Source organism: Bradyrhizobium sp. AZCC 1719, assembly GCF_036924525.1.
Classification (GTDB): Bacteria; Pseudomonadota; Alphaproteobacteria; order Rhizobiales; family Xanthobacteraceae; genus Bradyrhizobium.
Genome location: NZ_JAZHRU010000001.1, coordinates 949,616 through 1,004,660 on the forward strand (window position 1 = coordinate 949,616; position 55,045 = coordinate 1,004,660).

Sequence of the window (55,045 nt, forward strand, 5' to 3'; positions counted from 1 at the left end):
CGAGATCACATGCGTCGGCGGGCTGACGATGTTGGCAGCCAGGTATCCGCCGCCGAGACCGGCGGCGACCGCGACGACCACGGTTCCTGCCCCCGCAAAAAAGGCGGTTGATGCGCGCATCGGCAAACTCCCTCATCCACGCGGGCAACGCGTGGGGTAGAGTGATGTTCCGGTGCGGATGTGTGTGTAAGACGGGCGGAACCAGCGGCCGATGCAGATCGCCGCTCAGATCATTGCCGCGACTTTTTCCAGCCCGATGATGCGGGCAAGCGAGCGCACTTCGCTCTTCTGGTCCTCACGCAACTGGAACAGCAGCGGCATCGCCGCCGATTTCAATTGCTGGACTTCCGCGGATTCGGGATCGATCGGCACGCCCGTCGCGTTCGGGTTGGCCTGCCGGCCTGCATGAATCTTGCGGGCGACGGCGCGCAGCGCAGTCTCCACCGGCGGCCAGTAGTACTCCTGCGACGCCGTCAGTTTCAGGCGGTCCTTGATGCCGGCGATCTGGCCATCGCTCAATAGCGTGTAGCTCTTCTGCGGCTGGGGCTTGGCTGCGGCCTTGGGCTTGACGGGCGCAGGCACCGGCAGCGGTGCCGTACTCGGCGCGGCGGTGGACGTCGTGGGCGCGACGGTGGGAGCCGCGATTTCCTTCGGCATGGCCATATCGACTGATGACGTCGAGGCATAGGCCCGGCGCAGCGATTCGTTCAGCGCGGGATCCCTGGGCTGGGGATCAATCGCGGCGGTGGCGTAGCTTAGGACCGCCAGGCGATCCTTTTTGCCTTCCTTGTTCGAGACCGGAGCCTGGACGGAGGACGCCGACGCCAGTTCGAACCGGGCGGCAGGCACGCTGTCGCGGCCGACAATGGCGATGACGGCAGCGCCGGCCACGAGAAAACAGATCAGCGCGACAATCGTCATAGTCTTGGTCAAAAAGGTCTCCATTCCCGCCGACGTTTGGCCCTTTTGCCGAAAACTGGATGATAATTGAGGCTATACGATGCCAATCGCCGCGCTGACGCGATCGAAAAGATGGGGAAAAAGTCCCAAAATAGCCCCAGAATCAGGCCGCTGCGGCCAGTTCATAGGCCTCCTGGATATCGGCAACGATATCGGAGGCTTCCCACAGGGCGTTGGGGGCGACCTGCTGCAGGGTGACGGTCCAGTTGCACTTGCGGTTGCGCGGCATGCTGACGACGTCGAATTCGATACCGCGGCACAGCGGATGCCGGTCGAGCGCAAACATTACCCGCCGCCGGATCTCCTCGAGGGTTGCCGGGGTTTTGGCAAAATACCGATCGAAATCCATTCCTTACCCCTTTCGATTTGCCGCCGGTCCCACCGTGGCGGCGGACCATCGTCGAGGCTATTGTTGGGGCCGATATGGTTAACGGCGCGTTAAGCCTTCGGTGGCAAGCGCCGGGACCCGAGCAAACGGCGGAGCGGAACAGGCCGGCATGGCTGAAGCGACATCCCAGACGGCGTCGGTCGCCACCGGGCCATCGGTTCGCGCCGCGCTGGTGGCGGCGATCACGATTTCCGCCTTCACGCTGTCGATTGCGACGTTCGAACTGTCGATGGCGGACTGGCCGTCCGGCTTCGTCCTGCTTGTCGTCGTGCCGCTGGTCGCACTGGTGTTCTTCGGCTGCATCGTGTGGTCGGCTTCGCTTCTCCCCAAGATCCGAACCAGTGGCTCGAAGTTCGCCCTCCCGTTCCTGATCTGCGCGTTGACGCTTGCCATTCTCGCCTACGCCCCGCTGCACCAGGTCGCTCTCCAGCAGAATTTCCGCTGGCACCGGGCCGACCGCGAACGGATCGTGGCGCAGGTCGAAGCCGGCGAACTGAAACCCAACGTCTCCTACAACAAGAACCTGGTCGCGCTCGGCGACCGCGAGCCCAATGTTTCCGTCGGCAACGACATCGTCGTCGACGAGACGGATCAAGGCAGCTATGTGCTGTTTCTGACCTCACGCGGCCTGAAGCACTATTTCACGGGCTTCCTGCACGTGCCGCCGGGCGGCGATCCCAAAAGCTTCTTCGAGTTCGCCGACAAGCCGCCGAGCCGGCTGGAGCGCTACGACGAGAATTGGTATTTCGTGGCGAATTAAGCTGCCCTCAGACCAGCTCCATGCGCAGATGCCGCCCGACTGCCTGCGCCGCTCGCGCCAGCGTACCAAGCGTTACGGATTCGTTTTCGGGGTCTAGCAGGCGATCGAGTTGAGCACGGCTTGTTTTCATGCGCGTGGCTAGTTGAGTCTTGGAAATTTCCTCACGCTGCATCAATTCACTGAGCTGTCGCGCTAGCACACGCTTGATCGCCCGCGCGGTCACGCCTTCGTAGATTCCATCCTCCTTTAGGAAATCATCGAAAGACGATCCAATTCTGCCCTTCTTGCTGTGCACTTTCTTCATGCGATTTCCTTCTTTCGCTTGATCGCCAATTCCATATCGCTGGCGGGCGTCTTCTGCGTCTTCTTGACGAAGGCATGCAGCAATATCATTCTGCCTTCGTGTTCGCAGAACAGCACGCGGGCAATACGCCCTTGCGTCAATGTGCTGCGAACCTCCCACAGCCCCCGCCCCAAGGATCGGCAGAGTGGCATACCAATCGGCCACGCGAACTCGACATCCTTGATGTCCTCGCCGACGATCTTACGATCGTCGGCGGACAAGCTCTTCAGCCAATCGCGAACCGGCTCACGGCCGGAAGGCAGGGCGTAGAAAAAAGCAGGCAATTGCTTCATTGGCCACATCTTACGTACCATTTCTGGTACGTCAAGGCAACACAAATCCACCCCGCGTCTTTCAGGCCGGCCCCAAGAAGGAGCAGCAGCGCTAGGGCTTCACGTGGGTCAGGCGTCGCGGCCTTCGCTCGGCAACGGTGCCAAGCGCGATGCCGCCGATGATCAGCGCCATCGCCAGAAACAGCGACGGCTCGAGCGGCTCGTTCAGCATCACGGTGGCGCTGACGATGCCGAGCAACGGCGTCGCCAGCAGGCACAGCGAGGTGGTGACGGCCGGCAGGCTCCGGTTCACCATGGTCATTGCCCAGTTGGCGAATGCCGTGCAGACGATGCCGCTATAGAGCATCAGGCCGGCAAGGCGCTCTGTCCACGCGATCTGCGGCCGGCCTTCCGCGAGCCACGCGATGAGCGACAGCAGCGCCGCCGCCAGCAGCACTTGCCAGAACACGAGTTGAAAGGGTGTCGAGATCCATTTGTGGGCGCGGACATAGACGATGTTGGCGGCCCAGCAGAACGCGGCAATCAGAATCAGGCCGCTGCCGAACAGCGCGTTGCGGTCACCCCAGTTCAGCGTCTGCGGATTGAAGATGACCGCGAGGCCCGCCAGGCCGCAGCCGATACCGATCACGCGCCGGCGCGTGATATGCTCCAACAGAAACATGGCTGCTCCGATCGCGACCCATAGCGGCGTCGTATAGCCGAGCACGATCGCCCTGCCCGCCGGCACGAATTGCAGCCCGGCCGCCACCAGCGCGGAAAACGCCACCAGGTGCAGAATCGAGGTGCAGAACACGACCGGCAGATCGCCGCGCTTCGGCACGATGAACGTCCCCTGCGCCCACAACATCGGCGCCAGCGTCGCGGCGGCGATCATGCAGCGCAGCGCCGTCGCCCATAACGGAGACACGTCCTGCACGATCATCTTCGTCACCGGCCAGTTGGTCCCCCAGGCGAACACGACACCGGCAAGCAGCGCCGCCGCGCTACGGGTTGAAAGTCCACTGGCCATCTCGAACACGTCCCGTCATGAGCCGATCGGCGTTGCCTAGCCTTTCAACTGGCTCTAATGAAAGAACCAGTTTTTACGATTTATTGGGATCAGTTGTGGACGACCTGCTGCCCGGCATGCTGCATCTGGCGCGCGACAGCGGCGCGACCCTGACGCGCCAGCTCACCGACCAGTTGCGGCACCTCATCACGGAAGGACGCCTCGCGCCCGGCCAGCGCCTGCCCTCGAGCCGGCAACTGGCGCAATCGCTCGCCCTTTCACGCAACACCGTCTCGTTTGCAGTCGAGCAATTGGCCGCGGAAGGCTATCTCTCGCTCTCCGCCGGACGCCGTCCGGTGGTCGCCGAGGGCCTATCGCTTGATCGCCGCAAGATGTCGCCGCGAAGCAGCCGGGCCGGAAGCGAGCGGATAGGCCTGTCGTCCTGGGCGCGCGGCCTGCAGCGGGCGGGCTGGCCGCCTGTTCATGAGGGACGGCCGCGACCGTTTCAGCCCGGGCTGGCGGACGAGCGCGAGTTTCCGCACGATGTGTGGAGCCGCTGCCTGCGGCGCGCGGCGCGAAACGCCCCGCTACGCCGTGACCGGCCCATCAACCATCGACCGCTGCAGGAAGCGCTGCTCAGCCATCTCGTGGTTCATCGCGGAATCAAAGCCAAGGCCGATCAGATATTGATCGTGCCGACGGCGCAATCCGGCCTGACGCTGGTCGCAGATGCGCTGCTCGAGCGCGGCGATCACGCCTGGATCGAAAGCCCGGGCTATGGCGGCGCCAGCGTCGCATTGCATGCCGCCGGCGCTATCGTTTCCGCCATACCGCTCGACGCGAACGGCATGGCCATTTCATCCCGCAAGGAGGCACCGCGGCTGATCTTCGTCACGCCGTCGCATCAATATCCGACCGGGCGGCTGATGCCGATCGGCCGCCGCCTCGAACTGCTGCGTTTCGCGGAAGCCTCCGGCGCCTGCATCATCGAGGACGACTACGACGGCGAATTTCACTACGAGGCCCGCCCGGTGGCCGCATTGCAGGGGCTCGCAACGTCGCCGCGCGTGTTCTATCTCGGCACCTTTTCGAAAGCGACGTATGCGGACATTCGTTTCGGGTACCTCGTCGTCCCGGAAGCGCTGATTGATCACTTCGAACTCGCGCAGCGCCACATGGGAATGCTGACGTCGATCACCATGCAGGACGCGCTGGCCGAGTTCATCGCATCCGGCGCCTATCTCGGCCACATCAGAAGGATGACGCGCCTCTACAAGGGCCGGCGCGACCGCATGCTGCAGGCGCTTGCCGCTGAAGCCGGCGACCGTCTCGCGATCGAAGCCCCGGCCGGCGGCATGCAATTGCTGGCAAGGTGCAGCGGACCGGCTAACGACCGGCAACTGTCCTCGCGGCTGCTCGACGCCGGCGTCGCCAGCCGGCCGTTATCGAGCATGCTGTATCACAAGACCAATGAGCAGGGTCTATTTCTCGGCTTTGCGGCATGGAATGAAAAGGACATCGATCAGGCGGCGCGCATCCTTGGTCGAATCCTGCGTTGACACGCGCTGAGGACATTGCGTGAAGAACTAGCCTGCCGCCCGCCGGGGCTTCGCGGCAGCATCGGCGGGCGCCGGAACCTGCATCAGAATAGTTTGGCTAGCGGGTGCGATTTCCACGCCGCACTCCTGGAATCGCCGCTTCATGCGGCGGTTGAATTCGCGCTGCACCGGCCAGCGGCCGGCATCGCTGCAGCGGATCTGGCCGACGATCGAAGCCATCGAGCCGTCCACCTTGTCGACGCCCCACAGTTCGAGATCGCCGCGGATCAGGTGCTGGAATTCGGGCTCGCGCCGCATCTCGGCGACGATGTCCTTCAGGATCTGGCCGGCGCGGTCGGTGTCTTCCTTGTAGGCCACGTTGACGCTGACTGCGGCGTTGCCGGCGCCGCGGCTTGAATTGGTGATCGTCGTCACCGCACTGAACGGCACGATGTGCACGGAGCCGTCGCCGGCGCGCAGGCGAAGAGTGCGGATCGAAACATTTTCCACGACCCCTGACAGGCCCGACAGCGTGACGTTGTCCCCGACCTGGACGGTGTTCTCGATCAGGAGAAACAGCCCGGTAATGAGGTCCTGCACCAGTTTCTGCGAACCGAAGCCGATGGCGATACCGACGATACCGGCGCCGGCAAGCAGCGGCGCGACATTGACGCCGATCTCGCTGAGCGCCGTGAGGCCAACGACGACGACGATGAGGCACAACAGTGCCGTTCGCAGCATCGGCTGAAACGTGCGCAGCCGCGCCGCGCGCGCGTAGTGACCCTCGCGCGACAGTGCGGTAACCTTGCGGTCGAGCAACGCGTTGCTGATTTCCCAGATCGCCGCAGCAGCCAGTGCTGCAATGCCGACGGTGACCACCGCCGACACGAGCCGACTGCCAATCTGGCCGCCGTAGAACCAGACGATGGCGTCGATGCCCCAGACTTCCAGCAGCGCAACAAAGCCGATGAAGGCGATCGCGACCGAGATGACGTTGCGCAACAGCGGCAGATAGCGGTTGGCGCGGTTCTCCAGGCCCGGGAAGCGGTGCAGGAGCTCCGGGCTGATGCGGAAGCCACGATCGATCAAGCTCAGCACCAGCATGGTGGAAAGACGCACGATCAGCGCAACCGCGACGGTGCCGACGAAATACTGCAGCAGCAGCGCGTAGCCGTTGCGGATGTTGAGCGCCCACACCGCCCACAAGGCGAGGTCGAGCGCGATCGCAAGATAGTGCCACAGGCCGGCGACGCGGCTGCGCACCCTGGCGGCTGTGCCGTCGCTGCCGGCCGGCGCGCGAATAGCATCCGCAACCTGGCGGCGGCACTGCAGGATAATGACGACGATGAAGAGATGGACAACCAGCATCACCAGGCGCAGCAACGCCATGTAGCCGCCGCGATGCAAGCCCAGCAGCAACGCCACATTGGCGAAGGCAATGCCCGAGACGCCGACGGTGACGATGCGCCGCGCCCATATCTCGATATAGGCTGCGGTCTCGGCACGAACGCGAAACAGGCCGAAAGGTCCGGCCAGCGCCCGTACCACGCAGATCAGCCCGCGCGTCAGCGCATAGGCGTTGACGACCGCGAGGATCACGAGCCGGGTGGTTGCGAGATCGCCGATCCCGGTTCCCAGCAACATCGTGGCGGTACCGATAAAGACGAGCACCGGGAGCAATTCGAGCGCGAGCCGTCCCAGCACGAAGGGCAACCTGACCAGGGACTGCCAGGTGCGCGCCAGACTGAGGCGCCGCCGATGCAGCTCGGGCGCGGCCGTGACGTCAGCCACGGAGGATGGCGGATCGGCCACCGCCAACGTCGGCACCGGGGCGCGCGCCGTTTGCGGCAGGCGCGCTTCCAACAGCGCCACCGGGCGCTTGATCAGGCGGAAAACCAGCCACTCGGCAGCGAGGGCGCAAAGAAACACCAGCGCCAGTTTCCACGCGATGTCGAACAACTGGTGATAGGCGGACGGATCGTTGGCGGTCCGCACGAACCAGTAATAGAACGCCCGAAAGTCCGTCAGTGTCCGCGCCACATCGGCGACCTCGCGCGAGATCTCGCCGACCCGCTCCGATACCGTCAGCAGGAGCTGTGCGCCGAGGCTGTCCGCCGTGAGCGGCATCGCGGATTTCGGCTCGCCGGCCGTGGCTTGCGGCGGCGGCGAGGCACTGGCGATCGCGCGTAGCGTCTCGATGACTTGCGCGCGCTTCTTGTCATCGGAAAGCGTATCGAGCGCCCGCTTCGCCTGATCGGGCGTCAGGACGTCAGCTTTATCGGTAGGGGCGGCAGGCGCAGCGCCGGGCTGTGCGACAACCGGGAAAGTAAACAGCACGCAGATGAGCAAGATCGCGGGGAAGAGCTTGTGCGACACGAAGGCCTCGCTGAATAAAATGCGCCCGGCGACGAAACCTGGAATCGGTCTCGCCTTCGCGCGTGCGTCATGTCGGATTGCCTGTTTTCGCCGTCATCCTGTGTCGGAAGTTTGCCAGCGCGGCGGCTTTCTCTTGGCATTTGCCGTTGGGCGCGCCTGGCATTGCTGCATCACAGAAATGCAGTGGCTGGATCGCCGGGAACCTTTTGCGCTCCAGATGTGGTCTAGCTAAATCGCAGGCGCGCGGCAGCGTCCCGATATTCCGCCGCTGTGCGCGCAACCATCTCGTCGACCGAAAGCATCTCCGTCACGCCCGAAACGGAATGTCCCGCGCTCCAGATATCCTTCCAGCGTTTCGGGCGGCTCTCGCGCGCGCCGATGTCGATATCCTTGGCGATATCGATCGCGCCCCGCTCGGGAAGATCGTCCGGATCTAGGCCGGCGGCCTCGATCGAGAGGCGCAGCATGTTGGTCTGCAGGCCCGTGAATGCCTTGGTCAGCAGGATGTCGTCGGCGCTGCTGGTAACCAGCATCTCCTTGTAGCGCGCATCCGCCATGCTCTCCCGCGTGGCGATGAATTTGGTACCCATATAGGCGAGATCGCAGCCGAGCGCCTCGGCCGCGCGCAGGGCGTGACCATCCGCGATGCCGCCCGCCAGCACCAGGGGTCCATCGAAGAAGGCGCGCACCGCGCGCACGAACACGAAGGGATTGAGCCAGCCGGTCTGGCCGCCCGCGCCTGCCGTTAGCAGCACCAGCCCATCGGCACCGGCGGCGACCGCGCGTTCGGCATGGCGGATGGATGCGACGTCGGCAAACACCAGCGCGCCGGCCTCGCGCAACGGCTTCAATACCGGCGCCGGCGAGCCGACGGAGGTGATGACTATTTCCGGCCGGTGACGCAGCAGCACCTGCAGGTCCCGCTCCAGCCGCGCATTGGAGCGATGCACGATCAGATTGGCGCATACAGGCGCTGCGGGCTTGCCGCTTGCATCCGAGTGCTCCTTCAGCCGGTCATCGATGTCCGTCAGCCATTGATCGAGTTGTTCGGGGCTGCGGCAATTCACCGTGGGAAATGAGCCAATCACGCCGTTGCGGCAGGCGGCCACCACCAGCTCGACGCCGGAGACGAGAAACATCGGCGCCGCAATCAGCGGCAGGCTGAGGCGGTCGCGAAAGCGCGCAAGAGCATCGGTTGGTTGCATCATCCTGGCTTGAGCAGTGTGCCTGTTGTGTTAGCGTTACCCAACATTGGCACGAGCGAAGGCCAATTACAAAACAGGCAGGAGGAAGAAGGATGGGCAATCCGCTCTACGCGTTTCCGGCGGCATGCGAGCAGACGTTACTGGCGCTGGCGCGCTACCCGGAGCGCACGGCGTTCGCCTGGCCGGGCGGATCGCTCACCTATCGCGGCGCGACCGACATGATCGGGCGCATGCAGGCCGTGTTCACGAAGCTGGGTTTTCAGCCCGGCACCCGCGTCGCGTTTCTCACCGCCAACCGGGCCGACACCTGGTGCGCCGGCGTCGCCGCGCAGCTCTCGCGATTGGCGATCACCTGGCTGCATCCACTGGGTTCGCTGGACGACCAACTGTTTCAGCTCGAGGATTCCGAAGCGCAGATGCTGGTAGTCGACGCGGTTACCTTCCGCGACCGTGGCGACGAACTCGCCGCCAAAGCGACCGGCGTAAAGACGGTGTTCACGCTCGGCCCTGCCGGCTACGGCGCCGACCTCTTGCAGGCGATTGAAGCCGCCGGCAGCGCCACGGCGCGCAGCTTTGCCGGACCCGACGACATCGCCACGCTCAATTACACCGGCGGCACCACCGGTAAATCCAAGGGCGCGCTGCGGCACCACCGGGAATACGGCGGCTGGGCCAGTGCGATCCTCGCCGATTTCGAAATTCCGGATACGCCGCGCTATCTTACCGTCGCGCCGATCAGCCATGTCGCGGGGACAAAAGTGCTGCCGACGCTGATGCGCGGCGGCACCGTGCACATGCTGAAAGGCTTTGATCCCGAAGCCGTGTTCAAGACCATCGAGCGCGAGAAGATCAATTTCACGCTGTTCGTGCCGACGATGATCTACGTCATGCTGGATCATCCCTCCCTCGACAAGACCGACCTGTCCTCGCTCGAACTCTTGCTGTACGGCGCGTCTGCGATGTCGCCGAGCCGGTTGGTCGAGGGCATCGAGCGGATCGGACCGGTGTTCTCGCAGCTCTACGGCCAGACCGAATGTTATCCGGTATCCGTGCTGCGCAAGGCCGACCACGATCCCAGGACGCCGGAGCTGTTCCTGTCTTGCGGATTCCCGATCGCCGCTTGCCAGGTGAAGATCCTCGACAACGACGACCAGGAAGTCGCAACCGGCGAGGCCGGCGAGATCTGCGTGCGCGGCACGCATGTGATGGCCGAGTATTGGAAACGGCCCGACGCGACCGCGGAGACGCTGAAGAACGGTTGGCTGCACACCGGCGACATCGCGCGATCGGACGAACGCGGCTACATGTTCATCCTCGACCGCAAGAAGGACATGATCGTCTCCGGCGGCTTCAACATCTTTCCGCGCGAGGTCGAGGATGTCTTGTCGCAGCACGCCGACGTCGCGATGGTCGCCGTGGTCGGCGTGCCCGACGACAAATGGGGCGAGGCCGTCACCGCCGTGATCGTCGCCCGCGAAGGGGCGCGACCGAATCCGGACGAGCTGATCAACCTCGTGAAGGCCAAGAAGGGCTCGGCGCACGCGCCCAAGCACATCAAGTTCGTTAGCGAGTTGCCGATGACCGGCGTCGGCAAGGTCGACAAGAAGGTGCTGAAGGCAGGCTTCTGGACCGGCCGCGAGCGGATGGTGGGGTAGCGATCAACTAGCTCGGTCGGCACCGCGCCTTTCAGCCGGCCAAGCGCCTTTCGGTAGGAGCCTTCTTGTCGAAATTATTGGGCACTTCGATATCGACTTCGAGTGTCGACACCGTCTTGCCGCGCTCCAGCTTGACCATCACCTTGTCGGGATCGAGCACCACGTGCCTCGACACCACCGCGAGGATTTCCTCCCGCAGCGTGGCCAGCAAGTCGGACTGACCGAGCAGCCCGCGCTCGTGCGACAGCAGAATCTGCAGCCGCTCCCGCGCAACGGGGGCGGTCGCGTTGCGGCCGCCGAACAGCCGCAGCAGCCTCATGCTCATGCAGCCCTCCGTCCCAGCAAGCGGTTCATGAAGCTCTTGCGCTCGGCCGGCACGACCATGGCGACCTCTTCGCCCATCAGGCGGCGCGCGGCATCGATATAGGCGCGGGCCGGCGCGCTGTCGGCGTTGTTCAGCGTCACCGGCGTACCGACGTTGGATGCCTTCAAGACATCCTGGCTCTCGGGAATGATGCCGAGCAGAGGCGTCGCGAGGATTTCGAGGATGTCGTCGATCGAGAGCATCTCGCCGCGCGCCGCGCGCGCCGGATCGTATCGGGTGATCAGCACGTGTTTCTCCACATGCTCGCCCCGCTCCGCCTTCACGGTTTTCGAATCGAGCATGCCGATGATGCGGTCGGAATCGCGCACCGAGGAGACCTCGGGATTGGTGACGATGATGGCTTCGTCCGCATAGCGCATGGCGAGCGTGGCGCCGCGCTCGATGCCTGCGGGACTGTCGCACAGGATCCAGTCGAACCGGCTCTTGAGCTCGCCAATGACGCGGCCGACGCCCTCGTCGGTCAGCGCATCCTTGTCGCGGGTCTGTGAGGCCGGCAGCAGCCAGAGATTTTCCAGCCGCTTGTCGCGGATCAGGGCCTGCGGCAGCTTGGCGACACCCTGCACCACGTTGATGAGGTCGAACACCACGCGGCGTTCGGCGCCCATCACCAGATCGAGGTTGCGCAGGCCGACATCGAAATCGACCACCACGACGCTTTGCCCACCTTGCGCAAGCGCCGCACCGAGCGCGGCCGTCGAGGTGGTTTTTCCAACGCCTCCCTTGCCCGAGGTAACGACCAGGACCTTGGCCATACTTGATCTCCTTAGCCGGTTAATTCAGCGGGGTAATTTTCATGGTGTCGCCCTCCAGCCAGGCTTGCGCCGGGCGGTTGCGGAGCGCGACGTCGATTTCTTCTGCGGTCTGGTAGTAGCCATCGATCGCCAGCAGCTCGGCCTCGATTCTCTGGCAATAGATCCGTGCGGCCGAATTGCCGTTGACGCCGGCCATCGCACGGCCGCGCAGCGTGCCGTAGATGTGGATCGATCCGCCGGCGACGATCTCCGCGCCCGACCCGACCGAGCCCAAAACCGTGACATCGCCTTCCATGAAGACGATGGACTGGCCCGAACGTACCGGGTTCTCCAGCAGCAGCGAGGTCGGCTTCTTCGGCTCGGGCTCCGACTTCTGCGTCGGCTCGCTTCGCGTGATCACGCAGGAACGGCCGCCGGTCAGCAAGGGCGGCATGTTCGCCGCGAGACGATCTTCCTCCACACCCTCGATGCCGAGGACGCGGATGTTGCGCTCGTTGAGACTGCCGACGAGATGGGCGATGGCGGAGCTTGAGAGGTCGACGGCCGAGAGATCGAGCACGATCGGCTTGCCGACGAAGTATCCAGGCGAGCGCGCCAGCGTGGCGTCGATCTCGGCGAGCCATTCCACGATCGGCACGACAGGGCTGAATACGAACGCGACATAGGACCGGCCGCGCAGCCGGACCAGTTGACGCGTGGGATCCGCTCGGACGTCCATGATGTTCGACTCGCCTTCTTAGTGAATGGTTAACAGTCGACGAACTTGGTTAACGAGTAATTAATGTGACAACCCGCGCTACGCGCAGAAAACAGCGCAACAGGTGGCGAATCCGGCGCATTTGTGGCCGATTCATGCTGCTTATCGTGCGGAACGTGCGCCAAACCCTTTGAAAACAGGGGTCACGTGAGTTGTAGTTAACGCGAGCTCAACTTACTTTTGTCACGTTTCCGACCTAAATTAGTCCTCGCGCGGCTCCAACAAACTTATCTGTGCTGGCAGATCCTCGCGGTCTGGCGGCTCAATCCGTCAGGCAGACGGAACATTTTCCGGCAGGGGACGAGGCTGTGGAAGCCGTAGGCGTTGTGTGGTCGCGAGATTCGATCTCGCAGGCAGGTGTCGTCGGACTCAGGGACGGCGCCGAACACCTTGATTCAAATCTTCCAAGCAAGCTCGACAGCGGACAGAAAGCGGACGTCGATGATCCCGCGCGCCTCTTCCGCGACCTGGAACTCCTGATCGGTACGTCACCTGCCGTTCCGCCGCCGAGCAATCCGCCGGTCAATCCGCCAAGCGACATGAGGAGTAAGCGTATGAGTAGTGTGAGTGAGCAGGACCACATCAATCCCCGCGATCCCCTGTACTACGCGCCGCGCTCGCTACGTGAGCGGTCGGCTTCCATGCGCGACGCCAGCCCCGCAACGACACCGTTCTCTCCGGCGTCGTTCGACTCCCAGCTCGAGAGCGCCGTATCCGATGCGCTGCGCCATTCCCTCGACCCCGAGATCATGCGCGAACCTCAACTGGAATCGAAGAAGGCGTTGTGGAGCGTCGCAGCGCGCTTTGGTGCCGCCATCGGCGTCTCGGCTCTCGTGGCGCTGTTCTTCGTCATCGTCGTGCCGGGGTCGCGGCAGAGCGACGGTGAGCCGTCGGCGTCCTCCGGAATCGTGCAGTCGATCAAGGCTGCCCTGTTCCAATCCGGAGAAGCCTCGCCAAAGCCTGCAATCAGCGAATTCCAGGCCGTTCTCGCCTCCACGCCACCGAGCGCCTCGCCTGCGTCCGAGCAGTCCCAGTTGCTCAAGCAATTCATGCAGTGGCGCGAGAAGCCGGATCCGGCGACGCCACAACGCGCCAACCCATGATCCAGATGGAGGAATGACAATGCCTGAGAACCGACTTTCCGCCATCTTGTTCTCAAGGAGTTTGCCATGACCTCGCACCGGATCGCCTTGCTGGTCGGGGCCGTGCTCTTCGGAATCGCAGGCAGCGCCCAGGCTGCCGGCGACATTGCGATCGTGCGCGACCTTGCAGGCCGCGTCGGCCCCGTGATCGGCTCGGCCCAGGCCTGCCGCGACATTGCGCGTCCCCGCATCCAGACCATCGTCGACAAGTTTTCACAGGTGATCCGGGAAGCCTCGTCGAACGAGGCGGAGCGTTCTGATCTCACCCAGACGTTCGATCGCAGCGTGGCCGACGGCCGCGCCGCCGTCAGCTCGGGCAAAATCGATTGCATCCGGGCCGATCGCCAGCTTGCCGATCTCGAACGCTCGATCTCGGGCCCCAGTCTTTCCAGCGTCATCGGCCCATCCCCTGCCGCCGCGGCAACGGCCGCGAACGCGGCAACCGCGCCGACGGCCCCGGTCCCGACCGGGCCGCTGCCACGCGGCATCGGCGAAAAGGAAATCCGCTTCGGCATCGCCGCGCCCTTCTCCGGCTCGGCCCGTGAGCTGGGACGCCAGATGAAGCTCGGAATCGAAACCGCCTTCAACCGGATCAACGACGCCGGCGGCGTCGACGGGCGGATGCTCAAACTGCACGCCGCCGACGACGGCTACGAGCCTTCGCGCACCGCGGACGCGATGAAGCAGCTCTATGAAAAGGACCAGGTGTTCGGCATCGTCGGCAATGTCGGCACGCCGACTGCGGCGGTGGCGATCCCCTATGCGCTCGAACGCCGGATGCTGTTTTTCGGGGCCTTCACCGGCGCCAACATCCTGCGCAACGATCCGCCGGATCGCTACGTGTTCAACTACCGCGCCAGCTACGCCGAGGAAACCGACGCGGTCGTCCGCTACCTCGTCAAGATACGCCGGCTGCAGCCTCGGCAGATCGCGGTGTTTGCGCAGCAGGATTCGTACGGCGACGCCGGATTTGCAGGGGTCGCCAAGGCGTTTCGCTCCATGGGCGTGAACGACGGCGCCATCGTCCGGCTCAACTATGCGCGCAACACCGTCGACGTGGACGATGCGATCAACCAGTTGAAGCTCGCGAAGCCGCCGATCAAGGCCGTCGTCATGGTCGCCACCTACCGGGCCGCGGCGCGGTTCATCGAGAAGACGCGCGACCTCTATCCCGGCATGGTCTACTCCAACGTCTCATTCGTCGGCTCGACCGCGCTCGCCGAAGAACTGAAACTCCTGGGGCCGCGGTACACGAGCGGCGTGATCGTGACGCAGGTGGTACCGGCGGTGTCGGGCTATTCGTCGGCGGTGCTCGAATACAAGAACGCGCTCGCCAAATATTTCCCGGGCGAGGCGCCCGACTATGTGTCGCTCGAAGGCTATGTCGCCGCCAACGTGCTGATCCAGGGCATCAAGCGGGCCGGTCCGCAGCTCGACACCGAGAAGCTGATCGACACGCTGGAGACCATGCGCAATCTCGACCTCGGTCTCGGGACCTCGCTCGGCTTCGGCCGTTCCGAGCACCAGGCCTCGCACAAGATCTGGGGCACCGCGCTCGATGAAGGCGGGCGCTACCAGCCGATCGATCTCGAATGATCGGGAAGCCGCGATCCCTGTGATCGCGGCTTCACCATGCCCCTCTGACGGCGCGCTCAGCGCTTCTCGATCACAAGGCTCTGGATGGCGCGGCCGAAATAGCCGCGCTCGTCGGCAAGCCGCGCCATTGCGAGCCCTGCGCCGTCGGGACCGATCCAGGACTCGGCATCGAGCAGGATCCAGTCGCCGACCGGCTCACGCGCAAAATTCACGGTCAGGTCGGCATTGAGAAAGGTCCACGCGCGGAAATCCAGCACGGCCGAGGTACCGTTGCAGAAATCCGCCGCCGCCATCGCCCGCATCGCCTGCGAAACGGCTGAGCCTTCCACGATCGGCCGGTCGACGCGATACCAGATCGCGCCGGGACCGGGCTCGCCGAAGCGGCCGCGCGCGGCGCGCAGCGACATACCTGATACGAACGGGCTGGAGGAAAAATCCGCGGGCTCGACGCGCGATCGATCCGGCCCCGGTAGCTCGACCGGCAGAATCGCGGCCTCTAGCGGCAATTCCTGGGACTGCACCTTAATCTTAAGCACGGTCGCGGCGACCACGACGACGCCTTTAGCCAGTAGCCTGATCGCGCAGAGCTGGATCTTGCGCCCCTCGCGCAAGACTTCGCTCTCGATGGTCAGCGGCGCCACCGGCACGGGACGCATCAGGTCCACGGTGACGCGCGCAACCCGCATCGCGACCGGCGTCGGAATCCGCTCCGCCGCCCACACCACCAGCGCCGCCGGCGGCGAGCCGTGCTGCATGCTCGGGTCCCATGGACCTGCCGCAAAGGGGCTGGTGACGACGTCGTTGCCATCAACGCGAAAAATGCCGTCCATTGAATGAGAGGTCCTGTCGATCAAGGGACGAGCTTCTTGCCTGCTTCGGCGGAACGAGTCGAGCCCGCGGCGGACAGAGCGCCGTGCGCCATTCGCGGGAGACGGCGAGCAAGCCGGCGCGTCAAATGAACGCCATGCCGCCATTGAGGACGATGGTCTGCCCGGTCATGTAGCTGTTGCCGAGCACCATCGCGACGGCTTGCGCGACTTCCTCGGCCTGGCCCATCCGGCCGAGCGGGATGTTGCGCGCCAGATCAGTCCGGCCGCCCATCATGTCGGTCTCGATCAGCGACGGCGCCACCGCGTTGACGGTGATGCCTTCCTTGACCAGCCGTGCTGCATAGCCTCGCGTGAGGCCTTCCATGCCGGCCTTGGAGGCGTTGTAGTGCACGCCGATCGCGCCGGCGCCGCGCGCAGCGCCCGACGAAATATTGACGATGCGGCCCCATTTGCGTGCCCGCATCGCCGGCAGCACTGCCCGCGTGCACAGGAACGCCGATTTCAGGTTTACCGCGATGGTGCGGTCGAAATCGTCCTCGGTGAGATCGTCGACGCCGCGCACGATAGCTAAGCCGGCATTGTTGACGAGAATGTCGATCGGACCGAGCGCGGAGGCGACCTGCTCGACCATGTTGGCGACGGCCGCCGCCTGCGAGACATCGGCTCCGACAGTGATGGCGCGGCCTCCATTGGCCTTGATCCGGGCGACGACGGCATCGGCATCACCAGCGCGCTCGCGATAATTGACCGCGACCGCGGCGCCGGCTTCGGCAAGCGTCAAGGCAACCGCCGCGCCGATGCCGCGGGACGCGCCCGTCACCAGTGCAACACGCGCACTCAAGTTCTGTCCGGCCATCACCGATCCTCCGTCGCCTTCACGGCGGCGCGCGACCCGCAAGGCACCTCACAATGCGGGGTCGACCGCCTCGTCGTATTCCTTCTTGAACCGCGCGATCAGCTCGGCGGCCGGCACCACCTTGCCGATGCCGCCAATACCTTGGCCGCTGCCCCAGATCTCCTTCCATGCCTTCGGCTTGGCGCGCTCGCCGGAGGCGTCGGTGCCAAAACTCATCTTCGAGGGATCGGAGGTCGGCAGGTCGTCGGGATTGAGACCGGCCTTGACGATCGATGGCTTGAGGTAATTGCCGTGCACGCCGGTGAACAGGTTCGAATAGACGATGTCTTCCGCCGACGACGATGTGATCATCTCCTTGTAGCCCTCGACCGCGTTGGCTTCCTCGGTCGCGATGAAGGCGGAGCCGATATAGGCGAAGTCGGCGCCGAGAATGCGCGCCGCACGGATGGCGCGGCCGTTGGCGATCGCGCCCGACAGCGCGATCGGTCCGTCGAACCAGGCGCGCGTTTCCTCGACGAAGGCGAGCGGCGAGATCGTGCCGGCATGGCCGCCGGCGCCGGCCGCCACCAGGATCAGGCCGTCGGCGCCCTTCTCGATCGCCTTGTGCGCGAATTTCTGGTTGATCACGTCGTGGAAGACGATGCCGCCCCAATTGTGCGCCGCCTGGTTGAGATCCTCGCGCGCGCCGAGCGAGGTGATCAGCATCGGCACCTTGTACTTCTCGCAGGCCGCGAGATCGTGATCGAGCCGGTTGTTGGACTTGTGAACGATCTGGTTCACCGCAAACGGCGCCGACGGCCGCTCCGGATGCGCCTTGTCGTAGGCTGCGAGTTCTTCCGTGATCCGCGCCAGCCACTCGTCGAGCAGCGAAGCCGGCCGCGCGTTCAGCGCCGGAAACGAGCCGACCACGCCGGCCTTGCACTGGGCGATCACGAGATCGGGCACGGAGATGATGAACAGCGGCGACCCGATCACGGGTATCGACAGGCGGCCCTTGAACAGCGCGGGCATGGACATTCGAAGCGATCCTCTGGTTATTCAGGCAAACGATTTGGCTCTAGAGATGCCAGACGTCATACCAACCAACAAGGCAATCTTTCCAGTGTCAAGTATTGCGTTTTGGCGCTGCCAGATGACGGAACGACCACTACTGACAGAGCGCCCTCGTCACGTAATTTTCCGTCTTGCAATCGCCAGACTGCCGCTTGTAGCCGGGCAGGAACACTTTCGGCGAGCATTTCTCGGCCGCGTCGGTGTCGAGGCTCTTGCCTTCCTTGTAACCCCTGCTCTGGCACAACCGGTCGGCACCGGCCTTGCAGTCCGGCGCGCCGTTGGCCGCGACGAGACACGCCGCCCGCCCGCTCACCATGGTCGAGGGCTTGGCCAAGTTCGACAGGCTATCACCGGCGCCTTTGGCGCCCGCATTGAGATCGTCGAGGGTCTCACTTGGGCTCTTCAGCGGCGGCAGCAGCGATTTGGATTTCTCGAACAGCTTTCCGATTTCGGTGATCAGGCCGGGATTTTCCAGGCGCGGCGCTTGCTGTGGTTCACTCTGCTGCCGCTCGGGCTGAGCCGGCACCGGCTGCTGGGCCGGCGACTGCAGGCCGAGCGAGGGCTGGGGCGCGCCCTGGGGCCAGCCGGCATCGGGAGCGATCGCAAGCACGGATGCAACGAGGCCAACGGTCGTGCGTTGCGTCCTGAATAGCTTGATCAAACGGCCGATTCGATCGGGCATGGAGCGAAACGTAGCCCGAAGCCGGGATGCCGGCAAAGCCTAGACCAGCTTGAACGCGGCGTAAAAGCCGAACACCAGGACGACGGCACCGATGGCCACCCAGGTGCCAAGGCGCTTTTCGAGCTCGGCCCGGATCACGTCGCCATAGCGGTTGAGCAGGACGGCGACCACGAAGAACCGTCCGCCGCGCGCCACGATCGAGCACAGGATGAACAGCCAGATGTTGTAGCCGGCAAACCCCGAGGTGATGGTGACGAGCTTGTAGGGGATCGGCGTCAGCCCCTTCAGCAGGATGATCACCGCGCCCCATTCGGCATAGGAGGCGCGGAAGGTTTCGACCTTGTCACTGAGACCGTAGACCGTGATCAGCCAGTGCCCGACCGAGTCGTAGAGCAACGCACCGATGGCGTATCCGACCACGCCGCCGGCAACGGATGCGATGGTGCAGACGGTCGCGAACCACCACGCCTTCTTCGGCTGCGCCAGCGACATCGGCAGCAGCATGATGTCGGGCGGGATCGGGAAGAACGAGCTTTCCGCGAAAGAGACCGCCGCCATGATCCAGAGCGCATAGGGCTTGTCGGCGGCGTTGATACACCAATCGTAGGTCCGTTTGAGCATGGGCGCATGAACCATCTGGGAGCGGATTTGTCCATGCCGGAAAACGACGGAATTTGAGAGGATTTACTACCGCTTGCGTAAGGAACGGCCTTCCAGCGCGACAATTCGCCGCCGGACTGCGGGGCCCGCCGCCGCCTTGGGCAGCGGCTTGGTTGGCGCCGTTTTCGGCGACTTGACGGGCTTCGGCAGCTTCTCGGCGATGCCGAGCAGGTCCTCGCGCCGCTCCATCTCGCGCCAGACGTCCTCCGGCTTCACGCCAGCCGCTGCCCACAGCACGGTCAGGTTATAGAGCAAGTCGGCGCTCTCGCGGACCACCGCGTCGGTCTTGCCGTTGACGGCATCGATCACGACTTCGATGGCCTCCTCGGCGAGCTTCTTGGCCATCTTGGAGGGGCCGCGCTGAAACAGCCGGGCCGTGCGCGACGTTGCCGGGTCGAGATCCCGGGCCGCGATAACAGCCTGATAAAGCCGTTCGAGCGAATCACTCATTCTCCGAACCTAATGCAAAGCCATGGCCGGCGTGTTAACAGCCGCCTCTGCAACCATAAAAAATCCACCGGCCGGGGCGGTCGGTGGATTCATATTGAACGCTTGATGACTTGAACGTTTGGTGACCGCCGCGGTTACCAGCGCGGCCGATAGTATGGACCGCAGCCGATGCAGTTGCGCGGGTAATAATACGGGGTCGGGTCCCCGTAATAAACCGGGCCGCCGCCATAATAGCCGTGGTGGCGATCGTAGTAGTAGTCACGGCGGTTCTGGGTGGCCGCAATCGCAAGCCCCGTACCGACGATGCCGGCAAAAGCCGCCGCTGCCGCCGCGCCGCCACCACCGCGATAGTGCCGGCGGCGGGCGCTGATATCGGTCGCGTCGCTGGTCCCGGTCGAGGCCGTCACGCCCTTGCTCGACGGCGCGGAGCCCGCGAATGCCGTGGTCGGCGCGACTGCCGTCAGTGCAACGGCCACAACCGTCGCCACCGCGCTGGCGCGGCCGATCGATGAAAACACACCCTTTTGCGCAAACATCTCGACATCCTCCGTGGGAGCTGGCCTGACAGGCCTTCGATAGCTAACCACCGAACGGATACTAGGTTCCCGAATCCGAACGGCGGCTGAACAATCCCTGGCAAAATCGTGGCGGTCATCGACCATTCAGGTTAGATGCGGCACAATAGCTCGCCCAAGGGCCAAGTCTGCCGTTGGCGATGTCACGAAACCGACATCACCGGCGCGGCAACTTGCCCCACCTCTTGCTGATGTAACCTCGATGCGTGCGATCAGGACCAACGCCATCCGCTCTCGCCTGAGCGTTCTCTTGGCTTTCCTTGCCGGGCTCTGCGCCATTGCGGGCTTCACGGCGAATAGCGCCCTCGCCGCCGACGAACCTCGGCCTCCGCTCGCAATCCAGTTTTCGCTGGATCGTCCGATCGATGCCGCGGCGGCGCCGTTCGTGATGGCGGCCGCCGGCGGCCTGTTCAGCGCTGAGGCGCTTGCGGTCACGATCAACATCGCCAGCGGATCGCCGGACGCGATTGCGCGCGTCGCGGCAGGCTCCAGCGATTTTGCCGTCGTCGACATCAACGCATTGATGCGGTTTCGCGACAAGGACAAGCAGGGCGGTCCCAGGATCAAGGCCGTGTTCGTGGTGTTCAACAAGGCGCCCTATGCCATCATCGCCCGCAAGAGCCGCGGCATCCGCGCGCTGACCGACATTGAGGGCAAGACTCTCGGCGTCGCCGAAGGCGACCTGTCGGCCCGACTGTGGCCGGCGGTAGCGCACCAGAACAGCATCAAGATCAAGAGCGTGAAGCAGAGCAGCATCAGCGCCGCGGTGCGCGAGCCGATGCTGTCGGCGGGCCAGATCGATGCCGTGACCGGATTCTCCTATCTGTCGGCGATCAATCTGAAGGACCGCGGCGTGCCTGCCGACGATCTGGCGGTGCTGAAATTCGCCGACTATGGCTGTGAAGCCTACGGGTTCGCTATTATCGCCAATCCGGCGCTGGCAGCCGCCAAGCCCGAGGCGGTGAAAGGATTCGTGAGAGCCGTCATCGGCGGGTTGCATCTCACGGTCAAGGACCCCGAACGCGCCGCAACCGAGGTCGCAAATCGCATGGACGGCGGCTCGAAGGACCTCGAACTCGAGCGGCTGCAAAGTATCCTGCGCGACTACGTCCTGACCAGCGAAGTAAAACGCAACGGCATCGGCGCCATCGATCCGGCACGCTTCGAACGCTCGATCGATCAGGTCGCGGACGACTTCAAGTTTCAGAAGCGGCCGCAGGCATCAGACATTTTCGACGACCAGTTCCTGCCCCCGCTCAACAACCGGCTGATTAATTGAGTGGACTTCCTCTTCCGCCAGCGCCCGCGGCTTACCCCTCTCCCCAACCCTCCCCCGCAAGGGGGGAGGGAGCCTGATCAGCGTGCTCACCTCACTTCGCGTTGCTGTGCTGAAGTTGCAAACACGTAAGGGAAGCACCGGCGGATGGGTTCCCTCCCCCCTTGCGGGGGAGGGTTAGGGAGAGGGGGCCGCTTGCTCAACTGCCTGCCGAAGTCGCCTACCTCACTCCTGACGAATGCGCCTGCCTCACTAGTCGTCCCAAGCGATCCCAGTTTACAATGGGCGATTGAATCGCCTTGCGAGTCCTCATCTGATGTCCATGCTGCGCCTTTACACCCGTGTCCTTGAGCTGCTTGGCAAGGAGGCGCGGCTGGGCTGGATTCTCGCCGTCGCCAATCTCCTGCTGGCCGGGGCGCAATTCGCCGAGCCGGTGCTGTTCGGCAAGATCGTCGACGTGCTCTCGGGCAAGCCGCAGAGCGGGATGCTGGCCTCGAACTCGGCCTGGCCGCTGCTGGCGGCCTGGGTTGTATTCGGCCTGTTTACCATCGTGTGCAGCGCGCTCGTCGCGCTCCACGCCGACAAGCTGGCGCACCGCCAGCGCCAGGTGGTGCTGACGGATTATTTCGAGCACATCATGCAACTGCCGCTCACCTTCCACACCGGCACTCATTCCGGCCGGTTGATGAAGGTGATGCTGAACGGCACCGACGCGCTGTGGCGGCTTTGGCTTGCATTCTTCCGCGAGCATTTTGCGGCGATCCTGTCGCTGGTCGTGCTGCTGCCGCTGGCGCTCTACATCAATTGGCGGCTGGCGATACTGTTGTTCGCGCTGTGCGTGGTGTTCACGGTGCTGACGACGCTGGTGGTACGCAAGACCTACGGCATGCAGACCGAGGTCGAGGCGCAGTACAGCGATCTCTCGGCGCGCGCGTCTGATGCGCTCGGCAACGTCGCACTGGTGCAGAGCTTCGTGCGGATCGATGCGGAAGTTCAGGGCCTGCGTTTCGTCGCCGACAAGCTGCTCGCCGCGCAGATGCCGGTGCTAGGCTGGTGGGCGCTGGTCACCGTCATCACCCGTGCTTCCACCACCATCACCGTGCTCGCGATCTTTGCCGTCGGCATCTACCTGCACACGCAGGGACAGACGACGGTCGGCGAGATCGTGATGTTTGTCAGCTTCGCGACCATGCTGATCCAGAAGCTCGAACAGGTGGTGAGCTTCATCAACAGCGTGTTCATGGAGGCCCCAAGGCTGCAGGAATTCTTCGACGTGCTGGACGCTGTCCCCGCGGTGCGCGACCGGCCCGGAGCGGTCGATACCGGCCGGCTTTCCGGCCTCGTCGAATTCCACGACGTCTCGTTTTCCTATGACGGCAAACGGCCTGCGGTCGAAGACGTTTCGTTTACCGCTCTGCCCGGGCAGACCATCGCCCTGGTCGGCCCGACCGGCGCCGGCAAGTCGACGGCGATCGCGCTGTTGCACCGCGCCTTCGATCCGCAGTCCGGCATCATCAAGATCGACGGCATGGACATTCGCGCGTTGAAGCTGACGGCGCTGCGGCGGAACATCGGCGTGGTGTTCCAGGAGGCGCTGCTGTTCAACCGCTCGATCGCGGACAATCTGCGCGTCGGCAAGCCGGATGCGACCGATGAGGAAATGCGCATCGCCGCAAGCCGCGCCCAGGCGCTGGAATTCATTGAGCGCAGCGAGAAAAAATTCGAAACCCATGCCGGCGAGCGCGGCCGGATGCTGTCCGGCGGCGAGCGGCAGCGCCTGTCGATCGCCCGTGCGCTGCTGAAAGACCCGCCGATCCTGATTCTCGACGAGGCGACCAGCGCACTCGACGCCGTCACCGAGGCCAAGGTCAATGCCGCGCTCGACGAGGTGATGAAGGGCCGCACCACCTTCGTGATCGCGCACCGGCTTTCGACCATTCGCAACGCGACCCGCATCCTGATGTTCGACAACGGCCGGGTGATCGAAAGTGGAACTTTCGATGAACTGGTGGCCATGGGCGGTCGCTTCGCGGAACTCGCCAAGGCCCAGTTCATGGTGCAGGAGAATGCTCGGGCCGACATCAAGGTCAAATAGGCCGGCAAGCATCTGTTACGGTTCAATTATCGCCGAAATTGCGCCCACTTCGTCCACGATTAAATCGCCGGGCCTCTGTTCTGAATCGCCAAGCCGGTATAGGTTTGCGACCTGCCGCAATGCGACGGCGCCGGACACGCTTGAAACCCGAACGTTTGATTTTAAGGACCTCTCCTTTTCGAAGGCGGGTCTCAAAGGACCGGAACGGAAAAGTGCATCTTCTTCGCCCGTTGCTTCGCGCTTCCTCACTGAACCTGATTTTCCTGGCGACGGCGCTTGCCGTCATAACGCCGCGTGCCGCGCACGCCGAAGCGCTGTTGGTGGTCGAAGCCGATACCGGCAAGGTGCTGCAGGCCGACAACGCCACCATGCCCTGGTATCCCGCCTCGGTGACCAAGATCATGACGGCTTACGTCACGCTCAAGGCGGTCAAGGAAGGACGACTGTCGCTCGACACGCTCCTGACGGTGTCGCCGGTCGCCGCCTCGCAGTCGCCGTCCAAGATGGGTTTTCCTCCCGGCACCCAGGTCACCATCGATAACGCGCTCAAGATGATGATGGTGAAGTCGGCCAACGACATGGCCGTGGTGCTCGCCGAAGGCGTCGGCGGATCGGTCGACGGTTTCTCGGCGATGATGAACCAGACCGCCCTGCGGCTCGGCATGACGCAGACGAGCTACGTCAATCCGAACGGGCTGCCGGCAGACGGACAGGTCACCTCGGCGCGCGATCTCGCGATGCTGGCACGCGCCGTCATTCGTGACCTGCCGGAATACGAATACTTCATGCAGATCGCCTCGATCCGCTACGGCCGCAGGGTGACGCAGAATTTCAACAAGCTGATCGGGCGCTATCCCGGCGCCGACGGCTTCAAGACCGGCTTCATCTGCGCTTCCGGCTACAATCTGGTCGCGTCCGCGACGCGCAACGGCAAGCGGCTGATCGCCGTCGTGCTCGGCGCATCTTCAGGCCAAGCGCGCGCGGTGCGCGCGGCGCAATTGCTGGAGCGCGGCTTCGGCAACGGACTGGGCTGGCTGACGCCTTCGCTCGGCACCGTCGACAATCTGGTTCCGGTCGATGCGACGCCGCCGAACCTGCGCGACGAGATGTGCAACGGCAAGCGCAAGCGGCCGGCCACCGACGAGGATCCGGACATCGTGGCCTCCAATGGCAATGCATCGACCGGCGAGAGTGCGGTCGCCTTCTTCACCGCCGGACTGCAACCGCCGGCGGGCAAGCCAGCGGAGCTGCTCGCAGCCGCGGCGGCGCCCTCTGAACCAGTACCGGTCTATACCGGCCCGACCAAAACCGGACCGGCGCTGATCGCAGCGGTCGCAGCGGACGCCGAGAAGCAGACGCCAAAGCGTGGCAAGAAATCGGCGATTGCAGCGAAGAAGCCTGACGCCGCAGCACCAAAGGCCGAAGCCAGCGCGAAGCCGGCAGCCAAGCCTGCTGCAGTCCGGCATGCGACCGCCAAACCGGAGGCTGCCGCCAAGCCGGCCGCCTTGGCCGAGAAAAAGCCGGCCGCCTCGACCGAAAGAAAGCCGACCGCCTCGGCCGAGAGAAATCCGGCAGCTTCCGCCGACAAAAAGCCGGCTGCCAAGCCCGTCGCCGTCGGAGACAAGCCCGCGCCGAAGCCGGCCAAGCCGAAAGCCGCCGCTAAACCCAAAGGCGAAAACAAGCCGGCTGGTTAACGGGCCGCGGAGCCGCGTAATTAGGCAGCTTTCCTGCCGTTCGGCCGAACGATTCCAGATCGCCGAAATGCGTCGAGAGCGCGCAGCCGCTTGCCATCGGCGGCGGCATTCACAATACTGCCCAAAACAAGGCACGCCCGGCCGAGAAACAGGGAGCCATAGCGTTTTCGAGCGAAGTGGGTACCGGTTCGCATGAAGAAAACGCGTCAAACAAAAATTAGAGCACGGATCTGATGCAATCAGAGCCGGGCTCGGAACCAGAGGGGAAATACCATGGAGCGGATCTGGCTCAAGCAATATCCGGCCGGCGTGCCAGCCGATATCGACGTCACCCAGTACTCGTCGCTGGTCGAGCTGTTGGAAGAAAGCTTCAAGAAGTTCGCCGATCGCAAGGCGTTCATCTGCATGGACAAGTCGATCAGCTACCGCGACCTCGACGAGATGTCCCAGGCACTCGGCGCCTATCTGCAGAGCAAGGGCCTGCAAAAGGGCGCCCGCGTCGCGCTGATGATGCCGAACGTGCTGCAATACCCGGTCTCGACCGCCGCCGTGCTGCGCGCGGGATATGCCGTGGTGAATGTCAATCCGCTCTACACCCCGCGCGAGCTCGAGCATCAGCTCAAGGATTCCGGCGCGGAAGCGATCATCGTGCTGGAGAATTTCGCCACCACGGTGCAGCAGGTGATCGCGAAGACCTCCGTGAAGCACGTGATCGTCGGCAGCATGGGCGACCTGCTCGGCTTCAAGGGCGTGATCGTCAATCTTGTCGTGCGCAAGGTGAAGAAGATGGTGCCGGCGTGGTCGCTTCCAGGCTCCGTCTCGTTCAACGATGCGCTCGCTGCCGGCCGCAGCATGAAGCTCAGGAAGCCGCAACTGACGCGTGATGACGTCGCTTTCCTGCAATATACCGGCGGCACAACCGGCGTCTCCAAGGGCGCGACGCTGCAGCACAAGAACATCCTCGCCAACGTGCTGCAGAACGACGCCTGGTTGCAGCCGGCGCTGAAGAAGTCGCCGCATGTCGACCAGCTCTTCGTCGTCTGCGCGCTGCCGCTCTATCATATCTTCGCGCTGACGGCGTGCTTCCTGCTGGCGGTGCGCGCCGGCGGCGTCAATCTCCTGATTCCCAACCCGCGCGATATCCCAGGCTTCATCAAGGAATTGATGAAGTACCAGGTCAACAGCTTCCCGGCGGTCAACACGCTCTACAACGCGCTGCTGAATGCACCCGGTTTCGAGAAGGTCGACTTCTCCAAGCTGAAGACCTCGTTCGGCGGCGGCATGGCGACGCAAAAGGCGGTCGCCGAGAAATGGCTGAAGGTCACCGGCTGCGCGCTGTCGGAGGGCTACGGCCTGTCCGAGACCTCGCCGACGCTGACCTGCAACCCTGCCGACACCGACCAGTTCTCCGGCTCGATCGGCATTCCCGTGCCGTCGACCTATATCTCGATCCGCGACGACGAGGGCAAGGAAGTGCCGCTCGGCCAGCCCGGCGAGATCTGCGCCAAGGGACCGCAGGTGATGGCCGGCTACTGGAATCGGCCGGAAGAGACCGCGAACGTGATGACCGCGGACGGCTTCTTCCGCACCGGCGACATCGGCGTCATGGACGAACGCGGCTACACCAAGATCGTCGACCGCAAGAAGGACATGATCCTGGTCTCGGGCTTCAACGTCTATCCGAACGAGATCGAGGAAGTGATCGCGGGGCATCCAGGCGTGCTCGAATGCGCCGTGATCGGCGTCTCCGATTCGAAGTCGGGCGAGGCGGTGAAGGCCTTCATCGTCAAGAAGGACCCAAACCTCACGGCCGATGACGTCATCAAGTACTGCACCACGCAGCTCACCGCCTACAAGGTCCCCAAGCAGATCGAGTTCAGGACCGACCTGCCCAAGACCAATGTCGGCAAGATCCTGCGCCGCGAACTGCGCGACGAGAAGAAGGCCGCGGCGTAAGGCGCACGCGGGACCTCTCGACATGACGGAGACGAACGTCGCGCCAGCCGACATTCTGGCCTTCTGGCGCGACGCCGGCCCTGATCGCTGGTACACGCGCGACGACGCTTTCGATGCGGAGGTGTGCCGGCGCTTTCTCGGGCTTTGGCAGAGAGCGGCGGCCGGCGAGCTACCGTCGTGGGAGACGAGCGATGACGGCGCGCTGGCGCTCGTCATCGTGCTCGACCAGTTTCCCCGCAACATGTTCCGCGGCGACGCGAGAACCTACGCCAGCGACCGCCTCGCCCGTGAGGTGGCACACCGCGCCGTCGACCGCGGCGTCGACGCGCGGATCGATCCCGCTTTGCGCGAATTTCTCTATCTGCCTTTCATGCATTCGGAGCACCTGGGCGACCAGTTGCGCTGCATCGAGCTGTCGCGCACGGCTGGCCATACCGAAAGCCTGAAATGGGCCGAGCACCACGCCGACATCATCCGGCGTTTCGGTCGCTTTCCCCACCGCAACCACCTTCTGGGTCGCGCTACCACGCCGGAGGAGCAGGCATTCCTCGATGAAGGCGGCTTTTCGCCGTGATGACGCAAGCGTGAACGGTCTCGACCGTTGCCGTTTCGAGCCTGACGAATATTGTGCCGGCTACCTGCCCGGTCTAAGAAATACCCGCTCATTGAGGGAGAATTGACGATGACGATCCAAGTTGGCGACAAGCTGCCGGAAGCCAAGTTTCGCGTGATGACCGCAGAAGGCCCGCAGGTCAAAACCACCGACGACATTTTCAAGGGCAAGAAGGTGGCGCTGTTCGCGGTGCCCGGCGCCTACACCGGCACATGCCACAAGATGCACCTGCCGAGCATCTTCCTCAACGCCTATGCCATAAAGGACAAGGGCGTGAACACCATCGCCATCGTGTCCGTCAACGACGCCTTTGTCATGAATGCGTGGAAGCGCGACACCGACCAGCGTGACGAAGCCGTATTCCTCGCCGACGGCAATGCCGACTTCACCAAGGCGATCGGCATGGAGCTTGATGCCTCCGGCAATGGCCTCGGCATCCGCTCCAAGCGCTATTCGATGCTGGTGGAAGACGGCGTGGTGAAGAAGCTCAACCTCGAGCCCGCACCGGGCAAGGTCGAAGTTTCCGGCGGCGATACGCTGCTGGGGCAGTTGTGAGCTGAAGCGCGTCGTCCGCTTCTTCCCTTCTCCCCTTGTGGGAGAAGGTGGCGGACGCAGTCCGCCGGATGAGGGGTTCCATCCGCGGACGCAGACGTTTCAGACGAGCGACACATGTCCGCGGAGAGAACCCCTCACCCGTCTCGAATGAGCTTCGCTCATTCGATCCACCCTCTCCCAAGGGGAGAGGGGAAGAGCTACTTCCCCACCCTCTGCTGCAACCTCGCCATCGCCACGCCCTCGCGCGCCAATTGATCGGCGCGCTCGTTTTCGGCGTGGCCGGCGTGGCCCCTGATCCAGTGCCAGCGCACCTCGTGCGGCTTTAGCGCCATGTCGAGGCGCTGCCAGAGATCGACGTTCTTGACCGGCTTCTTGTCCGCGGTGCGCCAGCCGTTCCGCTTCCAGCCATGGATCCAGCCGCTGATGCCCTGGCGGACATACTGGCTGTCGGTGGTGAGGTCGACCACGCACGGCTTCTTCAGTGCTTCCAGCGCCGAGATCGCCGCCATCAGCTCCATGCGGTTGTTGGTGGTGTGCGGCTCGCCGCCCTTCAGTTCTTTCTCTTTATCGCCGAACCTCAGAATCGCGCCCCAGCCGCCGGGGCCGGGATTGCCCGAGCAGGCGCCGTCGGTGAAAACCGTCACGTGAGGCAATTCGCTCAAGCGGCAAATCCGGGCTGGGTCAGGCCGTAATCGCGCACGCTGGAAACGCTCTGGTGGAAGCGCAGCTTGCGGACGTATTCGAGCGGGTCCTTCGGCTTCACCAGCGCGCCCGGCGGCACGTTGAGAAAATCGACCAGCCGCGTCAGCAGGAAGCGCAGCGCCGAGCCGCGCGCGAGCAGCGGCAGCGCTTCCTGCTCGGTATCAGACAATTGCCGCTCGCGGCCATAGGCGTTGAGCAGCGCGCGCGCCTTGGTGACGTTGAACGAATGATCCGGCTCAAAACACCACGCATTCAGGCAGATCGCGACGTCGTAGGCCAGGATGTCGTTGCAGGAAAACGGGAAGTCGATCAGGCCGGACAGCTTGTCGCCGAGGAAGAAGACATTGTCGGGAAACAGGTCGGCGTGGATGACGCCGAGCGGCAGATCTTTCGGCCAGCTTGCCTCGAGGTGATCGAGCTCGCGCGCGATGAAGTCCTGCAAGCCAGGCGCGACGCTGTCGGCGCGCGGCGCGGCGAGATCGAACAGCGGCCGCCAGCCTTCCACCGACAGCGGGTTCTTGCGGAACATCGGGAAGTCGCGGCCCGCCAGATGCATCTTTGCAAGCGCCGCGCCGACGCCGGTGCAATGCGCGGCGTTGGGCCGCCGCGGCCACATGCCTTCGAGGAAGTTGATGATCGCCGCGGGACGCCCGGCCAGTTCGCTGTAGACTTCGCCCTTGCGGTTGCGGGCGGGCTGCGGGCAGCGCACGCCGCGCTCGGCCAGATGCGCCATCAGCGACAGGAAGTACGGCAGATCGTCCACTGCCACGCGCTTTTCATAGAGCGTGAGGATGAACGCGCCCTTGCTGGTATGCAGCAGAAAATTGGAATTCTCGACGCCTTCGGCGATGCCCTTGTAGGAGAGCAACTCGCCGATTTCGTAACCCTTGAGGAAATCCGCGAGGTCTTCGGCGGCGACGTCGGTATAAACCGCCATCGCGACTACTCGGCGGCAGCTTCAGGCCGCAGCGAACGCGGCAGCGGGAAGAATTCATTCTCCTCCGCGGCCGACACCGTCTCCACATGCAATTCGAAGCGCTCGGCGAAGGCGCCCATGATTTCCTCGACGATTACTTCCGGCGCGGACGCGCCTGCCGTGATGCCGAGGCTCTTGATGCCCTCGAAGCGCGACCAGTCCAGATCCGAGGCGCGCTGCGCCAGCACCGAAACCGGGCAGCCCTCGCGCTCAGCGACTTCGCGCAGGCGCTGCGAGTTCGACGAGTTCGGCGCGCCGACCACGATCAGGGCATCGACAACCGGCGCCACCTTCTTCACCGCGAGCTGGCGGTTGGTGGTGGCGTAGCAGATGTCTTCCTTGTGCGGGCCGTTGATGTTCGGGAAGCGCTGCTTGAGCAGCGCGACGATCTCGGCGGTGTCGTCGATCGACAACGTCGTCTGGGTCACGAAAGCGAGGTTGTTGGGATCCTTCGGCGCGAACGTCTTGGCATCCTCAGCGGTCTCGATCAGCGTCACCGCGCCCGCCGGCAACTGCCCGAGCGTGCCGACCACCTCGGGGTGGTGCGAATGCCCGATCAGCAGGATTTCACGGCCGCGCTTGAAGTGGATCGCGGCCTCGCGGTGCACCTTGGTAACCAGCGGGCACGTCGCGTCCAGCGAGAAGAAATTGCGGGCGCGGGCGTCCGCCGGAACCGATTTGGGAACCCCGTGGGCAGAAAACACCACCGGGGCGTTGGTATTGTCGGGGATTTCGGCGAGTTCCTCGACGAAAATCGCGCCCTTGGTCTTCAGGCTGTCGACCACGTAGCGGTTATGCACGATCTCGTGGCGGACATAGACGGGGGCGCCATAGATGGCGAGCGCCCGCTCCACGGTATCGATGGCCCGCACCACCCCGGCGCAGAAGCCACGGGGAGAACAAAGCACGATTCTGAGGTCTGGTTTGGCTGGCATGGGGCGCTATCTCGGGACCGAATCACCCCTTGCCGGCGGGCAGGGAACGGCCAATTCGGATAAGGACTTGGGACTGCTTTCGGCCTGTGTCAAGGCACTTTAGCAGACCATTGCGCCAGTGGGGCCGGAAGGCCTATATAGGCGTTGAATTCCCGTCATCACCGATGACCACAGGCTTCGCCTCCGAAAGAGGTGGGCGAAGCACAAAGGAGATTTGCCATGAGCAATGCACCGCTGATGCCCAAGGCGACGGCCGTGTGGCTGGTTGATAATACCGCTTTGACCTTCGACCAGGTGGCCGATTTCACCAAAATGCACCCCCTTGAGGTCCGCGCCATCGCCGACGGCGATGCGGCCCAGGGCATCAAGGGCATGGACCCGATTTCGACCGGCCAATTGACCCGCGACGAGATTGAGAGGGGTGAAAAGGATCCGAATTACCGCCTCAAGCTCGGCGAGAGCAAGGTGGTGCTGCCGCCGGCCGCCAAGAAGAAGGGCCCTCGCTATACCCCGGTGTCGCGCCGCCACGAGCGGCCGAGCGCGATCCTGTGGCTGGTCCGCAACCATCCCGAACTGAAGGACGCGCAGATCATGCGCCTGGTCGGCACCACCAAGACCACCATCGCCTCTGTCCGCGACCGCACCCACTGGAACGCTTCGACGCTGACCCCGATGGACCCTGTGACGCTCGGCCTGTGCTCGCAGATCGAGCTCGATTTCGAGGTGCAGCGCGCCGCGAAGGAAAAGCCGGTGCCCGCAGCCTACGGCGGCGCCACCCTGCTGCCGGCCTCAGAGACCACGAAGAAAGAGCCGGAGTTCGAGCCGAGCGAGAAGTCGGAGGACGACCTCAACGTCGATGCCGTGTTCGCCAAGCTCAAAAATATCGGCGGCAAGAAGCAGGACGAGGAAGAGTAGAAGTTATCGGCTACGGCTGATGTTGAACGCGGCGGGGCAACCTGCCGCGTTTTGTTTTGGCGGCCAACCATCCCTCAGTTGTCATGCCCCGCGAAGGCGGGGCATCCAGTACGCCGCGCTCTATCGTTTCAATCACCACTTTCCCAGAGTACTGGATCCCCCGGATGACGAGTTGAGTCAGGTGATGACGGAGGTGCTTGAGCAGCGCACCCCCTCACGCCTTCTTCAAGAACTCCGTGCGCAGCACCAGGCCCTTGACCTTGTCGGTGCGGCCTTCGATTTCCTCCTCATTGTCGGTGAGGTGGATGTTCTTGATCACGGTGCCGCGCTTCAGCACGGTGGAGGATCCCTTCAGTTTCAGATCCTTGATGAGCGTGACGCTATCGCCCTCAGCGAGCAGCGCGCCGTTGGAATCCCTGACCTTGATGTCCATGTGATGCCTTCTTTGTATGAAGTCCGGCGTCCTTCTCTTGTGGGAGAAGGTGCCATAGGCGGCCTGCGGCCGCCGTCCTTTAGTGGACGCCGATGCTTTGCATCGGCTATGCACAGTCCGCCGGATGAGCATGCGCTCATTCGACTCACCCTTTCCCACAAGGGGAGACCGGAAACAAGATCGCGCCGCTGCTCTTCTCAGCCCAGCTCGATCTCGTCGTCGATCTCATGCGACAGGCCGATGCCGCTGATCGTGAGAACCATCTTTGCCGGCAGCTTTTCATGGCCCTTCAGCTTTCCCGACTCGATGGCATCGCGCACGGCCTTTTCGACCTCACGCTGCGAGGTGACGCCGACTTGCTTGAGAAATTTGCGCAGGCTGACGTTGAAGACATCTTCGTTCATACGGACCTCCTGATCACGGCCTCGTCGGATTGTTCAGCATCTGCTCGGCGAGATTGCGCTGGGCGCGGTCGGTACGCGCGTTGGCATTGGCGCGCTGGACGTCGCGGTTCTTGCGGCAGATGACGTAGTCGTTCGAGCCCGGCGCGACGTTGTTGGAGCGACAAAACGCGTCATCATCGGCGCTGGTATCGACCATGGTCGGCTGGCCGCGTTCGAGGCAACCCGCGAGCAGTGGTGCGATGAGGAGGAATGCGAGTGACAGGTTACGTCGCATGCTCTGTCCCTTCCAGGTTTCGTCCTTGCCGGGCGCGCGTCCCCGACTTGATCGGGATGAGCCGGCAATCCATCGAAATAATGGCAGCCTGCTTTGACGATGATGGATGCCCGGGTCAAGCCCGGGCATGATGAGGAACCCGCCGTCATTCCGGGGCGATGCGAAGCATCGAACCCGGAATCTCGAGATTCCGGGTCTGGTGCTTGCGCACCATCCCGGAATGACGATCGCAACAACTACACCCGGCCCTTCAGCGCGTCGCCGATTTCGTCGAGCACCTTGGGGTCCTCGATGGTGGCCGGCATGGTCCAGCTTTCGCCGTCGGCGATCTTCTTGATGGTGCCGCGCAGGATTTTTCCCGACCGCGTCTTCGGCAATCGCCCAACTGTGATGGCGAGCTTGAAGGCTGCGACGGGGCCGAGCTTGTCGCGCACCAGCGCCACGATCTCCTTTTCGATCTCGGCCGGCTTGCGGGCCACGCCTGCTTTCAGCACCAGGAAGCCGCAGGGCACCTCGCCCTTGATGGCGTCCTTGATGCCAAGAACCGCACATTCGGCGACGTCGGGATGGGAGGCCAGAATTTCCTCCATACCGCCGGTGGAGAGTCGGTGGCCGGCGACATTGATGATGTCGTCGGTACGGCCCATCACCCAGACATAGCCGTCCTCGTCCTTGTAGCCGGCATCCGAGGTCTTGTAGTAGCCGGGAAACTCCGTGAGATAGGCTTCCCTGAAGCGCTGATCCTGCTGCCACAGCGTCGGCAGGCAGCCGGGCGGCATCGGCAGCTTGATCACGATAGAGCCCATGGTGCCCGCTGCGACCGGCTTGGATGCCTCGTCGACCACATCGACCTGATAGCCCGGCATCGGCACGGTCGGCGAGCCGTGCTTGACCGGCAGCATGCCCAAGCCCACCGGATTGCCGGCGATGCACCAGCCGGTCTCGGTCTGCCACCAGTGATCGATGACCGGCACCTTCAATTGCGCCTCCGCCCATTCCACTGTCGGCGGATCGGCACGCTCGCCGGCCAGAAACAGCGTGCGGAATTTCGACAGATCGTATTTGCGGATGAAGGCGCCGTCAGGGTCTTCCTTGCGGATGGCGCGGAAGGCAGTCGGCGCGGTGAACAGTGCGACGGCCTTGTGTTCGGAAATGACACGCCAGAACGCGCCGGCGTCGGGCGTGCCGATCGGCTTGCCCTCATACATGATGGAAGTGGCGCCATGAATCAGCGGGCCATAGACGATGTAGCTGTGGCCGACGACCCAGCCTATGTCGGAGCCGCACCACCAGACCTCGCCCGGCTTGACGCCGTAGAGATTGAACATCGACCATTTCAGCGCGACCAGATGCCCGCCATTGTCGCGCACGACGCCCTTCGGAATTCCCGTGGTGCCTGAGGTGTAGAGAATATAGAGCGGATCGGTCGCGAGCACCGGCGTGCACGGCGCGGCCTTGCCGGCGTCGAGCGCCGCGCGGCGGAGCGCCGCCCAGTCGTGATCGCGGCCGGCCGTGAGCTCGCAAAGATGCTGCGGCCGCTGCAGGATGACACAGGCCTGCGGCTTGACGCTTGAAAGCTTGATCGCCTCGTCGAGCAGCGGCTTGTACTGCACGATGCGGCCGGGCTCGATGCCGCAGCTCGCCGAGAAGATCAGCTTCGGCTTGGCGTCCTCGATTCGCGTGGCGAGCTCTTTCGCCGCAAAGCCGCCGAACACCACCGAATGCACCGCACCAATCCGCGCGCAGGCCAGCATCGCGAACACCGCTTCCGGCACCAGCGGCATATACAGGATGACGCGGTCGCCCTTGGCAACACCGAAATCGGCCATCACGGCGGCGAGCGTCTGCACCTCCTTCAGCATCTCGGCATAAGTGAATTTCGAGATGGTGTTGGTGAGCGGCGAATCGTGGATCAGCGCGACCTGGTCGGCGCGTCCGCCCGCGACATGGCGGTCGAGCGCGTTGTAGCAGGTATTGACCACGGCGCCGGCGAACCATTGACCATAGGCGCCCATCGAGGGATCGAAGATTTTTTTGGCCGGCTCGATCCAGTCGATCTCGCGCGCGGCCTCGGCCCAAAACCCTTCCGGATCGGCCAGCGAGCGGGCATGGACCTCGTGGTAGCGGCTGTTGTCCTGGATGTTCATGGCGCACTCCCCGCTATCCCGCCTGTGTCATCATGCCCGTGCAGGGCATCCACGTCCTTGCTTCAGGTCAAAGAAGGGCAAGACGTGGATGGCCGGGACAGCCCGGCCATGGCGCTCGGCGGCTTTGTTTGCCGCATTGTCACGGGAAGCGGCAGGAGATCAAGCGGGAATGGCTTGACCGTTCGACTAAACTCTACTGTCATCGGGCCGCGCTACGCGCCGACCCGTTGGCGCTCCTCACCATGAGGAGCCATGACGCAGTAAGGCTAGTATCCGGCGATCCCGTTGATCTGCTGCAGGCGCTCGCGCATGGCCTTGTTCAGGTCGTAGCCGGGCTGGCCGTATTCCGCGCTGCGGCGGGCGATGTATTGCTCCTGCTCGCGCCGCAGCTTGCGCGCCTGCTGTGGGGTCATCTTTCCAGCGGCCGCCCTGACATAGGCCGCTTGAACCTCGCGATCGAGATCGGCGAGTTCCGGATTGGCGCAGATCGCCTTCTCCACCTTACGGCGGGCAGCGGCACAGTTGAAGCTCGGTTTGCCGGCGACTGCCTTCAGCGCGCCTTGCCGCTCCGCCTCCTGCGCCAGCGCCCGGTGGTTGGCTCTTGCGACGACGTGATCCGGGTTGAGCTTGATTGCCGCGGCGAAATCGGCCACCGCCTTGGGTAGATCACCTTTCTTGCGCCAGAGTTCGCCGCGCGCGTTGTGAACATCGGCGTGCGCCGGATCGAGCCGCAACACGCCATCATAATCGGCGATGGCACGGTCGATCATGTCCTTGCGCTCATAGGCGGTCGCACGTGCAATCAGCGCCTTGATGCGATCGGCCTTCTCGGTCTTTGCGTTGTCGATCAGCGCACTGCAAAGATGCACCGTCCTGTCGTGATCATGTGCAAGGCCGGCGGCAAGACAGGACGCAGGATCGATCCGCAAATCCTTTGCTAGCTCGGTCCCGGTCGCCGACGCATCATGCGCAAACGCCATCCACAGCAGAGAGGCCGCGACCAGGTTGCGGATATCGGGGTTGCCTCGCATCAATTGATCCGGAAAAAGCACTATCGATTGCTACGCGATCCTAGCAAGCGACCTGCGTTTTCGACAAGCTGCCTGCAAATTTCCTGTTCGCGAGAACGGATTTTGGCCGAAACGTGACCTGCGGGAACGTAATCCTCTTCACAGACGGAAGAACACAATCCGTGAGAAAATCTGCCGTGAACCTTTTGCAGTTCACGCGGACTCAACCACCATGACCACACTGATCGACTTCAATCCGCCGCGCGCCATCGCGCAATCCCAAACCGGCTACTTTTACTTCTACATGGCGCTAGCCTGCATGGCCGTCGCCTTTCTCGGCTTCGCACCGACCTACTGGCTGCCAATGGCGAAGGGATCGTTCTCGGCCTCGCCCGTCGTGCACTTTCACGGCCTGCTGTTTTTCGCCTGGACGCTTTACTTTGCATTCCAGAGCTGGCTTGCCGCGTCCGGCAAAGTCGCCCGGCACCGCGCCATCGGCATGGTCGGCGTCTCGCTGGCGACCGCAATGACGATTTTTGGCTTCCTGGTCGCGGTCAACGCGATGAAGCGCTCCGCTGCGGCTGGATTGACCAATGAAGGAATCGCGTTCGCGATTGTCCCGCTCAGCGGAATTCTGTTCTTTGCCGTGGTGTTCACGCTGGCGATTGCCGCCATCCGGCGGCCGGAAACCCATAAGCGGCTGATGCTACTGGCCAGCATCTCGCTGCTCGATGCCGCAGTCGCGCGCTGGTTTCTCACCTTCCTGGCGCCTCCCGGCCCACTCGGCCCGCCGCCGGTCCCGGTGACCATCCCGCCGGCTATCGTCGCCTATCTTCTGTTGGTGGCCGCTATCGTCCACGACTGGCGCACGCGCGGCCGGCCGCATCCGGTCTATGTCTACGGCGGCATTGCGCTGATCGCGATCAAGTTTCTGAACTGGCCGATCAGCCTCTCTCCGCTGTGGCATTCCTTCGCTGGCGGCATATTGGCGATGGCGCAGTAACTGGATGGGTCGTCATTCCGGGGCGCGCGAAGCGCGAACCCGGAATCTAGAGGTTTCTCACATCGAGATTCTCCGATGTGCGGATGCACATCGTAGTTCGCGCGCTTCGCACGCGCTCCGGAATGACGGCACTAAACTAGCTCGACTTCACCGTTATCCCGCCGTCGACCACCAGCTCGATCCCAGTGACGTAACGGGATTCGTCGGAAGCGAGAAACAGCGCCGCATTGGCAACGTCCCAGGCGTCCCCCATGTGCCCCATCGGCACCTGTGCATCGCGCGCCCGCCACATCGCTTCGACGTCGCCGGCCGAATAGCTTGCAGCAAGGCCGGCCGAGTGCTCGACCATCGGCGTCTTCATCAGGCCCGGCAGGATGCAGTTCACGCGAACATGGTCTTTCGCGAATTGCACGGCGGTGGTGCGCGTCATCTGGTTCATCGCCGCCTTCGAGGCGCCATAGGTGACGTAGGAGATGCCGAGATGGCGAATGGATGCGATCGACGAGATGTTGATGACTGAGCCGCCACCCTGCTTCTGCATCACGGGAATAACGTGCTTCATGGCAAAATAGGCGCTCTTGAGATTGACCGCGAAAACGTAGTCCCAGCTTGCCTCGTTCACCTCGACGACGCTGCCCATTTCGGCGATACCGACATTGTTGTCGAGCACGTCGATGCGGCCATAGGCCTTCAGGCACGCCGCCACCATCGCCTCGACCTCGGCCTCGCGCGAGACGTCGGCGGTGAAGGCGACGGCCCTGCCGCCCTCGCCCGTGATGATGCTCACGGTTTCATTTGCGGCAGCTGCATTGCGATCGACGCAGAACACGCTGGCGCCCTCGCGCGCGAAGGTGACGGCGGTCGCCTTGCCATTGCCCCAGCCGGGGCCGATCGATCCCGCGCCCACCACCATCGCCACCTTGCCCTTGAGCCGTTCCATCGACTTCTTCTCCCTTTGGGTTGTCGTTGCATTGCAGCGCGCACGAACGCGGCGCATCCGAATTTTGGGGCGGGAAATTGGACGTCCGGCGCCCTTGGGTCAACCTCTCCAAAAAGCTAAAGCAGCGACTTGGACATAGGCCGAAAAGGCCCTTGCCACCGCCCCCCAAAACGGACTGAATGCGGCCCGCGAAGGAGGCCCGCCGCAGTCGGGCCGGAAAGTTAACCGGTCCCGAGGGAAGCATGGCCGTAGACAAGACAACGCCGCCCAATGACGAGGTCGTCACCGTTTCGGACGAAGCCTTGCACAAGGCGGAAGCCTACATCGAGGCGGAAGAAGGCGCGACCAACCGCCTGATGGGGTGGGCGGGAAGGATTTCGACCACGATTGCCGTGGTCATGAGCCTGTTTCACCTCTATGCGGCCTATGCCATCGTTCCGACCCAGGAGCTTCGCTACACCCACGTCGCCTTCACCTTGATCTTGAGCTTCCTGCTGTTTCCGCTGGCGACGCGGTTTCGCAACCGAGTGCGCTGGTGGGACATCGTTCCCGGGATCGTCGCGGTGGCGACCGTCATCTATGCGCTGTGGGGTGGCGAGGACTTTACCGACCGCGCCACCACGCCCGATCGCTGGGACGTGATCGTCGGCATCGTCTTCATCGTGATGCTGCTAGAGGCGACGCGGCGGACCACCGGCGCAATCATGCCCGTGGTGTCGCTGCTGTTCATCGCCTATGCGATGCTCGGCCCGTATTTGCCGGCGCCCTGGACCCATCGCGGCTACGACCTGGACCGCCTGGTCGGCCACCTCTTTATCACACTGGAAGGCATTTTCGGCGTCGCAGTCGACGTGTCGGCGACGCTGATCATCCTGTTCACGATCTACGGCGCATTCCTGCAGCATTCCGGCGCCGGCAAATTCTTCATCGATTTCTCGCTGGCCTTGATGGGCGGCAAGCCGAACAGCGCCGGCCGCACCGTGGTGCTGTCGTCATTCCTGCTCGGTGGCCCCTCCGGATCGGGCGTCGCCACGACCGTGATGATCGGCACAGTGGCCTATCCGATGATGGCGAAGGCGGGCTTCGAGAGGAACGCCGCGGGCGGGTTGCTGGCTGCCGGCGGGCTGGGCGCGATCCTGTCGCCGCCTGTGCTCGGCGCCGCCGCGTTCCTGATCGCCGAGTTTCTCAAGATCAGCTATCTCGACGTCATCTGGATGGCGACCATTCCGACCTGTCTTTACTACATGTCGCTGTTGTTCATGGTCGAGCTGGACGCCAAGAAATTCCACGCCAAGAACGTGACATTCACGCCCGAGATGTCGCTCGGCCAGATGACCAGGCGGTACGGCTTCCACTTCATCTCGCTGCTCGCCGTGGTGTTTTTCATGGTCATCGGCTACTCGCCGTCGCTATCGGTGTTCTACGCCATTGTCGTCACCTTTGCGCTGAGCTTCCTGCGCCGGGAGACCGCGCTGGTGCCGACCAAGCTGGTGAAGGCGCTGGCCGACGGCTCGATCGGCGCGCTCAATGCCGCGACCACCTGCGCCTGCGCCGGCATCGTCGTCGGCATCGTGACGCTGACCGGTCTCGGCCTTAAATTCTCGTCGATCGTCATCGCCTATGCCGGCGGCAGCCTGTTGCTGACCGCGATCTACACCGCGCTGATCGTCTGGATTATCGGCCTCGCCGTGCCGGTGACGGCGTCCTACATCATCTGCGCGGTCATCGCAGCGCCCGCGCTGGTCAAGCTCGGCGTGCCTGATTACGCCGCTCATATGTTCATCTTCTACTATGCCGTCCTGTCGGAGGTTTCGCCGCCGACGGCGCTGTCTCCGTTCGCGGCGGCCGCCATCACCGGCGGCGATCCCTACAAGACCACGCTGCAGTCCTGGAAATACACGCTGCCCGCGTTCCTGGTGCCGTTCGTCTTCGTGCTCGATCCGCAGGGCGGCGGCCTCTTGATGTCGATCCCCAAGGGCGGATCCTGGATCGACATTCTCGAAATCACGATCAAGACAAGCTTGGGACTGCTGGCGCTGGCTGCATTTGCCCAGAACTGGGCGCTGCGACAAAATACAGCGGTCGAGCGCGGCCTGCTTCTGCTATCCGGATTGCTGCTGGTGTTCCCAAGCCTGATTGAGGCAATGGTCGAATGGATCACCGGACGCGATATCAGCTACACCTATGTGCCGGGCCTGATCATCGGTTTCGGCGTATTGCTGTGGCAGGCCAGAACGCGGTCGCCGGAGCGGCCTGCGGTCACAACATAGAGAAGAAGCAATTGAGGGAGACAAAAATGAAAAAGACCACAGCGATACTGGCGATGGCTCTGGGGCTCGCCTTTGCCGGCGCAGCCCATGCGCAGCAGAAAACCATGTCGATCGGCACCGGCGGCACCGGCGGCGTCTACTATCCGCTCGGCGGTGCGGTTGCCAACGTGCTCTCGAAGAACCTGCCCAACATGCAGGCTACCGCCGAAGTCACCGGCGGCTCGGTCGACAATCTCAAGCTGATCGGCGCCGGAAAAAGCGAGCTTGCCTTCACCATGGCCGATGCGGCGCTCGATGCTTTGCAAGGGCAGGACAAGTTCAAGAGCGGCAAGGTGCCGCTGCAGGCGCTGCTCGTGGTCTACCCGAACCGCATGCATGTGGTGACGGTGGAAGGCACCGGTATCCAGACCATGGCAGATCTCAAGGGCAAGCGTGTTTCGACCGGTTCGCCCGGCAGCGCCACCGAAGTGATGGCATTCCGCGTCATCGAGGCGGCCGGCCTCGACAAGGACAAGGACATGAAGCGCGAGCGGCTCGGCGTCGCCGAATCCGTCAACGCGGTCAAGGACCGCAAGATCGACGCCTTCTTCTGGGTCGGCGGCATTCCGACCGCCGCAATCACCGATCTCGCGGCCACTCCCGGTCTGAAGATGAAGCTGATCGACCATGGCGATCTGGCCGAGAAGATGAATGCCAAATACGGCAAGCTCTATTCGTCGAGCAAGATCAAGGCGGGCTCGTATCCCGGCTACGACAAGGACAACTCCATCACCGACGTCTGGAATCTGATCGTCACCGGCGACAAGATGAGCAATGAGGACGCCTACACCATCGTCAAGACGCTGGTGGAAAAGAAGGCCGACATTGTTGCCGTGCACAAGGAAGCCGAGAGCTTCTCGCTCGACAACCAGGTGCAGGACCGTTCGCCGATCCCGTTCCATCCTGGCGCGTTGAAGTACTTCAAGGAGAAGGGTATCGGCGGCTAAGGCATCGCGCTCGAGCTATTTGGCTTGCGTCATCAGTGACCGCGGTCTGCCGAGGACCGCGGTCATACTTTTGGCCAGGGTTGTGAGCCTTGCGGCATTGCTGCGCCTGCGAGGGAGCGTTCAGGCGACGTTCGCTCAGCCACGAACATCGCGGCGCCGGCGAGCGACCACAGGCGTTAACACGCGAGGCTGATCAATGTTGTCGAAGCTGGGCATCAGCGCGTTAAAGCCGATGAAATGACCCCGTCGAGTGCCCGGGCGCTGGTTGGCTGCGTCGCGGCAGCAGCTTCCCTAAAATTTTATTCTTGTCGGCTGCTTTAACCCTACCGAAGTAATCATGTGACCTGCCGCAAAATTCCATGATTGCGACCGCAACGCCGATGTACCACTGGCGTTGGGGTAGCTAGCGGGAGGGTGGCATGGAGCAAATCAACTTTGTCGAGTATTCGCGCGCGGCGCACTTTGGGCATCGGAAGTTGGCGCCCAGAGCGTGCGTCGTCGACAGCAAAAGGCACCTGCGATTGTTTCTTTCCGACGCTCTCGAGGATCTCGGGTTCGTCACCTGCGAATGCGGCCAGGCCGGCGATTTGGCAGGCGTACTGCAGGCGGAGCAGCCGGACCTGATCGTGCTCAGCGTGTGCGCCGACGGGATCAATGTCGGCGAAATTCTCGAGGCAATCGTCCGGAAAGATTTCGGCGGCAAGGTTCTCGTGATCGGTCAACCCGACACGATCATGGTTAAGGCGGTCAGGCAGATTGGCGAAGAATACGGCATTGCCATGCTGCCCTCCTTGCCGACGCCATTCGGCGCAGCGAGCCTGCGCGCCAGCCTCGCGACGCTGCTGCCTGCCGAGCCGGCGCCAAGCCCGGCCGTCGACGTCGCCGAGGCGTTGAAGGCTGGCTGGCTCGAACTGTGGTATCAGCAGAAGATCAACACCCGCACGCTGGTCCCCAGCGGAGCGGAGGCGCTGGTCCGCATGCGGCATCCGGCCTGGGGCGTGGTCCCGCCGGCCTACTTCATTCCCGACGACAAGGATCCGCATTTTTGCAAGCTTTCCGAATTCGTGATCGGCCGCGCGATCGAGGACTGGCGCTATCTGCTGGAGAGCCAGGGTCCGGTCGACCTCTCGATCAACCTGCCAATATCGTTCTTCGACGACGCAGCGGCGGTGCGCGATCTGTGCCGCGCCATGCCCGCCCACCCGGCGTTCGGCGGACTTTTGATCGAAATCAACAGCAGCGAGGTGGTCGACCATCCGGATCTCGCAGTGGACACCGCAAGACGGCTGCGCCTGCACAATATCGCGATCGCCATCGACAATGTCGGCGCGGAATGGCCGTCGCTGCTGGAGCTTCGGAGCTTCCCGTTCGTCGAGCTGAAGGTCGACCAGCAATACGTCAAGGGCTGCGCCGACGATCGGCTGAAGCAGACGGTATGCCGACGCATCGTCGAACTGGCCCGAGACAACGACGCTCGCGCCGTCGCCCAGGGCATCGAGACGCGCGCCGATTACCTTGCCGCGCACGACATGGGATTCGATCTGATCCAGGGCCATCTGTTCGGCAAGCCCGTCGGCGTGCGCAAATTCGCGCGGTCGCGCCCTCAGCTTGCAGCCGACCCCGAGAAGGCTCCCTGAGCGAAGCTCACTCGAATTTCATATCGATACATTTCGCGATGTCGGAGCCGAGACCGGACGAGATGATGATGCAGCCGCGCACCTTGAGATTATTGTTGTCGCTGGCCCACACCGCATAGCCACCGGGACCGAAGAACGAATTGGTGTTCGGCGGCTCGGTCTCGGTGGCATCGAACGAATAGTTCGCGTCGGTATCGAAGATGCGGGGCTTCTTGGTGCAGCCGCCGTCGGCCTGCACGTTGATGACTTCCTTGTTGTCCCGCGTCAGCGCCATCGAGACCTGGCAGCGGACATACTCTGACGTCTTGGTGTTGAACACGTAAGCATAGGATTTGCAGGTCGAGGTGTTGAGCTTGCCCGCGCTCAATCCCCGACTGCAGGCGATCCGCTGGTTGTTGGACAGCTTGAAATTGTCAGCCTCTGCCGCTTGAGCCGGCGTCATGAACGATAGCGCAACACCAAGACCGATCTTCATGACGTGATTCATCCTAACCATCCCTATGACGTTTTTCGCAATGCATGCTTGTAGCCGGAAAGGCGAACATAGTCGCGAAGTCGGACGCGGGAAATCACAAAGTCTCAAGGGCCGTGTGATGCGTCGAAGGTGGCAATTGACGGCGCAATGCCGTTCGTGATTTGTTCAAAACGTGGGACAGAAGCCGCTTAAGGCCGCTGGGAGGATGACGATGACGAGCGTTTCGACAAAATCAGTTTTGATGGCGGCCGCACTGACGGGGCTGGCTACATCGGCATTTGCGCAAGGCGCGGCACCGACTCCCTGGGAATTGAAGTCGGACATGGGTTACGCCTACGGCAGGGACGGCAAGACGCTCGCCTACAAGCTGGGCACCAATAATGCCGGCTTGCTATTGAAGGGCGCCAAGAAAGTGCCCAAGGGCACGTTGTTCTTCCTTGGCCAGAACGGGCAGCTCTACATGCGCTCAGGCCCCTATCTGGAAGGCGACGGCAAGTTCATGTTCGGATCGGAGTGAGGCGCGAGCTCTCGCGCTACTTACCCTCCTCTGGAGGGGTCCGAGACGAGCGAAGCTCGCTCGTGGGTCGGCACGGATCGAGCGAAGCGAGATGCGTGACGGGGTGGGGTGACGGTCCATCCTCTCGATCAGTGCCCGAGTGGAGAGATCACCCCACCCCGTCTCACATTCGCTGCGCTCATGTGAGCCGACCCTCCCCCTCCAGGGGAGGGTAAAAACTAAAACGCTGTCGCCAACTCCTTTGCGCCGGGCTTGCTGGAGTTGAAATCCATCCGCTCGTCGGTGATCGCCAATAGTTTCGCCACCGTGTTATGGCGGATTGCGACCGGGTTACGCTCGTAGCCGCCACGCTGGAAGAAATTCGAGGTCGGCACCTGCTCGCGCATCGCCTGCGGCATGGTGACCATGTCGAGGCCGGTGCCGTCGCCGGTCAGGTTCATCATTTCGAGTTCAGCCGCCGTCAGCGGACGATTGTAGCCCTTGGCGCGCGCGAAATGGACCGATGTCAGCAGCTTGTGGGTCTGCAACATCGGTCCGACGTCGACATCGAGCACCATAGCGTGCACAGCCCAGCCCTGCGGGGTGTTGGCGAGCTTCTCATGCTCGGACCAGGTATCCGGCACGGTGCGCGTAAACGCCACCATCCTTTTCAAGACGGCAAGCTTCTGGTCCATCGCCTTGCGCGGCGCGCCCGACAGCGTCGCGGCCCTAGCCGTCAGTTCCTTGATGATTTCGTGGCCCTGTTCGGCCAAAAGCTCGACGCTGTTGGTGGTGAGTAACTGATTGTAGCCGATCGCGGTCGAGATCGCGCGCGAGCCCGGTTTCGAGGGGTTCAGACCCGACTGCATGTCGTAATTGCCGCTACCGCCGGTCTCGAACGAGTAGACCCGCACCGCCTGCTCGCGCGTTAATCCCGCGGCCAACGCGTAGCGGGCATAGGCGCGCTTGAACTCGACCTCGGTTGCCGGCCGTTGCGGCGTGAACTGGAAATGCTCGGCGGCCGCTTTAAGAAAATCGGCGACCACCGGCAGCGGCTTGCGCTCGCGCGGCGGCTTTTCTTCTTCCGGCTCCGGACTGACCGGGCGCTTCGGACCGGTGTAGACCGGCGGCTGCGTCAGCACGTAATCGTTGAGCGTGATGGCCTGGCGTTCCCGGCGCTTGGCGTTACGGCCCTTTCGCTTCTCGGAGATTGAGGCCCAATAGGCGCCCGCCTGCTCCTCGAACGCTGCGCGGGCTTCCTGATACTCTTTCAGCTTGCGGCGGTATTCGGCCATCGCCTGCGGCGAGGCGGCTTGCGCCATGGCGTCGGCGGTTGAGGGAGGGAGCAGCTCCGTCGCCACGGCAGGCGGCGCACTCGCGAGCAGCGCGAGCGCAGCTAATCCGGAACCCATGCGAATCAATGGCAGGCGCATGGCACGGTTGTAGCAAGCGCGCCTACGATGTCAGCCCCGAAAGGGCGCGACTCTTTTTCCCTTCCCCTTGTGGGAGAGGGTGGAACGCCGCTCACTCCTGCTCGACGCCGCTGGCTTTCACCAGTTGCGACCACTTCTTCTCGTCCTTGTCGATGAAGGCCGCATAGTCTTCCGGCGCACCGGGGGTAATTTCGGTGCCGTCATTGCTCAACTGCTTCTTCACCTCGTCGGAGGCGAGCGCGTCGCGCAGCGCCTTGTTGAGCTTGTCGACGATCGGTCGCGGCGTGCCGGCGGGCGCGACGAGGCCGTAGTAGAGCGAAGCGTCGAAGCCGGCTAGCCCCGCCTCCATCAGCGTCGGCACATCGGGCAACAGGCTCGATCGCGTGGTGCTGGTGACCGCAAGTGCGCGCAATTTGCCGGCGGAGACGTTGGCGTGCGAGGCCGGGATCGGCGCGAACGCCATCGGGATGTGGCCGCCGAGGAGATCGGTCAACGCCGGGCCGGTGCCCTTGTAGGGGATATGCACCAGCCTGATGCCGGCGGCGCGGGCGAAATATTCGCCGGTAATGTGGCTGGCGGTGCCGGCGCCGGCCGAGCCGAAATTGACCTTGTCGGGATTGGCCTTCGCATGGGCAATCAATTCGGCGACACTCTTTGGCGGGAATGATGGATGCACCACGAGCGAATTCGGTGCGTTGCCGATCATGCCGATCGGTGCAAAATCCTTGCGCGGATCGTAGCCGGAATTCTTGTAGAGGGAGGGGCCTATCGCGAGCGTGCCGGTGTAGCCCAGGAGCAGCGTGTAGCCATCGGGATCGCTTTTCGCGACCGCCTTGGTGCCGACCGTGCCGCCGGCGCCGGGACGGTTGTCGACCACCACCTTCTCGCCAAGCATCTCGCTCATTTTGTCGGCAATGGCGCGGCCGACGATCGAGGTGCTGCCGCCGGGCGCGAACGGAATGACCAGCGTGATGGCGCGGGCGGGATAGGTTTGAGCGCGCGAAACGTCTGTTGCTGCGCTCAAGCCGAGCATGGCGGCTGCGACGCAAAGCCACTTTCTCCCGATGGACATGGTGGGCGACTCCCGGATCTGTTCTTCTTCTTGACGCAGCTATCGTCTCCGAAACTACCAATATCCGCAACCCGCGCTGCGTGAGCATGCTCTCTCACATGGTGAGATGAGCAGCCGTTTCGGCAGCGGCGCCGACTCTATTTCCAGGCGAACACCGGCTGCTCCAGTTCGGCCACACGGGTCTCGCGACCCGCCAGGACTTCGGCAAACTGATAGATCAGCGCCGCCGTTGGCGCGTGGATGTGCTGGCCGGCATGGCGAAAGCGGATCACGCGCCGCGTGCTTTCGGGAATCCTGGTGAAGCTGAAGACGTCGGCTCGCTCGATGTCGTCGAGCGCGACGCGATGTACCGAGGCGACCTCCGCCGGATTGGGGACGATATCGCCGTTTGTACCGACCCAGACCACCACCGGCGTGATCAGATAGCCTGAGCGCGTCGGGTAGTCGTCGAGCAGGCCCAGCACATCGCTTTCGCCGAGGCCGACGCCGAGTTCTTCGTGGAGCTCGCGCAGCGCAGCCTGTGCCGGCGTCTCGCCGTGGTCGCAGCGCCCACCCGGCAACGCCCATTGGGCGGCGTGGGCGCGCAGGCTTGCGGCGCGGCGGGTCAACAGAAATGTGGTGCCCGGGCCGCTCTCGGCTTCCGCCAGCGCGATGGCGACCGCGGCGCGCTTCAGCTCAGGCTCTGCGCGCTCCGAGGGCACCCGCGCAAATGCCGCGCAAAGCTCTGCAATATTCCGCCGCGTGGTATCGTCAAATGGCCTGGCCATCCCGCTTGACTACAACACCAGCGCATCAGATGAAATGACCCCGGACAGCAAGATAGCCCGCAGAAAACGGAAAGCACGGCATGACAGCCAAGGCCGCGGACAAGCTCAAATCCGACGGCTGGAAGATCGTCGAAACCTCCGGCTTCCTGCACTTGATCGGCCCACTGTGGCAGCGCGTCGTCGACGGCGCGCACGAATACGCGCTCGCCACCGAGGACAAGCACCACAACCGCCGCGGCCTGGTGCAGGGCGGCGTCATCATGACCTTCGCCGACCGCACCTGCGGCATGACCGCCCGCTTCGTCTCGGGCAAGCCGACGCTGGCGACCGTGCAGCTCGATACGCACTTTGTCGAAGCCGGCAAGATCGGAGAGGTTTTGGTGTCGAAGCCGCATGTGGTGCGCTCCACCCGCAGCCTTATTTTCATCACGACGGAAGTGACGGTCGACAAACGCTGTATCGCGATGGCGAGCGGTGTGTTCAAGATATTGAAGAGCGAGGTTTGAGAGTTGCCGTCATTCCGGGGCGATGCGGAGCATCGAACTACGGGGCGGCCTTCCGCCCCTGAGAATCTCGAGATTCCGGGTCTGGTGCTGACGCACCATCCCGGAATGACTGCCAAAGACTGAGGAGCGATTGATGCAATACCGCCAACTCGGCCGCAGCGGCCTGAAGATTTCACCGATCTGCCTGGGCACCATGATGTTCGGCGGTCCGACCGATGAAGTCACGTCGTCGCGCATCATCGCGAAAGCGCGCGAGGCCGGCGTCAACTTCATCGACACCGCGGATGCCTATAATGGCGGCCAGTCCGAGCAGGTGGTCGGCCGTGCCATTTCAAACAATCGCACGAACTGGATTCTGGCGACCAAACTCGCCAACCAGATCGGCGACGATCCCAATTGCGGCGGGCTGTCGCGGCGCTGGGTGATGCAGGCGGCGGAAGAGAGCCTGCAACGCCTCGGCACCGATTTCATCGACATCTATTATTTGCACAAGGAGGACCACGCGACGCCGCTGGAGGAGACGGTGCGCGCGATGGGCGATTTGATGCGCCAGGGCAAGATCCGCTATTTTGGCGTCTCCAACTACCGCGCCTGGCGCGTCGCCGAGATCTGCAACATCTGCGACAACAACGGCATCGATCGCCCGATCGTCAGCCAGCCCTATTACAACGCCATGAACCGGATGCCGGAGGTCGAGCACTTTCCGGCTTGCGGCTATTACGGCCTCGGCATCGTGCCCTATAGCCCCTTGGCGCGCGGGGTGCTGACCGGCAAGTACAGGCCGGATGCGGCGCCGGGCCAGGACACGCGTGCGGGCCGCGCCGACAAACGCATGATGCAGACCGAATGGCGGGCGGAATCGCTGCAGCTCGCCCAGGAGATCAAGCGGCACGCCGAAGCGCGCGGCATCACCGCCGGGCAATTCGCGGTTTCATGGGTGCTGAATTCGTCATTCGTGAGCGGGGTGATCGCGGGCCCCCGGACCGAACAGCAATGGGATGATTATATCCAAGCGCTGGACTATCGCTTCACGGCGGAGGACGAGGCGCTGGTCGACCGGCTGGTGGTGAGCGGCCATCCCTCGACGCCGGGGTTCAATGACCCGGCCTACCCGATCGAGGGCCGGCGGGCGCGGACGGACGGCCAAGCTCGATGAGCGGGAACGGCGGTTCCGCGGCGGCCCACGACTTGGCGTTGCATCCGGGCTGGAGCGCTCGGTAACGGGATAGTAACCTCGCCGGTAGAAAACTCCCTGTTCAGATGGGAGGTCCATGTGGTGGACGAGCACAGGATAGCACCACGGCGTCGGCTCTTGAAAGCGGGCAAGATTTCGTTTGGCGGCGGCGCCGTCATTGATTGCACGGTGCGCAATCTTTCCGAAACCGGCGCTGCGCTCGAGGTAAGCTCTCCCGTCGGCATTCCCGAACGCTTCACGCTGGTGATCGAAGCCGACAACATCCAAGTGCCGTGCCGCGTCGTCTGGCGAAAAGAGACGCGGATCGGGGTTCATTTCGAAACCTGACCGGCGCATTTCAGCAACCATCGCGCGCGGCACGCGACCGCGCACGACAAATCGTCTGAAACACACGCCGGGTCCCGGACTCGAAGAGTCAGTGTCTGGATTCGAGACTGACGATCACGCCTGTCGGCTCGGGCTCGTGTGGCGACAATTTCGTCAGCGTCTCATCGCTCCAATAAGCAAGGTTTACGATCATGCCGATTGTGGTTTCCCGCTCGGAAGCCTCGGTCGGCTCCAGGACGTTGAGCCCGCCGCTGTCGAGGAAGAATGTATGATCCCCAAACATGCTGGCTAGCTGCGGAACCACCGGATGATCGTCGGGAAGCGCCTGGGCTTCGAATTGCGTCAGAGCGCGTTCTACCTGTGCCGAGTTCAATTTCATGCACGATCTCCTTACTTGGCTTCTGGTTGGTGAGCACCGCGTGATGGCCTTGACCGCGCGCGGCTCTTTCTGCGGAGGGAATGACGTCAAGCGTGTCGGATCCTGATCGCTCGTCCCCACCGGCGTCACGCGCCGGCTCGCAGCTTCGCTTTCAATTCCGCAAGCACGCCGAATTGAAGTCGGGACAGTGGTGCCTCTTGGCGCCGCTTCAACCCGGCAACGAAATTAAATTCGCAATGTTCCGCAGAAAGGCATGTTTGAAATCGCACGGAACCAGGCGGAAAAGTTCCAGCGCCCGCGATCGCTTTCGGCCTAGTTCTTTCGAACGACCGCCAGCATCGCGTGACTGTCGCCGGCTATTTCCCATCGGGAATGGGATGCCGCCTTGCCAGTTCGTCGAGCGGCAGATGCGCTTCCTCGTCGCTCAGCGCAAAACGCACGATGACATCCTGACGCCCGACCTGCCCCCAAAGCCCATCCGATGACCATTTCTGTGGCGCAGGCCCTCGCAGGCCTTCCACCCAGACAAAGTACCATTCCGTCATCGCAGCACCTCTTGGGTCTTCGATCAGGTCTCTTCGATCAGGTCTTGGAGATCAGCTCTTGGACCGGAACCAGATGCATCGTGGCCTCGTTGGAATGATATCGCCTCATACGCATCCTGACAGAAGGATTTCGCCATGGAGATCAAGAATTTCAAGGACATGTACATTGCCGAACTGCAGGAACTGGTGAGCGTCGAGGACCAACTTGCGGAAGCACTGCTGCGGATGGCGGCGGCGGCAGCCCACCCGGCACTCAAGGACGCGCTGGTGGACCATCACGCGGAGACGGTCACGCAGAAGGGCCGCCTTGTAGCCATCCTTCGCCAGCATGGCGCAGACCCGGCGGCGCATGTCGACCAGGCCATGGAGGCGCTCATCCGTGAGACCCGGAAGATGCTCAGCATGCTGGAGGGCGACGACCTTCGCGATGCCGGCCTGATCGCATCCGCCCAGAAGCTCGAGCACTATGAAATCGCCGCCTACGGCTCGGCAGCCGCGCTGGCGGGGCAGTTGGAATTGCGCAACGACCAGGCGACGCTGCACGAGAGCCTGATGGAAGAAAAAGAGATCGATGCGCTGCTCACCGATATCGCCAAGGGTGAGGTCAATCCGGATGCGCTGGCGGCGTGACTTCGGCGTGACTTCGGGGCTGCTGGCGCTCGCAAGAGGTGCAGCGTCCGTGCATGTGACGCTGCCGCTCAGGACGGGGGACACGCGCTGACAGTGTCTTCGCGACGATCTTCGGGCGCGATCTTCAGCGTGTTCGGGATTTAGGCCCGCTGCTCTTGATGTCGGATTTCTTGGTTTCGGATTTCTTGGTTTCGGATTCAACTGTCAAACAGCGAGAGGGTGTGCGTCCGCGTTCTCGCGGCGTGAAGCGCCCGAGCTTTGCTTGAACGTCCGCCCTCCATCGAAACAAGGGCGCAGGGAAAGCCGGGTGCACGCTGCACCCGAGGTCTCGTGTGCTGTTTGCGCATAAGGAAATGCACACGAGCATACAGGGCAGCGGAGGCATTCCGGCTTTCCCTGCGCGATGGTTTACGGCTTACTTCGTGCTCTCCCCGGAGAACGGCTCTTTTGCCTCCGTCGCCGGCGGGACACTTCCCGCCAACTTAACGCCAGCACCGCGGCGCCCGAACCACACGACTTCGCCGTCCGCTTCAGGCGCCGACGTCAGCTAGCGCCATTCACGTCCACCGCATCTCACCGCGCGTTCGTGACGTGGCCAACGCCCCTTGGGTGGGTGAGACGGGCGGAGTTATGCCGGTGATTTGGGTTGCAAGTGAAGCGGAATATTTTTAGTCACCGGACTTGACACGACTTCTGAAAATCAGAAGTGATTTGCCTCGTCGTGCCAATTGGTCGCACTCGCGCGCAGCAATGCTACGCGTGCGGCAGAAGGCGGGACGTCTCGAATCGAACAAACAGACTCACTTTCGATCTTCGCCCTCGCGACGCTCCTTGAAATGCGGACTGGCGGCCTCGTCGTGACCGCTTCGGCTGCTGAAGAACATCAGCGCCATCAGGCCGCATCCGATCAGGAGCGAGAAGAACGTGCCAAGGCCAAGCGCAATCCAGCCGTGCGTGCTCATCGGAACGTCGCTGCTTGCGTTCCAGACGTAAGCTGCCCACACGCCGGTGAGGACAAGCAGAGCAGCAAGCACAATGAGCAGGACGATTTGCCCCGAGCCAATCTTGGCTCTTTCCGAAGATTGCTGCATGCACCAACTCCATCTTCCGGTGAACCAAACGGACTGGAGCGTGTCCGTTCCTAAGGGAAATTACCTTTTCTTCCCCCTCAGCGCCTTCACCACCCGCTTGCGGCTGCTGCCGACCTTCTTGACAGCTTTCTTCACGGCCGAGGCCGACTTGCGGGTTTTCTTTGCGATGTACCGTACCTCGTAACTCTGCCCGCCGGCCACGCGCGCACGATCCTGATTGCGTCCACGCAGCGACTTCTTCGCTTTCTTCGCCATTTCGAATTTCCTCCAAGTGCCCCGCAGTGCAACGCGAGGTATGGAACGGAGTTCCTGATTATGCGAATTGCGCGAGGCCGTGGCCGACCGACCAATTCTCTTTCGCGGCCTCGAGAACGTTCACGAACACGTTCTCCGACCGGATGCCGGGGCTTTCGGCGAGCAACTCCGCCGTCCGCCGGAACAGCGCTTTCTTCTGTTCTGATGTACGGGTGTTGAACACGGTGATTTGGATGAACACAACATCGTCGCTGCGCGCGACGCCATAGGCATCGCCGTAGCGGAAGTTCGCCGCGTCATGCTCGGTGATGGTCATGAACTGGTCGTCTTCGGGCACACTGAGCGTTTCACGCATTGCGCGGTAAAGGCTGTCGAAGATCGCCTGCCGGTAGGCTTCCGGCTTTCCGGCGCGCAGAGAGATGTGAATGAGCGGCATCGCGAATCCTTTCAGAAAGCGTCACGCGGATGCGCACCACAGCAGCGGCTCCCGCAGTGGCGGGCCACCACGAAATGAGCTATCCAGCCCGACACGTTTTTAACATAGCGTTCAAAACCATATTCTTGACGTCGTGTCAAATATTTTTGACGCTCGTCAGGTAGCGGCATCGGACCGATGGGATGCAGGGAGGGAAACATGCGGCCGCGAGAGTTCGACCACGACGACGTCCTGCGCATCGCGTTCGATCAATTCTGGCGCAAGGGGGTGCGCGGCACGTCGCTGTCAGACATTGCGCGTGACGCCGGCGTCCAGCGCGGCAGTCTCTACAATGCCTTCGGCAGCAAGGAAGCGCTGTTTCTCTGCGCCTACGAGCGCTATGCGCGCGAATATCTCGGCTCTGTCCAAAAGGCGCTCGGCTCCGGGACCTTGCGAAAACGCCTCACGGGATTTTTCGATCTGACCATAGAAAACTTCCGTTCCGGCTCGCCGCCCCGCGGATGCCCCACCACGCGGGGACTGATGGAGCTGGCGTCGGTCGAAGGCGAAGGGCTGGATGAGAACGCGCGCAAAACCTTTGCGGATCTGGTGGCGCGCATCACCGGCCTAGTTCAGGAAGCCTTGTCAGAGGGCGTCAAGCGAGGCGAGTTCAATGGCGACCCCGGAACCGCTGCCTTACACATCGTCACCGTGACGCGCGGATTGGCCGTGCTCGAACGAGCTTTTGGTGATGAGGCCCAACTTCGGAAGATTGCGAGGCACACGATCGATCTCGTGCTTGGCGGGGCGCGCCGCTAGAGCAAAGCGTATACGCTGCGCTCCAATCCGCCTTACGGCATCAGACATATTGCCCTACATCCGTGTGGCCGAAATCCGCGCCCTTGAACTTTCGGAACCTACCCTGCTTAATACAATCGGAGGAAGTTCGTTGTGAGCGTCGTTGCAGCCCACCTTTATCGTAAAGGCAAGAAGGTGAGAGCCGTTTCCCTGGACGAGCCGATCGACTGCAAGGGGAAATCCGAATTTGTCTGGATCGGATTGTTTGAGCCTTCGAAACGGGAGCTTGAGCAACTTGAGAAGAACTATGGGCTTCATCCTCTCGCGATTGAAGACGCCTTCAAGGCAAACCAAATACCGAAGGTTGACGTTTATGGCGACCAACTGTTTGTGATGACCCGCACCGCTCACCTTGAGCAGGATCACATAGCTTACGGCGAGACTGCACTTTTTGTCGGAAAGAATTTTATCATTTCGGTGCGGCATGGCTCCGCACGGGCACATACCGGCCTCCGCAACCAACTGGAAGCGGCGCCCAGCTTACTATCCCAAGGTCCGGACTACGTTCTTCACGCCATACTCGACTTTATCGTTGATGGTTATCTCCCGATTGTCGAAACGATCGAGGAACGCGTTCTAACCATGGAGCAGAGTGCTCTCGACAGCTTCCTCAGCCGTACAGAGGTCAAGCGGATCTTCGGCCTGCGCCAGGAGCTAATCCGCTTTAAGCGGATCATCGGCCCCATGACGGAGGTCTGCGGCCGGCTCGTACACCTGGATTCGCCGTGTCTAGACGCTGACGTTCGTCCGTATTTCCAGGACGTTCTGGACCACGTACGACGAGTCGATGCGATGGTGAACTCACTGCGAGACGTTCTGACTTCGGTTTTCGAGGTGAGCAATCTGTTGGAGCAGCAGCGTCAAGGCGTCATCACGAGACAGTTGGCCGCCTGGGCCGCGATATTGGCCGTACCCACTGCGATTGCCGGGATCTACGGCATGAATTTCGAGAACATGCCCGAGCTGAAAACCCAATACGGCTACTACGTCGTCGTCGGCATTATCGCCCTGCTGTGCACCGTGCTTTACCTGCGGTTCAAGCGGGCTCGATGGCTTTGATAGCGGGTTGCTCGCGGCTTTGCCGAGTGTCGCGCCAAATTCGGGTGCACGACATTCTCGCGGCGGAGGCCCAATCGCGGTGATTGAGCGCGACGACAAGCGGCGCCAACAGGCGTGCCGGAGGCGGGCCGTAGATCCGGCCCGCCTCCGCGACCTCAAGCGGTCACGAGGAAATTCGCGGCGTTCAACTCGTTCGGAAGGAGACCCAAGAACAGTACCTGATTGTCCCCGCCGAGATCAAGGGTGGTGCCCGAAGCTCCCGCGCTCAGATTGTCCAGCGGGTCGAAGTCGGCTCCAAAGCCTTCCAACACCACGACGTCCTGCGTTACGTCGAAGTCGGTAATGGTATCACTGCCTGGTTCAGTCTCACGAAAGATAAACTGATCGGCTCCACCTAAACCTGCGAGGTTGTCGTCGCCGGCGCCGCCTTCGATCGTATCACCAGCATTGCCGCCGAAGATGGTGTCATTCCCGCGG

Annotated in this window: 60 protein-coding genes (2 of these 60 cut by a window edge); 23 read left to right on the top strand and 37 right to left on the bottom strand. The window is 63.1% G+C overall.

The window, feature by feature from the left end; genetic code table 11:
* The 3 genes from V1292_RS04550 to V1292_RS04560 all read right to left on the bottom strand — a co-directional run.
* A protein-coding gene (locus V1292_RS04550) for a hypothetical protein (protein ID WP_334370601.1) crosses the window boundary here: on the bottom strand, nt 1-120 show its beginning. The gene continues 579 nt to the left of window position 1, outside the view; 120 of the gene's 699 nt are visible here — the first part of the coding sequence; it begins with the start codon at nt 118-120; its stop codon lies off the left edge, out of view.
* A 105-nt stretch (nt 121-225) separates the two neighbouring features.
* A complete protein-coding gene (locus tag V1292_RS04555) occupies nt 226-933 on the bottom strand; it encodes a hypothetical protein (RefSeq protein WP_334370602.1) in 708 nt (235 codons plus the stop codon).
* 130 nt (nt 934-1,063) lie between these two features.
* Entirely contained in the window at nt 1,064-1,309 is a 246-nt protein-coding gene (locus V1292_RS04560) for a hypothetical protein (protein WP_213246544.1), read from the bottom strand.
* Between the two features lie 148 nt (nt 1,310-1,457).
* Between V1292_RS04560 and V1292_RS04565 the strand changes: the two genes are divergently transcribed.
* Nucleotides 1,458-2,108, top strand: a complete 651-nt coding sequence (locus V1292_RS04565; protein ID WP_334370605.1) for a hypothetical protein — start codon at nt 1,458-1,460, stop codon at nt 2,106-2,108.
* 7 nt (nt 2,109-2,115) lie between these two features.
* Here the strand turns inward: V1292_RS04565 and V1292_RS04570 are convergent, their stop codons facing one another.
* From V1292_RS04570 to V1292_RS04580, 3 genes are all read right to left on the bottom strand, one after another.
* Entirely contained in the window at nt 2,116-2,412 is a 297-nt protein-coding gene (locus V1292_RS04570) for a helix-turn-helix domain-containing protein (RefSeq protein ID WP_334370607.1), read from the bottom strand.
* Nucleotides 2,409-2,744: a type II toxin-antitoxin system RelE/ParE family toxin gene (locus V1292_RS04575; protein ID WP_334370609.1), complete on the bottom strand. Its 336-nt coding sequence runs from the start codon at nt 2,742-2,744 to the stop codon at nt 2,409-2,411. The genes V1292_RS04570 and V1292_RS04575 overlap by 4 nt, the downstream gene beginning before the upstream one ends.
* A gap of 91 nt (nt 2,745-2,835) precedes the next feature.
* On the bottom strand, nt 2,836-3,753 hold the full coding sequence (locus V1292_RS04580; protein ID WP_334370611.1) for a DMT family transporter: 918 nt from the start codon (nt 3,751-3,753) through the stop codon (nt 2,836-2,838).
* A gap of 95 nt (nt 3,754-3,848) precedes the next feature.
* On the opposite strand from V1292_RS04580, the gene pdxR reads away from it, so the two are divergent.
* Nucleotides 3,849-5,291, top strand: a complete 1,443-nt coding sequence (gene pdxR, locus V1292_RS04585) for a MocR-like pyridoxine biosynthesis transcription factor PdxR (RefSeq protein WP_334370613.1) — start codon at nt 3,849-3,851, stop codon at nt 5,289-5,291.
* A 27-nt stretch (nt 5,292-5,318) separates the two neighbouring features.
* Here the strand turns inward: pdxR and V1292_RS04590 are convergent, their stop codons facing one another.
* Nucleotides 5,319-7,646 carry a mechanosensitive ion channel domain-containing protein gene (locus tag V1292_RS04590; RefSeq protein ID WP_334370615.1) on the bottom strand — a complete coding sequence of 776 codons (2,328 nt, stop codon included), beginning with the start codon at nt 7,644-7,646 and terminating at the stop codon, nt 5,319-5,321.
* Nucleotides 7,647-7,870: 224 nt separating this feature from the next.
* The gene (locus V1292_RS04595) at nt 7,871-8,851 is read right to left on the bottom strand and encodes an NAD(P)H-dependent flavin oxidoreductase (protein WP_334376939.1); all 981 of its coding nucleotides are present in this window, start codon (nt 8,849-8,851) and stop codon (nt 7,871-7,873) included.
* 92 nt (nt 8,852-8,943) lie between these two features.
* Between V1292_RS04595 and V1292_RS04600 the strand changes: the two genes are divergently transcribed.
* Nucleotides 8,944-10,506, top strand: coding sequence for an AMP-binding protein (locus V1292_RS04600; RefSeq protein WP_334370616.1), 1,563 nt, complete (start codon nt 8,944-8,946; stop codon nt 10,504-10,506).
* A gap of 31 nt (nt 10,507-10,537) precedes the next feature.
* Here V1292_RS04600 and minE read toward each other — a convergent pair whose 3' ends face one another.
* The 3 genes from minE to minC are packed head-to-tail and all read right to left on the bottom strand — an operon-like array spanning nt 10,538 to nt 12,361.
* Nucleotides 10,538-10,831, bottom strand: coding sequence for a cell division topological specificity factor MinE (gene minE, locus V1292_RS04605; RefSeq protein WP_334370618.1), 294 nt, complete (start codon nt 10,829-10,831; stop codon nt 10,538-10,540).
* Nucleotides 10,828-11,643: a septum site-determining protein MinD gene (minD, locus tag V1292_RS04610; protein WP_334370620.1), complete on the bottom strand. Its 816-nt coding sequence runs from the start codon at nt 11,641-11,643 to the stop codon at nt 10,828-10,830. The genes minE and minD overlap by 4 nt, the downstream gene beginning before the upstream one ends.
* A gap of 19 nt (nt 11,644-11,662) precedes the next feature.
* On the bottom strand, nt 11,663-12,361 hold the full coding sequence (gene minC, locus V1292_RS04615; RefSeq protein ID WP_334370621.1) for a septum site-determining protein MinC: 699 nt from the start codon (nt 12,359-12,361) through the stop codon (nt 11,663-11,665).
* 593 nt (nt 12,362-12,954) lie between these two features.
* Between minC and V1292_RS04620 the strand changes: the two genes are divergently transcribed.
* Together V1292_RS04620 and V1292_RS04625 are read left to right on the top strand one after the other, a co-directional pair.
* Entirely contained in the window at nt 12,955-13,503 is a 549-nt protein-coding gene (locus tag V1292_RS04620; protein ID WP_334370622.1) for a hypothetical protein, read from the top strand.
* Nucleotides 13,504-13,569: 66 nt separating this feature from the next.
* Nucleotides 13,570-15,138: an ABC transporter substrate-binding protein gene (locus V1292_RS04625; protein WP_334370623.1), complete on the top strand. Its 1,569-nt coding sequence runs from the start codon at nt 13,570-13,572 to the stop codon at nt 15,136-15,138.
* A 56-nt stretch (nt 15,139-15,194) separates the two neighbouring features.
* Here the strand turns inward: V1292_RS04625 and V1292_RS04630 are convergent, their stop codons facing one another.
* The 7 genes from V1292_RS04630 to V1292_RS04660 all read right to left on the bottom strand — a co-directional run bounded on the left by V1292_RS04630 (nt 15,195) and on the right by V1292_RS04660 (nt 20,205).
* Nucleotides 15,195-15,968: a thioesterase family protein gene (locus tag V1292_RS04630; RefSeq protein ID WP_334370624.1), complete on the bottom strand. Its 774-nt coding sequence runs from the start codon at nt 15,966-15,968 to the stop codon at nt 15,195-15,197.
* A 121-nt stretch (nt 15,969-16,089) separates the two neighbouring features.
* Entirely contained in the window at nt 16,090-16,824 is a 735-nt protein-coding gene (locus V1292_RS04635; RefSeq protein WP_334370625.1) for an SDR family NAD(P)-dependent oxidoreductase, read from the bottom strand.
* Nucleotides 16,825-16,872: 48 nt separating this feature from the next.
* Nucleotides 16,873-17,841 (bottom strand): NAD(P)H-dependent flavin oxidoreductase, encoded by a 969-nt coding sequence (locus tag V1292_RS04640; protein ID WP_334370626.1) that lies wholly within the window; start codon nt 17,839-17,841, stop codon nt 16,873-16,875.
* 130 nt (nt 17,842-17,971) lie between these two features.
* A complete protein-coding gene (locus V1292_RS04645; protein WP_334370628.1) occupies nt 17,972-18,559 on the bottom strand; it encodes a hypothetical protein in 588 nt (195 codons plus the stop codon).
* 39 nt (nt 18,560-18,598) lie between these two features.
* Nucleotides 18,599-19,180: a YqaA family protein gene (locus tag V1292_RS04650; protein ID WP_334370629.1), complete on the bottom strand. Its 582-nt coding sequence runs from the start codon at nt 19,178-19,180 to the stop codon at nt 18,599-18,601.
* Nucleotides 19,181-19,246: 66 nt separating this feature from the next.
* A complete protein-coding gene (gene hisE, locus V1292_RS04655; protein WP_334370631.1) occupies nt 19,247-19,669 on the bottom strand; it encodes a phosphoribosyl-ATP diphosphatase in 423 nt (140 codons plus the stop codon).
* Between the two features lie 134 nt (nt 19,670-19,803).
* Complete coding sequence (locus tag V1292_RS04660) at nt 19,804-20,205, bottom strand: hypothetical protein (protein ID WP_334370633.1); 402 nt, start codon at nt 20,203-20,205, stop codon at nt 19,804-19,806.
* Between the two features lie 241 nt (nt 20,206-20,446).
* On the opposite strand from V1292_RS04660, the gene V1292_RS04665 reads away from it, so the two are divergent.
* The 6 genes from V1292_RS04665 to V1292_RS04690 all read left to right on the top strand — a co-directional run bounded on the left by V1292_RS04665 (nt 20,447) and on the right by V1292_RS04690 (nt 28,433).
* The gene (locus tag V1292_RS04665; protein WP_334370634.1) at nt 20,447-21,523 is read left to right on the top strand and encodes an ABC transporter substrate-binding protein; all 1,077 of its coding nucleotides are present in this window, start codon (nt 20,447-20,449) and stop codon (nt 21,521-21,523) included.
* Between the two features lie 313 nt (nt 21,524-21,836).
* Nucleotides 21,837-23,615 (top strand): glucan ABC transporter ATP-binding protein/ permease, encoded by a 1,779-nt coding sequence (locus V1292_RS04670; protein ID WP_334370635.1) that lies wholly within the window; start codon nt 21,837-21,839, stop codon nt 23,613-23,615.
* Nucleotides 23,616-23,827: 212 nt separating this feature from the next.
* Entirely contained in the window at nt 23,828-25,309 is a 1,482-nt protein-coding gene (locus V1292_RS04675; RefSeq protein ID WP_334370636.1) for a D-alanyl-D-alanine carboxypeptidase family protein, read from the top strand.
* Nucleotides 25,310-25,582: 273 nt separating this feature from the next.
* Nucleotides 25,583-27,265 carry a long-chain fatty acid--CoA ligase gene (locus V1292_RS04680; protein WP_334370637.1) on the top strand — a complete coding sequence of 561 codons (1,683 nt, stop codon included), beginning with the start codon at nt 25,583-25,585 and terminating at the stop codon, nt 27,263-27,265.
* A gap of 22 nt (nt 27,266-27,287) precedes the next feature.
* On the top strand, nt 27,288-27,839 hold the full coding sequence (locus V1292_RS04685) for a DUF924 family protein (RefSeq protein WP_334370639.1): 552 nt from the start codon (nt 27,288-27,290) through the stop codon (nt 27,837-27,839).
* A gap of 108 nt (nt 27,840-27,947) precedes the next feature.
* On the top strand, nt 27,948-28,433 hold the full coding sequence (locus V1292_RS04690; protein ID WP_028348108.1) for a peroxiredoxin: 486 nt from the start codon (nt 27,948-27,950) through the stop codon (nt 28,431-28,433).
* Nucleotides 28,434-28,630: 197 nt separating this feature from the next.
* Here V1292_RS04690 and rnhA read toward each other — a convergent pair whose 3' ends face one another.
* Genes rnhA through ispH form a run of 3 tightly spaced genes read right to left on the bottom strand, consistent with a single transcriptional unit; the run spans nt 28,631 to nt 31,046 of the window.
* Nucleotides 28,631-29,095 carry a ribonuclease HI gene (gene rnhA / locus V1292_RS04695; protein WP_334370640.1) on the bottom strand — a complete coding sequence of 155 codons (465 nt, stop codon included), beginning with the start codon at nt 29,093-29,095 and terminating at the stop codon, nt 28,631-28,633.
* Complete coding sequence (locus tag V1292_RS04700; RefSeq protein ID WP_334370641.1) at nt 29,092-30,072, bottom strand: homoserine kinase; 981 nt, start codon at nt 30,070-30,072, stop codon at nt 29,092-29,094. Before V1292_RS04700 ends, rnhA begins: the two co-directional genes overlap by 4 nt.
* A 5-nt stretch (nt 30,073-30,077) precedes the next feature.
* Nucleotides 30,078-31,046 (bottom strand): 4-hydroxy-3-methylbut-2-enyl diphosphate reductase, encoded by a 969-nt coding sequence (gene ispH, locus V1292_RS04705; RefSeq protein ID WP_334370642.1) that lies wholly within the window; start codon nt 31,044-31,046, stop codon nt 30,078-30,080.
* 219 nt (nt 31,047-31,265) lie between these two features.
* Here ispH and V1292_RS04710 point away from each other — a divergent pair, with 219 nt between their 5' ends.
* Nucleotides 31,266-31,961 (top strand): DUF1013 domain-containing protein, encoded by a 696-nt coding sequence (locus V1292_RS04710; protein ID WP_057844387.1) that lies wholly within the window; start codon nt 31,266-31,268, stop codon nt 31,959-31,961.
* A gap of 214 nt (nt 31,962-32,175) precedes the next feature.
* Here the strand turns inward: V1292_RS04710 and V1292_RS04715 are convergent, their stop codons facing one another.
* The 5 genes from V1292_RS04715 to V1292_RS04735 all read right to left on the bottom strand — a co-directional run bounded on the left by V1292_RS04715 (nt 32,176) and on the right by V1292_RS04735 (nt 36,250).
* Nucleotides 32,176-32,394 (bottom strand): alkylphosphonate utilization protein, encoded by a 219-nt coding sequence (locus V1292_RS04715; RefSeq protein ID WP_334370644.1) that lies wholly within the window; start codon nt 32,392-32,394, stop codon nt 32,176-32,178.
* Nucleotides 32,395-32,591: 197 nt separating this feature from the next.
* The gene (locus V1292_RS04720; RefSeq protein ID WP_028348102.1) at nt 32,592-32,798 is read right to left on the bottom strand and encodes a DUF6494 family protein; all 207 of its coding nucleotides are present in this window, start codon (nt 32,796-32,798) and stop codon (nt 32,592-32,594) included.
* 13 nt (nt 32,799-32,811) lie between these two features.
* Entirely contained in the window at nt 32,812-33,072 is a 261-nt protein-coding gene (locus tag V1292_RS04725; RefSeq protein WP_442895491.1) for a hypothetical protein, read from the bottom strand.
* A 236-nt stretch (nt 33,073-33,308) separates the two neighbouring features.
* Nucleotides 33,309-35,219, bottom strand: a complete 1,911-nt coding sequence (locus V1292_RS04730) for a propionyl-CoA synthetase (RefSeq protein WP_334370646.1) — start codon at nt 35,217-35,219, stop codon at nt 33,309-33,311.
* A 266-nt stretch (nt 35,220-35,485) separates the two neighbouring features.
* Entirely contained in the window at nt 35,486-36,250 is a 765-nt protein-coding gene (locus tag V1292_RS04735) for a tetratricopeptide repeat protein (protein WP_334370648.1), read from the bottom strand.
* Nucleotides 36,251-36,461: 211 nt separating this feature from the next.
* Between V1292_RS04735 and V1292_RS04740 the strand changes: the two genes are divergently transcribed.
* Nucleotides 36,462-37,232, top strand: a complete 771-nt coding sequence (locus tag V1292_RS04740; RefSeq protein WP_334370650.1) for a hypothetical protein — start codon at nt 36,462-36,464, stop codon at nt 37,230-37,232.
* A 136-nt stretch (nt 37,233-37,368) separates the two neighbouring features.
* Here V1292_RS04740 and V1292_RS04745 read toward each other — a convergent pair whose 3' ends face one another.
* Nucleotides 37,369-38,172: an SDR family NAD(P)-dependent oxidoreductase gene (locus V1292_RS04745; RefSeq protein ID WP_334370652.1), complete on the bottom strand. Its 804-nt coding sequence runs from the start codon at nt 38,170-38,172 to the stop codon at nt 37,369-37,371.
* 242 nt (nt 38,173-38,414) lie between these two features.
* Between V1292_RS04745 and V1292_RS04750 the strand changes: the two genes are divergently transcribed.
* The 3 genes from V1292_RS04750 (at nt 38,415) to V1292_RS04760 (ending at nt 43,065) form a co-directional block, all read left to right on the top strand.
* Entirely contained in the window at nt 38,415-40,442 is a 2,028-nt protein-coding gene (locus tag V1292_RS04750; protein WP_334370653.1) for a TRAP transporter permease, read from the top strand.
* Between the two features lie 26 nt (nt 40,443-40,468).
* Nucleotides 40,469-41,428 carry a TAXI family TRAP transporter solute-binding subunit gene (locus V1292_RS04755; protein WP_334370654.1) on the top strand — a complete coding sequence of 320 codons (960 nt, stop codon included), beginning with the start codon at nt 40,469-40,471 and terminating at the stop codon, nt 41,426-41,428.
* A gap of 419 nt (nt 41,429-41,847) precedes the next feature.
* Nucleotides 41,848-43,065 (top strand): EAL domain-containing response regulator, encoded by a 1,218-nt coding sequence (locus tag V1292_RS04760; protein WP_334370656.1) that lies wholly within the window; start codon nt 41,848-41,850, stop codon nt 43,063-43,065.
* Between the two features lie 7 nt (nt 43,066-43,072).
* Here V1292_RS04760 and V1292_RS04765 read toward each other — a convergent pair whose 3' ends face one another.
* On the bottom strand, nt 43,073-43,552 hold the full coding sequence (locus V1292_RS04765) for a hypothetical protein (protein WP_334370658.1): 480 nt from the start codon (nt 43,550-43,552) through the stop codon (nt 43,073-43,075).
* A 199-nt stretch (nt 43,553-43,751) separates the two neighbouring features.
* Between V1292_RS04765 and V1292_RS04770 the strand changes: the two genes are divergently transcribed.
* Nucleotides 43,752-44,057, top strand: coding sequence for a hypothetical protein (locus V1292_RS04770; protein ID WP_334370660.1), 306 nt, complete (start codon nt 43,752-43,754; stop codon nt 44,055-44,057).
* 218 nt (nt 44,058-44,275) lie between these two features.
* Here V1292_RS04770 and V1292_RS04775 read toward each other — a convergent pair whose 3' ends face one another.
* The 3 genes from V1292_RS04775 to V1292_RS04785 form a co-directional block, all read right to left on the bottom strand.
* On the bottom strand, nt 44,276-45,469 hold the full coding sequence (locus V1292_RS04775; protein WP_334370662.1) for a hypothetical protein: 1,194 nt from the start codon (nt 45,467-45,469) through the stop codon (nt 44,276-44,278).
* Between the two features lie 91 nt (nt 45,470-45,560).
* Nucleotides 45,561-46,541 carry a Bug family tripartite tricarboxylate transporter substrate binding protein gene (locus V1292_RS04780; RefSeq protein ID WP_334370663.1) on the bottom strand — a complete coding sequence of 327 codons (981 nt, stop codon included), beginning with the start codon at nt 46,539-46,541 and terminating at the stop codon, nt 45,561-45,563.
* Nucleotides 46,542-46,678: 137 nt separating this feature from the next.
* A complete protein-coding gene (locus V1292_RS04785) occupies nt 46,679-47,308 on the bottom strand; it encodes an NUDIX hydrolase (protein ID WP_334370664.1) in 630 nt (209 codons plus the stop codon).
* Between the two features lie 80 nt (nt 47,309-47,388).
* Between V1292_RS04785 and V1292_RS04790 the strand changes: the two genes are divergently transcribed.
* The 3 genes from V1292_RS04790 to V1292_RS04800 all read left to right on the top strand — a co-directional run bounded on the left by V1292_RS04790 (nt 47,389) and on the right by V1292_RS04800 (nt 49,336).
* Nucleotides 47,389-47,814 carry a PaaI family thioesterase gene (locus V1292_RS04790; RefSeq protein WP_334370666.1) on the top strand — a complete coding sequence of 142 codons (426 nt, stop codon included), beginning with the start codon at nt 47,389-47,391 and terminating at the stop codon, nt 47,812-47,814.
* Between the two features lie 133 nt (nt 47,815-47,947).
* On the top strand, nt 47,948-48,970 hold the full coding sequence (locus V1292_RS04795; RefSeq protein ID WP_334370668.1) for an aldo/keto reductase: 1,023 nt from the start codon (nt 47,948-47,950) through the stop codon (nt 48,968-48,970).
* Nucleotides 48,971-49,090: 120 nt separating this feature from the next.
* Nucleotides 49,091-49,336, top strand: a complete 246-nt coding sequence (locus V1292_RS04800; RefSeq protein ID WP_334370670.1) for a PilZ domain-containing protein — start codon at nt 49,091-49,093, stop codon at nt 49,334-49,336.
* Between the two features lie 88 nt (nt 49,337-49,424).
* Here the strand turns inward: V1292_RS04800 and V1292_RS04805 are convergent, their stop codons facing one another.
* A complete protein-coding gene (locus V1292_RS04805) occupies nt 49,425-49,715 on the bottom strand; it encodes a hypothetical protein (RefSeq protein ID WP_028348084.1) in 291 nt (96 codons plus the stop codon).
* Between the two features lie 356 nt (nt 49,716-50,071).
* A complete protein-coding gene (locus tag V1292_RS04810) occupies nt 50,072-50,260 on the bottom strand; it encodes a hypothetical protein (RefSeq protein ID WP_028348083.1) in 189 nt (62 codons plus the stop codon).
* A gap of 135 nt (nt 50,261-50,395) precedes the next feature.
* On the opposite strand from V1292_RS04810, the gene V1292_RS04815 reads away from it, so the two are divergent.
* Nucleotides 50,396-50,890 carry a YciE/YciF ferroxidase family protein gene (locus V1292_RS04815; RefSeq protein WP_334370672.1) on the top strand — a complete coding sequence of 165 codons (495 nt, stop codon included), beginning with the start codon at nt 50,396-50,398 and terminating at the stop codon, nt 50,888-50,890.
* A gap of 800 nt (nt 50,891-51,690) precedes the next feature.
* On the opposite strand, the gene V1292_RS04820 is transcribed toward V1292_RS04815, so the two are convergent.
* From V1292_RS04820 to V1292_RS04830, 3 genes are read right to left on the bottom strand one after another with little or no spacing between them, the layout of a single operon-like run.
* Nucleotides 51,691-51,981 carry a hypothetical protein gene (locus V1292_RS04820; RefSeq protein ID WP_334370674.1) on the bottom strand — a complete coding sequence of 97 codons (291 nt, stop codon included), beginning with the start codon at nt 51,979-51,981 and terminating at the stop codon, nt 51,691-51,693.
* 60 nt (nt 51,982-52,041) lie between these two features.
* A complete protein-coding gene (locus tag V1292_RS04825) occupies nt 52,042-52,236 on the bottom strand; it encodes a DUF3606 domain-containing protein (protein WP_334370675.1) in 195 nt (64 codons plus the stop codon).
* A 58-nt stretch (nt 52,237-52,294) separates the two neighbouring features.
* A complete protein-coding gene (locus V1292_RS04830; RefSeq protein ID WP_334370676.1) occupies nt 52,295-52,672 on the bottom strand; it encodes a tautomerase family protein in 378 nt (125 codons plus the stop codon).
* A gap of 198 nt (nt 52,673-52,870) precedes the next feature.
* On the opposite strand from V1292_RS04830, the gene V1292_RS04835 reads away from it, so the two are divergent.
* Nucleotides 52,871-53,470 carry a TetR/AcrR family transcriptional regulator gene (locus V1292_RS04835; protein ID WP_334370678.1) on the top strand — a complete coding sequence of 200 codons (600 nt, stop codon included), beginning with the start codon at nt 52,871-52,873 and terminating at the stop codon, nt 53,468-53,470.
* Between the two features lie 132 nt (nt 53,471-53,602).
* Entirely contained in the window at nt 53,603-54,568 is a 966-nt protein-coding gene (gene corA / locus V1292_RS04840; RefSeq protein ID WP_334370680.1) for a magnesium/cobalt transporter CorA, read from the top strand.
* 155 nt (nt 54,569-54,723) lie between these two features.
* Here corA and V1292_RS04845 read toward each other — a convergent pair whose 3' ends face one another.
* Nucleotides 54,724-55,045, bottom strand: the end of a protein-coding gene (locus V1292_RS04845; protein ID WP_334370682.1) for a CHRD domain-containing protein. Its footprint extends 917 nt past the window's final position; 322 of the gene's 1,239 nt are visible here — the last part of the coding sequence; its start codon lies off the right edge, out of view; the stop codon is at nt 54,724-54,726.

Coding starts and splice junctions, on each gene's coding strand:
- V1292_RS04560 (WP_213246544.1), bottom strand. CDS start 1,309: ATGGATTTCGATCGGTATTTTGCCAAAACCCCGGCAACCCTCGAGGAG.
- V1292_RS04565 (WP_334370605.1), top strand. CDS start 1,458: ATGGCTGAAGCGACATCCCAGACGGCGTCGGTCGCCACCGGGCCATCG.
- V1292_RS04570 (WP_334370607.1), bottom strand. CDS start 2,412: ATGAAGAAAGTGCACAGCAAGAAGGGCAGAATTGGATCGTCTTTCGAT.
- V1292_RS04575 (WP_334370609.1), bottom strand. CDS start 2,744: ATGAAGCAATTGCCTGCTTTTTTCTACGCCCTGCCTTCCGGCCGTGAG.
- V1292_RS04580 (WP_334370611.1), bottom strand. CDS start 3,753: ATGGCCAGTGGACTTTCAACCCGTAGCGCGGCGGCGCTGCTTGCCGGT.
- V1292_RS04595 (WP_334376939.1), bottom strand. CDS start 8,851: ATGCAACCAACCGATGCTCTTGCGCGCTTTCGCGACCGCCTCAGCCTG.
- V1292_RS04600 (WP_334370616.1), top strand. CDS start 8,944: ATGGGCAATCCGCTCTACGCGTTTCCGGCGGCATGCGAGCAGACGTTA.
- minE (WP_334370618.1), bottom strand. CDS start 10,831: ATGAGCATGAGGCTGCTGCGGCTGTTCGGCGGCCGCAACGCGACCGCC.
- minD (WP_334370620.1), bottom strand. CDS start 11,643: ATGGCCAAGGTCCTGGTCGTTACCTCGGGCAAGGGAGGCGTTGGAAAA.
- minC (WP_334370621.1), bottom strand. CDS start 12,361: ATGGACGTCCGAGCGGATCCCACGCGTCAACTGGTCCGGCTGCGCGGC.
- V1292_RS04620 (WP_334370622.1), top strand. CDS start 12,955: ATGAGTAGTGTGAGTGAGCAGGACCACATCAATCCCCGCGATCCCCTG.
- V1292_RS04625 (WP_334370623.1), top strand. CDS start 13,570: ATGACCTCGCACCGGATCGCCTTGCTGGTCGGGGCCGTGCTCTTCGGA.
- V1292_RS04630 (WP_334370624.1), bottom strand. CDS start 15,968: ATGGACGGCATTTTTCGCGTTGATGGCAACGACGTCGTCACCAGCCCC.
- V1292_RS04635 (WP_334370625.1), bottom strand. CDS start 16,824: ATGGCCGGACAGAACTTGAGTGCGCGTGTTGCACTGGTGACGGGCGCG.
- V1292_RS04640 (WP_334370626.1), bottom strand. CDS start 17,841: ATGTCCATGCCCGCGCTGTTCAAGGGCCGCCTGTCGATACCCGTGATC.
- V1292_RS04645 (WP_334370628.1), bottom strand. CDS start 18,559: ATGCCCGATCGAATCGGCCGTTTGATCAAGCTATTCAGGACGCAACGC.
- V1292_RS04650 (WP_334370629.1), bottom strand. CDS start 19,180: ATGCTCAAACGGACCTACGATTGGTGTATCAACGCCGCCGACAAGCCC.
- hisE (WP_334370631.1), bottom strand. CDS start 19,669: ATGAGTGATTCGCTCGAACGGCTTTATCAGGCTGTTATCGCGGCCCGG.
- V1292_RS04660 (WP_334370633.1), bottom strand. CDS start 20,205: ATGTTTGCGCAAAAGGGTGTGTTTTCATCGATCGGCCGCGCCAGCGCG.
- V1292_RS04665 (WP_334370634.1), top strand. CDS start 20,447: ATGCGTGCGATCAGGACCAACGCCATCCGCTCTCGCCTGAGCGTTCTC.
- V1292_RS04670 (WP_334370635.1), top strand. CDS start 21,837: ATGTCCATGCTGCGCCTTTACACCCGTGTCCTTGAGCTGCTTGGCAAG.
- V1292_RS04680 (WP_334370637.1), top strand. CDS start 25,583: ATGGAGCGGATCTGGCTCAAGCAATATCCGGCCGGCGTGCCAGCCGAT.
- V1292_RS04685 (WP_334370639.1), top strand. CDS start 27,288: ATGACGGAGACGAACGTCGCGCCAGCCGACATTCTGGCCTTCTGGCGC.
- V1292_RS04690 (WP_028348108.1), top strand. CDS start 27,948: ATGACGATCCAAGTTGGCGACAAGCTGCCGGAAGCCAAGTTTCGCGTG.
- V1292_RS04700 (WP_334370641.1), bottom strand. CDS start 30,072: ATGGCGGTTTATACCGACGTCGCCGCCGAAGACCTCGCGGATTTCCTC.
- ispH (WP_334370642.1), bottom strand. CDS start 31,046: ATGCCAGCCAAACCAGACCTCAGAATCGTGCTTTGTTCTCCCCGTGGC.
- V1292_RS04710 (WP_057844387.1), top strand. CDS start 31,266: ATGAGCAATGCACCGCTGATGCCCAAGGCGACGGCCGTGTGGCTGGTT.
- V1292_RS04715 (WP_334370644.1), bottom strand. CDS start 32,394: ATGGACATCAAGGTCAGGGATTCCAACGGCGCGCTGCTCGCTGAGGGC.
- V1292_RS04720 (WP_028348102.1), bottom strand. CDS start 32,798: ATGAACGAAGATGTCTTCAACGTCAGCCTGCGCAAATTTCTCAAGCAA.
- V1292_RS04725 (WP_442895491.1), bottom strand. CDS start 33,072: ATGCGACGTAACCTGTCACTCGCATTCCTCCTCATCGCACCACTGCTC.
- V1292_RS04730 (WP_334370646.1), bottom strand. CDS start 35,219: ATGAACATCCAGGACAACAGCCGCTACCACGAGGTCCATGCCCGCTCG.
- V1292_RS04735 (WP_334370648.1), bottom strand. CDS start 36,250: ATGCGAGGCAACCCCGATATCCGCAACCTGGTCGCGGCCTCTCTGCTG.
- V1292_RS04740 (WP_334370650.1), top strand. CDS start 36,462: ATGACCACACTGATCGACTTCAATCCGCCGCGCGCCATCGCGCAATCC.
- V1292_RS04745 (WP_334370652.1), bottom strand. CDS start 38,172: ATGGAACGGCTCAAGGGCAAGGTGGCGATGGTGGTGGGCGCGGGATCG.
- V1292_RS04750 (WP_334370653.1), top strand. CDS start 38,415: ATGGCCGTAGACAAGACAACGCCGCCCAATGACGAGGTCGTCACCGTT.
- V1292_RS04755 (WP_334370654.1), top strand. CDS start 40,469: ATGAAAAAGACCACAGCGATACTGGCGATGGCTCTGGGGCTCGCCTTT.
- V1292_RS04760 (WP_334370656.1), top strand. CDS start 41,848: ATGGAGCAAATCAACTTTGTCGAGTATTCGCGCGCGGCGCACTTTGGG.
- V1292_RS04765 (WP_334370658.1), bottom strand. CDS start 43,552: ATGAATCACGTCATGAAGATCGGTCTTGGTGTTGCGCTATCGTTCATG.
- V1292_RS04770 (WP_334370660.1), top strand. CDS start 43,752: ATGACGAGCGTTTCGACAAAATCAGTTTTGATGGCGGCCGCACTGACG.
- V1292_RS04775 (WP_334370662.1), bottom strand. CDS start 45,469: ATGCGCCTGCCATTGATTCGCATGGGTTCCGGATTAGCTGCGCTCGCG.
- V1292_RS04780 (WP_334370663.1), bottom strand. CDS start 46,541: ATGTCCATCGGGAGAAAGTGGCTTTGCGTCGCAGCCGCCATGCTCGGC.
- V1292_RS04785 (WP_334370664.1), bottom strand. CDS start 47,308: ATGGCCAGGCCATTTGACGATACCACGCGGCGGAATATTGCAGAGCTT.
- V1292_RS04790 (WP_334370666.1), top strand. CDS start 47,389: ATGACAGCCAAGGCCGCGGACAAGCTCAAATCCGACGGCTGGAAGATC.
- V1292_RS04795 (WP_334370668.1), top strand. CDS start 47,948: ATGCAATACCGCCAACTCGGCCGCAGCGGCCTGAAGATTTCACCGATC.
- V1292_RS04805 (WP_028348084.1), bottom strand. CDS start 49,715: ATGAAATTGAACTCGGCACAGGTAGAACGCGCTCTGACGCAATTCGAA.
- V1292_RS04810 (WP_028348083.1), bottom strand. CDS start 50,260: ATGACGGAATGGTACTTTGTCTGGGTGGAAGGCCTGCGAGGGCCTGCG.
- V1292_RS04815 (WP_334370672.1), top strand. CDS start 50,396: ATGGAGATCAAGAATTTCAAGGACATGTACATTGCCGAACTGCAGGAA.
- V1292_RS04820 (WP_334370674.1), bottom strand. CDS start 51,981: ATGCAGCAATCTTCGGAAAGAGCCAAGATTGGCTCGGGGCAAATCGTC.
- V1292_RS04825 (WP_334370675.1), bottom strand. CDS start 52,236: ATGGCGAAGAAAGCGAAGAAGTCGCTGCGTGGACGCAATCAGGATCGT.
- V1292_RS04830 (WP_334370676.1), bottom strand. CDS start 52,672: ATGCCGCTCATTCACATCTCTCTGCGCGCCGGAAAGCCGGAAGCCTAC.
- V1292_RS04835 (WP_334370678.1), top strand. CDS start 52,871: ATGCGGCCGCGAGAGTTCGACCACGACGACGTCCTGCGCATCGCGTTC.